Origin of the sequence: Tsukamurella sp. PLM1 (assembly GCF_023168325.1) — a bacterium.
Lineage (GTDB): Bacteria > Actinomycetota > Actinomycetes > Mycobacteriales > Mycobacteriaceae > Tsukamurella.
The window spans coordinates 3,187,368-3,244,243 of sequence record NZ_AP025688.1 but is presented as its reverse complement, the minus strand read 5'-3'; the positions used below and the strand labels follow the sequence as shown (position 1 = coordinate 3,244,243).

General features: G+C 71.1%; 49 protein-coding genes, 1 tRNA gene, 1 other RNA gene and 10 pseudogenes (2 of these 61 cut by a window edge). 33 read left to right on the top strand and 28 right to left on the bottom strand.

Annotation, left to right across the window (positions count from 1 at the left end):
• Positions 1-791, bottom strand: a pseudogene (locus tag MTP03_RS16665) (acyl-CoA synthetase) (it extends 734 nt beyond the left edge of the window).
• A gap of 101 nt (positions 792-892) precedes the next feature.
• Here MTP03_RS16665 and MTP03_RS16660 point away from each other — a divergent pair.
• Entirely contained in the window at positions 893-1,585 is a 693-nt protein-coding gene (locus tag MTP03_RS16660) for an alpha/beta fold hydrolase (RefSeq protein ID WP_248489181.1), read from the top strand.
• Here the strand turns inward: MTP03_RS16660 and MTP03_RS16655 are convergent, their stop codons facing one another.
• Positions 1,586-2,167, bottom strand: coding sequence for a hypothetical protein (locus MTP03_RS16655; RefSeq protein ID WP_248489180.1), 582 nt, complete (start codon positions 2,165-2,167; stop codon positions 1,586-1,588).
• Between the two features lie 51 nt (positions 2,168-2,218).
• Here MTP03_RS16655 and MTP03_RS16650 point away from each other — a divergent pair, with 51 nt between their 5' ends.
• The 3 genes and pseudogenes from MTP03_RS16650 to MTP03_RS16640 form a co-directional block, all read left to right on the top strand.
• Positions 2,219-2,659, top strand: a complete 441-nt coding sequence (locus MTP03_RS16650) for a nitroreductase/quinone reductase family protein (protein ID WP_248489179.1) — start codon at positions 2,219-2,221, stop codon at positions 2,657-2,659.
• Positions 2,660-2,694: 35 nt separating this feature from the next.
• The gene (locus tag MTP03_RS16645; protein WP_248489178.1) at positions 2,695-3,549 is read left to right on the top strand and encodes a TIGR02569 family protein; all 855 of its coding nucleotides are present in this window, start codon (positions 2,695-2,697) and stop codon (positions 3,547-3,549) included.
• A gap of 65 nt (positions 3,550-3,614) precedes the next feature.
• A pseudogene (locus tag MTP03_RS16640) lies at positions 3,615-4,238 on the top strand (sirohydrochlorin chelatase); the annotation flags it as partial.
• Here MTP03_RS16640 and MTP03_RS16635 read toward each other — a convergent pair.
• A complete protein-coding gene (locus tag MTP03_RS16635; protein ID WP_248489177.1) occupies positions 4,224-4,514 on the bottom strand; it encodes an MGMT family protein in 291 nt (96 codons plus the stop codon). The pseudogene MTP03_RS16640 and the gene MTP03_RS16635 overlap by 15 nt on opposite strands.
• A gap of 4 nt (positions 4,515-4,518) precedes the next feature.
• Positions 4,519-5,280 (bottom strand): alpha/beta hydrolase, encoded by a 762-nt coding sequence (locus MTP03_RS16630; RefSeq protein WP_248489176.1) that lies wholly within the window; start codon positions 5,278-5,280, stop codon positions 4,519-4,521.
• Positions 5,281-5,366: 86 nt separating this feature from the next.
• On the opposite strand from MTP03_RS16630, the gene MTP03_RS16625 reads away from it, so the two are divergent.
• The 3 genes and pseudogenes from MTP03_RS16625 to MTP03_RS16615 all read left to right on the top strand — a co-directional run bounded on the left by MTP03_RS16625 (position 5,367) and on the right by MTP03_RS16615 (position 11,963).
• Entirely contained in the window at positions 5,367-6,839 is a 1,473-nt protein-coding gene (locus MTP03_RS16625; protein ID WP_248489175.1) for a UvrD-helicase domain-containing protein, read from the top strand.
• A gap of 11 nt (positions 6,840-6,850) precedes the next feature.
• A complete protein-coding gene (locus MTP03_RS16620) occupies positions 6,851-8,659 on the top strand; it encodes a PD-(D/E)XK nuclease family protein (protein ID WP_248489174.1) in 1,809 nt (602 codons plus the stop codon).
• A 33-nt stretch (positions 8,660-8,692) separates the two neighbouring features.
• Positions 8,693-11,963: pseudogene (locus MTP03_RS16615) on the top strand (ATP-dependent helicase).
• On the opposite strand, the gene MTP03_RS16610 reads toward MTP03_RS16615, so the two are convergent.
• A complete protein-coding gene (locus tag MTP03_RS16610; protein WP_248489173.1) occupies positions 11,960-12,373 on the bottom strand; it encodes a hypothetical protein in 414 nt (137 codons plus the stop codon). The pseudogene MTP03_RS16615 and the gene MTP03_RS16610 overlap by 4 nt on opposite strands.
• Before the next feature lie 93 nt (positions 12,374-12,466).
• Here MTP03_RS16610 and MTP03_RS16605 point away from each other — a divergent pair, with 93 nt between their 5' ends.
• Positions 12,467-13,573, top strand: a complete 1,107-nt coding sequence (locus MTP03_RS16605) for a TrkA family potassium uptake protein (RefSeq protein WP_248489172.1) — start codon at positions 12,467-12,469, stop codon at positions 13,571-13,573.
• Here the strand turns inward: MTP03_RS16605 and MTP03_RS16600 are convergent.
• Entirely contained in the window at positions 13,570-13,749 is a 180-nt protein-coding gene (locus tag MTP03_RS16600) for a hypothetical protein (protein ID WP_248489171.1), read from the bottom strand. The genes MTP03_RS16605 and MTP03_RS16600 overlap by 4 nt on opposite strands.
• Positions 13,750-14,077: 328 nt before the next feature.
• The gene (locus MTP03_RS16595) at positions 14,078-14,362 is read right to left on the bottom strand and encodes a hypothetical protein (protein WP_248489170.1); all 285 of its coding nucleotides are present in this window, start codon (positions 14,360-14,362) and stop codon (positions 14,078-14,080) included.
• Between the two features lie 23 nt (positions 14,363-14,385).
• On the opposite strand from MTP03_RS16595, the gene nudC reads away from it, so the two are divergent.
• A complete protein-coding gene (gene nudC, locus MTP03_RS16590) occupies positions 14,386-15,279 on the top strand; it encodes an NAD(+) diphosphatase (protein ID WP_371820787.1) in 894 nt (297 codons plus the stop codon).
• 64 nt (positions 15,280-15,343) lie between these two features.
• Here nudC and MTP03_RS16585 read toward each other — a convergent pair whose 3' ends face one another.
• From MTP03_RS16585 to MTP03_RS16575, 3 genes are read right to left on the bottom strand one after another with little or no spacing between them, the layout of a single operon-like run.
• Entirely contained in the window at positions 15,344-15,583 is a 240-nt protein-coding gene (locus MTP03_RS16585; RefSeq protein ID WP_248489168.1) for a mycoredoxin, read from the bottom strand.
• A gap of 4 nt (positions 15,584-15,587) precedes the next feature.
• Entirely contained in the window at positions 15,588-16,469 is an 882-nt protein-coding gene (locus tag MTP03_RS16580) for a hypothetical protein (RefSeq protein WP_248489167.1), read from the bottom strand.
• 26 nt (positions 16,470-16,495) lie between these two features.
• Positions 16,496-16,819, bottom strand: a complete 324-nt coding sequence (locus MTP03_RS16575) for a hypothetical protein (RefSeq protein ID WP_248489166.1) — start codon at positions 16,817-16,819, stop codon at positions 16,496-16,498.
• A 145-nt stretch (positions 16,820-16,964) separates the two neighbouring features.
• Here MTP03_RS16575 and MTP03_RS16570 point away from each other — a divergent pair, with 145 nt between their 5' ends.
• The 3 genes from MTP03_RS16570 (at position 16,965) to MTP03_RS16560 (ending at position 21,592) form a co-directional block, all read left to right on the top strand.
• The gene (locus MTP03_RS16570) at positions 16,965-19,055 is read left to right on the top strand and encodes an ATP-dependent DNA helicase UvrD2 (RefSeq protein ID WP_248489165.1); all 2,091 of its coding nucleotides are present in this window, start codon (positions 16,965-16,967) and stop codon (positions 19,053-19,055) included.
• An 868-nt stretch (positions 19,056-19,923) separates the two neighbouring features.
• Positions 19,924-20,196 carry a WhiB family transcriptional regulator gene (locus tag MTP03_RS16565; protein ID WP_248492258.1) on the top strand — a complete coding sequence of 91 codons (273 nt, stop codon included), beginning with the start codon at positions 19,924-19,926 and terminating at the stop codon, positions 20,194-20,196.
• A gap of 187 nt (positions 20,197-20,383) precedes the next feature.
• Entirely contained in the window at positions 20,384-21,592 is a 1,209-nt protein-coding gene (locus MTP03_RS16560; RefSeq protein ID WP_248489164.1) for an acyl-CoA dehydrogenase family protein, read from the top strand.
• 63 nt (positions 21,593-21,655) lie between these two features.
• Here MTP03_RS16560 and MTP03_RS16555 read toward each other — a convergent pair whose 3' ends face one another.
• From MTP03_RS16555 to MTP03_RS16530, 6 genes and pseudogenes are all read right to left on the bottom strand, one after another.
• Positions 21,656-22,045: a VOC family protein gene (locus MTP03_RS16555; protein WP_305852796.1), complete on the bottom strand. Its 390-nt coding sequence runs from the start codon at positions 22,043-22,045 to the stop codon at positions 21,656-21,658.
• Between the two features lie 32 nt (positions 22,046-22,077).
• A complete protein-coding gene (locus tag MTP03_RS16550) occupies positions 22,078-23,394 on the bottom strand; it encodes an AarF/ABC1/UbiB kinase family protein (protein WP_248489163.1) in 1,317 nt (438 codons plus the stop codon).
• Between the two features lie 13 nt (positions 23,395-23,407).
• Complete coding sequence (locus tag MTP03_RS16545; protein WP_248489162.1) at positions 23,408-24,256, bottom strand: hypothetical protein; 849 nt, start codon at positions 24,254-24,256, stop codon at positions 23,408-23,410.
• Positions 24,257-24,331: 75 nt separating this feature from the next.
• Positions 24,332-25,054 (bottom strand): ferritin-like domain-containing protein, encoded by a 723-nt coding sequence (locus MTP03_RS16540; RefSeq protein WP_248489161.1) that lies wholly within the window; start codon positions 25,052-25,054, stop codon positions 24,332-24,334.
• A 49-nt stretch (positions 25,055-25,103) separates the two neighbouring features.
• Positions 25,104-26,458, bottom strand: a pseudogene (locus MTP03_RS16535) (zinc-dependent metalloprotease).
• Positions 26,459-26,528: 70 nt separating this feature from the next.
• Entirely contained in the window at positions 26,529-26,786 is a 258-nt protein-coding gene (locus MTP03_RS16530; protein ID WP_248489160.1) for a hypothetical protein, read from the bottom strand.
• A gap of 203 nt (positions 26,787-26,989) precedes the next feature.
• On the opposite strand from MTP03_RS16530, the gene MTP03_RS16525 reads away from it, so the two are divergent.
• Positions 26,990-27,583 (top strand): S16 family serine protease, encoded by a 594-nt coding sequence (locus tag MTP03_RS16525; RefSeq protein WP_248489159.1) that lies wholly within the window; start codon positions 26,990-26,992, stop codon positions 27,581-27,583.
• A gap of 7 nt (positions 27,584-27,590) precedes the next feature.
• Here the strand turns inward: MTP03_RS16525 and MTP03_RS16520 are convergent, their stop codons facing one another.
• Positions 27,591-28,184, bottom strand: coding sequence for a PPA1309 family protein (locus MTP03_RS16520; protein WP_248489158.1), 594 nt, complete (start codon positions 28,182-28,184; stop codon positions 27,591-27,593).
• A gap of 73 nt (positions 28,185-28,257) precedes the next feature.
• Here MTP03_RS16520 and MTP03_RS16515 point away from each other — a divergent pair, with 73 nt between their 5' ends.
• The 4 genes from MTP03_RS16515 (at position 28,258) to MTP03_RS16500 (ending at position 32,027) form a co-directional block, all read left to right on the top strand.
• The gene (locus MTP03_RS16515) at positions 28,258-30,834 is read left to right on the top strand and encodes a UPF0182 family protein (RefSeq protein WP_248489157.1); all 2,577 of its coding nucleotides are present in this window, start codon (positions 28,258-28,260) and stop codon (positions 30,832-30,834) included.
• A complete protein-coding gene (locus tag MTP03_RS16510; RefSeq protein WP_248489156.1) occupies positions 30,780-31,196 on the top strand; it encodes a hypothetical protein in 417 nt (138 codons plus the stop codon). Before MTP03_RS16515 ends, MTP03_RS16510 begins: the two co-directional genes overlap by 55 nt.
• A gap of 111 nt (positions 31,197-31,307) precedes the next feature.
• Positions 31,308-31,381: transfer RNA gene (locus MTP03_RS16505), tRNA-Met, on the top strand.
• Positions 31,382-31,481: 100 nt separating this feature from the next.
• Complete coding sequence (locus MTP03_RS16500) at positions 31,482-32,027, top strand: sugar O-acetyltransferase (protein WP_371820986.1); 546 nt, start codon at positions 31,482-31,484, stop codon at positions 32,025-32,027.
• 30 nt (positions 32,028-32,057) lie between these two features.
• On the opposite strand, the pseudogene MTP03_RS16495 reads toward MTP03_RS16500, so the two are convergent.
• Positions 32,058-32,947 (bottom strand): annotated as a pseudogene (locus MTP03_RS16495) (LLM class flavin-dependent oxidoreductase).
• Positions 32,948-33,069: 122 nt separating this feature from the next.
• Between MTP03_RS16495 and MTP03_RS16490 the strand changes: the two are divergent.
• Entirely contained in the window at positions 33,070-34,023 is a 954-nt protein-coding gene (locus MTP03_RS16490) for a sulfite exporter TauE/SafE family protein (protein WP_248489154.1), read from the top strand.
• A gap of 89 nt (positions 34,024-34,112) precedes the next feature.
• Positions 34,113-34,586 carry a GNAT family N-acetyltransferase gene (locus MTP03_RS16485; RefSeq protein WP_248489153.1) on the top strand — a complete coding sequence of 158 codons (474 nt, stop codon included), beginning with the start codon at positions 34,113-34,115 and terminating at the stop codon, positions 34,584-34,586.
• Here the strand turns inward: MTP03_RS16485 and MTP03_RS16480 are convergent.
• The 5 genes and pseudogenes from MTP03_RS16480 to hisN form a co-directional block, all read right to left on the bottom strand.
• Positions 34,546-35,777 (bottom strand): annotated as a pseudogene (locus tag MTP03_RS16480) (MFS transporter). The gene MTP03_RS16485 and the pseudogene MTP03_RS16480 sit on opposite strands and share 41 nt — an antisense overlap.
• A 110-nt stretch (positions 35,778-35,887) precedes the next feature.
• Complete coding sequence (locus MTP03_RS16475) at positions 35,888-36,211, bottom strand: transglycosylase family protein (protein WP_248489152.1); 324 nt, start codon at positions 36,209-36,211, stop codon at positions 35,888-35,890.
• Positions 36,212-36,728: 517 nt separating this feature from the next.
• A pseudogene (locus tag MTP03_RS16470) lies at positions 36,729-37,969 on the bottom strand (acyl-CoA dehydrogenase family protein).
• A gap of 28 nt (positions 37,970-37,997) precedes the next feature.
• Entirely contained in the window at positions 37,998-39,374 is a 1,377-nt protein-coding gene (locus MTP03_RS16465; protein WP_371820985.1) for an acyl-CoA dehydrogenase family protein, read from the bottom strand.
• A 133-nt stretch (positions 39,375-39,507) separates the two neighbouring features.
• Positions 39,508-40,320, bottom strand: a complete 813-nt coding sequence (gene hisN, locus MTP03_RS16460) for a histidinol-phosphatase (protein ID WP_248489150.1) — start codon at positions 40,318-40,320, stop codon at positions 39,508-39,510.
• 83 nt (positions 40,321-40,403) lie between these two features.
• On the opposite strand from hisN, the gene MTP03_RS16455 reads away from it, so the two are divergent.
• Positions 40,404-40,766 (top strand): hypothetical protein, encoded by a 363-nt coding sequence (locus MTP03_RS16455; protein ID WP_248489149.1) that lies wholly within the window; start codon positions 40,404-40,406, stop codon positions 40,764-40,766.
• 6 nt (positions 40,767-40,772) lie between these two features.
• Here MTP03_RS16455 and MTP03_RS16450 read toward each other — a convergent pair whose 3' ends face one another.
• Positions 40,773-41,540 (bottom strand): sulfite exporter TauE/SafE family protein, encoded by a 768-nt coding sequence (locus tag MTP03_RS16450; RefSeq protein ID WP_248489148.1) that lies wholly within the window; start codon positions 41,538-41,540, stop codon positions 40,773-40,775.
• Between the two features lie 62 nt (positions 41,541-41,602).
• Here MTP03_RS16450 and prfB point away from each other — a divergent pair, with 62 nt between their 5' ends.
• The 11 genes and pseudogenes from prfB to MTP03_RS16395 all read left to right on the top strand — a co-directional run bounded on the left by prfB (position 41,603) and on the right by MTP03_RS16395 (position 50,259).
• A complete protein-coding gene (prfB, locus tag MTP03_RS16445; RefSeq protein WP_248489147.1) occupies positions 41,603-42,718 on the top strand; it encodes a peptide chain release factor 2 in 1,116 nt (371 codons plus the stop codon).
• Entirely contained in the window at positions 42,708-43,619 is a 912-nt protein-coding gene (locus MTP03_RS16440; RefSeq protein ID WP_248489146.1) for a mechanosensitive ion channel family protein, read from the top strand. Before prfB ends, MTP03_RS16440 begins: the two co-directional genes overlap by 11 nt.
• Positions 43,616-44,026 carry a hypothetical protein gene (locus MTP03_RS16435; protein ID WP_248489145.1) on the top strand — a complete coding sequence of 137 codons (411 nt, stop codon included), beginning with the start codon at positions 43,616-43,618 and terminating at the stop codon, positions 44,024-44,026. The genes MTP03_RS16440 and MTP03_RS16435 overlap by 4 nt, the downstream gene beginning before the upstream one ends.
• A 161-nt stretch (positions 44,027-44,187) precedes the next feature.
• Positions 44,188-44,877: a cell division ATP-binding protein FtsE gene (gene ftsE, locus MTP03_RS16430; protein ID WP_248489144.1), complete on the top strand. Its 690-nt coding sequence runs from the start codon at positions 44,188-44,190 to the stop codon at positions 44,875-44,877.
• A 39-nt stretch (positions 44,878-44,916) separates the two neighbouring features.
• On the top strand, positions 44,917-45,822 hold the full coding sequence (ftsX, locus tag MTP03_RS16425; RefSeq protein WP_248489143.1) for a permease-like cell division protein FtsX: 906 nt from the start codon (positions 44,917-44,919) through the stop codon (positions 45,820-45,822).
• 104 nt (positions 45,823-45,926) lie between these two features.
• The gene (smpB, locus tag MTP03_RS16420; RefSeq protein ID WP_248489142.1) at positions 45,927-46,406 is read left to right on the top strand and encodes an SsrA-binding protein SmpB; all 480 of its coding nucleotides are present in this window, start codon (positions 45,927-45,929) and stop codon (positions 46,404-46,406) included.
• A 315-nt stretch (positions 46,407-46,721) separates the two neighbouring features.
• Positions 46,722-47,091, top strand: a transfer-messenger RNA (tmRNA) gene (gene ssrA / locus MTP03_RS16415).
• A 199-nt stretch (positions 47,092-47,290) separates the two neighbouring features.
• Positions 47,291-47,734, top strand: coding sequence for a hypothetical protein (locus MTP03_RS16410; protein WP_248489141.1), 444 nt, complete (start codon positions 47,291-47,293; stop codon positions 47,732-47,734).
• On the top strand, positions 47,734-48,492 hold the full coding sequence (locus MTP03_RS16405; protein WP_248489140.1) for an ABC transporter ATP-binding protein: 759 nt from the start codon (positions 47,734-47,736) through the stop codon (positions 48,490-48,492). Before MTP03_RS16410 ends, MTP03_RS16405 begins: the two co-directional genes overlap by 1 nt.
• An 8-nt stretch (positions 48,493-48,500) precedes the next feature.
• A complete protein-coding gene (locus MTP03_RS16400; RefSeq protein ID WP_248489139.1) occupies positions 48,501-49,256 on the top strand; it encodes an ABC transporter permease subunit in 756 nt (251 codons plus the stop codon).
• Between the two features lie 65 nt (positions 49,257-49,321).
• Positions 49,322-50,259 (top strand): annotated as a pseudogene (locus MTP03_RS16395) (esterase/lipase family protein).
• Here the strand turns inward: MTP03_RS16395 and MTP03_RS16390 are convergent.
• From MTP03_RS16390 to MTP03_RS16375, 4 genes and pseudogenes are all read right to left on the bottom strand, one after another.
• Positions 50,229-51,196: pseudogene (locus MTP03_RS16390) on the bottom strand (cation diffusion facilitator family transporter). The pseudogenes MTP03_RS16395 and MTP03_RS16390 overlap by 31 nt on opposite strands.
• A gap of 556 nt (positions 51,197-51,752) precedes the next feature.
• Positions 51,753-52,156 (bottom strand): annotated as a pseudogene (locus MTP03_RS16385) (RidA family protein).
• Positions 52,157-52,210: 54 nt separating this feature from the next.
• Positions 52,211-52,957: an IclR family transcriptional regulator gene (locus tag MTP03_RS16380; RefSeq protein WP_248489138.1), complete on the bottom strand. Its 747-nt coding sequence runs from the start codon at positions 52,955-52,957 to the stop codon at positions 52,211-52,213.
• On the bottom strand, positions 52,954-53,985 hold the full coding sequence (locus tag MTP03_RS16375; protein ID WP_248489137.1) for a sugar kinase: 1,032 nt from the start codon (positions 53,983-53,985) through the stop codon (positions 52,954-52,956). The genes MTP03_RS16380 and MTP03_RS16375 overlap by 4 nt, the downstream gene beginning before the upstream one ends.
• A gap of 119 nt (positions 53,986-54,104) precedes the next feature.
• On the opposite strand from MTP03_RS16375, the gene MTP03_RS16370 reads away from it, so the two are divergent.
• Both MTP03_RS16370 and MTP03_RS16365 read left to right on the top strand, forming a co-directional pair.
• Positions 54,105-55,358 carry an amino acid deaminase gene (locus tag MTP03_RS16370; protein WP_371820984.1) on the top strand — a complete coding sequence of 418 codons (1,254 nt, stop codon included), beginning with the start codon at positions 54,105-54,107 and terminating at the stop codon, positions 55,356-55,358.
• 17 nt (positions 55,359-55,375) lie between these two features.
• On the top strand, positions 55,376-56,876 hold the 5' portion of the coding sequence (locus MTP03_RS16365) for an amidohydrolase family protein (protein WP_248489135.1). It continues 101 nt past the right edge of the window; only the first 1,501 of its 1,602 coding nucleotides appear in the window; its start codon is at positions 55,376-55,378; its stop codon lies off the right edge, out of view.

The window sequence follows — 56,876 nt, the reverse complement described above, 5'->3', positions numbered from 1 at the left end:
TTGAGCATGCGCACGAACATCGTCGGCACCCACTGGCTGTGCGTCACGCGGTACTTCGCGATGAGCGCGAGGGCCTCCTCCGGATCGAAGCGGTGCATCATGATCACGGTGCCGCCGACCGACATCGTGACGCCGCAGAAGCGCAGCGGTGCGGCGTGATACAGCGGTGCGGGGGAGAGGTAGACGGTGTCGGCGTCCATGCCGTACATCGGCGCGAAGATCGCGGTGTACGCGTCCGGGGCCACGTCGACCTGCCCCTCCGGAAGGGGAATCCTGATGCCCTTGGGGCGGCCGGTGGTGCCGGACGAGTAGAGCATGTCGGTGCCGCGGGGTTGGTCGGTGAGCGGCGTGGAGTCGGCGTGTGCGAGCACCGTGTCGAAGTCGGCGAACCCCGAGATCCTGCCGCCCCACACGATCGCGTGTCCCGGCTCCGCGAGGGCGGGGAGCTGTAGCGCCTCCGAGACGGCCTCGGCCACGTCGGCACCGGCGAAGAGCACCTTCGCGTCGCAGTCCGCCAGGATGTAATTCACCTCGCCCGGTGTGAGGTGGAAGTTCACCGCGGTCACGTAGAGGCCGCTGCGGATCGCGGCGGCGTAGGCGGAGAAGGCGCGCAGGTCGTTCCCGGCGACGACGGCGATGGTGTCGCCTCGGCGTAGCCCGAGCGCGCGCAGGTGATGCGCGAGCCGAGTCGATTCCTCATCGAGGCGGGCGTGGGTCAGGATCTCGCCGGTGGCGGCGTCGATCGCTGCGGGCTTGCCGGGGGAGACGTCTGCGAAGGCGCCGGGATACATGGGAGAACCGCCTTTAACTTCGAGGTGCCCACACGGTAACGGGAGAACTGGTCGCAGCGAAGGGCTTCAACAGAAGTCGCGGGGCTGGCAGGATTGCCGGCGTGGACGTCATCCTGATCCCGGGCCTGTGGTTGGACGCGTCGAGTTGGGACGAGGTCCTCCCGCCCCTGGTAGCGGCGGGCCACCGCACGATCGTGGTCGAGTCGCCGGGGCTCGGCGCACCGTCGAACGGCGGCACCGGACCCGGGATCGCCGACTGGGTGGGCGCCGTCGTGGCGGCGATCGACGGTGCCGAGGGGCCGGTGGTGCTCGTCGGGCACTCGGGCGGCGCCAACGCGGCGTGGGGCGCGGCGGACGCGCGGCCCGACCTGGTGGCGCGGGTCGTGATCGTCGACGCCGTGCCGCCGCACGACGGCGCCCCGGTCAACGCGTTCGACGTGATCGACGGCGTGGTCCCGTTCCCGGGCTGGGACTTCTTCGACGACGAGGACGTGTTCGACCTCGACGCGGCGACGCGCGCGCGGACCGCGCGCCTCGCGCGCTCGGTGCCCGCGGGCGTGCCGCACGACCCGGTCGCCCTGCGCGACGCCCGGAGGTTCGACATCCCCGTCACGCTGCTGATGGCCGGGCTCGACGGTGCCGGCGTCGATGCCGCGCTCGCCGACTCGCCGGAGCACGCCGCCGAATACGGGGCGATCGTCGACCGCGAGGTGACGCGGATCGGGTCCGGGCACTGGCCGCAGTTCGCGGTCCCGCAGCGGCTCGGGGAGCTGATCGCCGCCGCGATCCGTTGATCAGGTGTCGGCGGAGAGCCAGGACGCGTAGTCGTGGAGCAGCGCCACCAGCGGCAGCGTGTCGACGGTGCGCACCGGCTCGCCCCGCAGGGCGGCCCGGATCCCCGGCATCCGTGCGGCGATCCGGGCGCGTTCGGACAGCTCGTGATGGCTGTCGCCGCGTTGCTCGCCGAGCACGATGCGGCGGGAGTGCGTAGCGCGCAGCTCCTCGGCGAGCGCGCGGAACTCGTCGGGGGTGAGGGCCGGCAGGTGCACCGAGAAGCTCATGACCGGGCCGGGGTCGGCGTCGTCGATGTCCTCGGACTCCTCGAGCCAGTCGGCGTACTCCTGGCTGAGGTCGTCGAGCGCCTCCTCGTCGTCGAACGAGAGCGTCCGCCCCTCGACCGCTGCGCGCAGCCCCGAGACGAGCGCGCGCACCGTCTCGGCGTCCGACGAGGCCGCGTACCAGCGGTGCGCCTGGTGCGGCAGGACGATCCGGCCGGGTCGGACCGCCTCGAGCCGGGCACGGACACCGTCGAACTCGCCGGCCGAGAGGTCGGGGAACTGGACGGAAACGGTCACGACGGGGCGGGAGTTCGGCACGCGCTCCATTGTCCCGGAGAATTGTCCCGGCGATCGTTCTAGGGTGGAGTCATGGCCCTCGAAGGTGAGTACGCAACCGAGAAGGCCGGCTGGGTCGCGGATCAGCTGGCGAAGATCGACGAGACCGGGACCACCGATTCGGTGGCGGTGGCGGGTATGGCGGTGGTGGTCTTCACCTACCGCGGTCCCAAGTCCGGCAAGCTGTACCGGCGGCCGCTCATGCGGGTGGAGCACGACGGCGTGTACGCCGCGTTCGCCTCCAAGGGCGGCGCCCCGGACAACCCGGTCTGGTACTCGGCGCTGCTCGCGAACGACGAGGTCGAGGTCCAGGACGGCACCACCGTCGTCTCAGGGCCGCCGCGCGAGATCCACGGTGCGGAGCGCGAGGAGTGGTGGGAGCGCGGCGTCGCGGCGTACCCGCCGTACGCCGAGTACCAGACGAAGACCGACCGCCTGATCCCGATCATCCTGGTCGAGCCCGGCCGCGCCTAGCCGCGGTACCCGGGCGGCGCGGGTAGATTTGCAGCGTGAGCCCCGTCGAACCTCCCGCGCACGTCCTGTCCACCTTCGGACTGGACGAGACCGAGCCGATCGCGCTGGGCGCCGAATGGGACGGCGGCTGGCGGTGCGGCGAGGTCGTGTTGTCGCTGATCGCGGACCATGCCCGCGCGGCGTGGTCCGCCAAGGTCCGCGAGGACCTGTTCGTCGAGGGGATGCGCCTGGCCCGGCCGTTCCGCGCCACCGACGGCCGGTACGTGGTCTCGGGCTGGCGGGCGGACACCTTCATCGCCGGGTCGCTCGAGCCGCGGTTCGACGAGATCATCTCCATGGCCAACCGCCTCCACGAGGTGACGGCGAAACTGGAGCGGCCGCGCTTCCTCTCGGCGCCCGCCGTCGCGCCCTACACCGAGGTGGACTACTTCGGCTTCGCCGACCGCGCCGCGTGGGAGGACAAGCCGCTCTCGGTGGCGCGCAAGCTCGGCGCGCTCGACGAGACGGCCCCGCACCGCGCCCGCGCCGCCGAGCTGGTGACCGAGCTCTCGGCGCTGCGCACCCCGGTCCAGTCGGCGCCGCAACTGGTGCACGGCGACCTGGCCGGGTCGGTGCTCTTCGCGGGTGCCGCGGCTCCCGGCATCACCGATTTCACGCCGTATTGGCGACCGGCCGCGTGGGCGTCGGCCGTGGTCGCGGTCGACGGCCTCGCCTGGGGCGGCGCCGACGACGGCCTGCTCATGCGCTGGGCGGATCTGCCCGAGTGGCCGCAGATGGTGTTGCGCGCCCTGATCTTCCGGCTCGCCGTGCACGCGTTGCACCCCCGCTCGGAGGCCGACGCCCTGCCCGGTCTCGAGCACATCGTCGAGATCGGTCGGTGGCTGCTCTGACCGAGCCGGCGCAGGTGCGGCGGATCCTCGTCGCGCACGGCACCCGCTCGGCGCACGGTGTGGCGATGATCCGCGAGCTCGCGGAGGCCGTCGCGCTCCGCACCGGCCCGCTCGGTGTGGCGTTCGTCGACGTGCTGGGGCCGGCACCGTCGGACCTGCTCCGCGAGGACGGCCGCGCGACCGTGCTCGTGCCAGCCTTCCTCGCCGCCGGCTATCACGTGCACACCGACGTGCCGCGGCACGTCGCGGCGAGCGGCCACCCCGACGTGCTCGTCACGGCGCCGCTCGGCCCGGACCGCGCCCTGGTCGGTGCGCTGCTGCGGCGGCTCGACGGTGCCGGGTGGCGGCGCGGCGATCAGGTGGTGCTGGGCGCGACGGGATCCTCGGATCCCCGTGCGCGCGAGGATGTCCGGACGATGGCGGCGTATCTCGCGGAGGTGATCGGCGATGAGGTCCCGGTGGGCTTCCTCGCGGCCGGGACGCCGGCGGTGACGGACACCGTTGCGCGGGTGCGCGCCCCGGGGCGCCGGGTGTTCGTCGCTGCGTATCAGTTGGCGGACGGGCTGTTCCACGCCCGGCTCGCGGAGGCGGGCGCCGATGGGGTGGCCGCGCCGCTCGGCCTCGCGCCCGAGGTGATCGACCTGCTCGTGCAAGGTTCGCTCAGCGGCGGTAGCTCAGAGGCGGTAGCGGCGCAACGGGATCCGGTCGCCGTCGGCGAGCACGCCCTCGGCGCGCAACCGCTCGAGCTGGCGCGCGGCGATGTGCGGCGCGGGGCGGCCGCTGGCGGGGACCACGCGGTGCCACGGCAGGTCGGAGGCGTCGGTGCGCATCACCCAGCCCACGATCCGCGGCGAGCTCAGGTCCAGCTCGCCGGCGATGTCGCCGTACGTGCGCACCCGGCCGGGCGGGATCGCGGCGATCAACGCCCGCACCGCCTCCACCTGATCTTCGGTGACCTTCGCCATCGCGCTATCCGATCAGGCGGCGCGCGTACTCGCCGACGGTCGCCGGGATCTCCTGCACGACCATGTGATCCGACGGGACCACTACCACGTCGACCCCGTCCGGCATCGCCGCGAGCTGGGCGTCGGTGACGAAGTGGGCGCGTTCGGCGCGCAGCAGCACCGTCGGAATGGACGACGGTGCGCCGACCGCCGGGCGGGCGAGCTCGCCCCACAGCGCCGCCACGGCGGCGCAGCTGATGTCCCACTCCCAGCGGCCGGAGTCGCGCCGCACGAGGTGCTCGGCGATCTCGTCGTCGATCACCGGCTCGGGCACCTGCGCCCAGGCGCCGGACCGCTTCTCCTGCTTCGCTTCCTCGGGGGAGGTGAAGTCGAAGAACTCGATGGTCTGGGCGGCGATCGTCCCGCACATCTCGGGGTCCAACTCCTGAGCGGGGTCGACCAGCAGGAGCGCGCGCACCAGGTCGGGGCGGGCTGCGGCCACCCGGCACGCCAGCGCGCCGCCGAGGGAATGGCCGAGCACGGTCACGGGGCCGCCGCCGTGGTGGTCGACGACCTCGACCAGGTCGGCGACGTGCTGCTCGAAGTGCCACGGCGGCGCCCAGGTCGAGCGGGCGTGCCCGCGCAGGTCGGGCGCCAGGACGCGCACGCCGGGCAGTTCGTCGTCGGCGAACCGGCGCCACCGGGCGCCGTGGCCGGTGACGCCGTGGATCGCGAGCACGGTGGAAACGTCCGGAGAATCAGGGCCGTAGACGTGCGTGTTCAGCATGATCCGATTGTGCCCCGCGGTGCGTCCGCGGACTTGTCGGTGGGCTGTGATGTGATCGTCGGGCGCGAGGAAAGGGGGTGCGGTCGATGAGCGGAGCCGGGAGTCCGGGGTCCGACGGTGCGGGCAGGCACCGTCGACCGCGCCTGCGGCTGCGGTACACGGCGCCCGAACCGCCGCCGGCGCGGGAGTGGATCGGCCCCGTCGCGGAGCTCGCGGCGCCCGCCTCCGGCGCGCTGCCCCTGGATGTGGGCGGCTGGGCGCCGTACCGCATCCGCGGCGGCCCGGGCACGGGCAAGACGTCGGCGCTGATCGACATCGCGGTCGCGAAGCTCACGGACCCGTTCGTGGAGCCCGAATCGGTGCTCATCCTCACGGGCGACAAGCGCTCCGCCGCCGCGCTGCGCCGGGAACTGTCCGCGCGGGTCCTCGCCGGGAGCGAGGGGGTGCATGCGTCCGGAGAGCCGCTGGTGCGCACCGTGCACTCCCTGGCCTTCGCGGTGCTGCGCCTGCAGGCGGCCCACGCGGGCAGCCCGCCGCCGCGGCTGATCACGGGGTCCGAGCAGGACGCGGTGGTGCGCGAACTGCTGCGCGGCAACCTCGAGGACGGCGGCGCCTTCTGGCCGGAGCGGCTGCGGCCCGCACTGGTCACGAACGGCTTCGCCGGTGCGTTGCGCGACCTGTTCGCGCAGGCCGCGCAGCGGGGCGCCGGGTCGGACGAGATCGAGGCGCTCGCGCGGCGGCACGACCGGGGAGTGGCTGGCCGCGGCGAACGCCCTGCGCGAGTACCAGGAGACCACCCTGCTGCGCGGCTCCGTCGGGCTCGCGGGGCCGCGGGCCGTGGCCCCGGCGGTGGATGCGGCCGAGCTGATCGACGCGGCGGTCACCGCGCTCGCCACCGACGATGCGCTGCTGGCGCAGCAGCGCGAGCGGATCCGTTCCTGCTGGTCGACGATGCGCACAACCTCGATCCGCTCGCCTCGGCGCTGATCCGGCTGCTCGGGACGGGCACCGAACTCACGGTGATCGCGGGCGATCCGGACCAGGCGGTGAACTCGTTCCGGGGTGCCAGCACCCGGTTCCTGCAGGAACTCGACGTGGCCGAGGAGCGCGACGTGCTGCTCGAGCGCAGTTTCCGCTTCGGCGAGGAGGTGGCCGGCGCGGTCAACCGCGTGTCCGCCCGCCTGCCGCACCGGTTCGGCGCGGTCGCGCCCGAGCGGCCGCGGCCCGGATCCGCCGCGGTGCGGCTGTTCTCGACGCCCGCGAAGGAGGCGGACGCGATCGCCGCGATGCTACGGCGCGAACACGTGGTCGGCGGCGTCCCGTGGGAGGACATGGCGATCGTCGTGCGCTCGGTGTCCGCGTCGATCGCGCCGTTGCGCCGCGCGCTGGCGTACGCCGGCGTGCCGGTCACCGTGCCCGCGGCCGATGTGCCGCTGGCCCGGCAGCGCGCCGTGCACGCGTTGCTGCTGGTGCTGCGCGCGGCCGCGGCGCCGGAGGACTGGAGCCGGCGGAGGCCGTCACCCTCCTGTCCGGCCCCGTCGGTGGTGGCGACCCGCTGACGCTGCGGCGGGTGCGCCGGGCCGTGCGCCGGGCCGATCCGGGGGAGGAGCGCGGCTCGGCCGAGATCCTCACCGCGGTGCTCACGGGTGCCGCCGAGTTCGGGCCCTACCGGGAGGTGCTCACCGAGCTCGAGGCGGAACCGGTCGAACGCGTCCTGTCCGCGGTGCGGGCGGCGCGTACTGCGGCCGGGGCGGGCACCGTCGAGGAGGTGCTGTGGGCGGCCTGGGCCGCCACCGGGCTCGCCACCCGCTGGGGGGCGCTCGCGCTGCGCGGCGGCACCCTGGGTGACCAGGCCGATCGCGACCTGGACGCGGTGATGGGCCTGTTCGATTCGGCGGCCGACTTCACGGACACGCTGCCCACCGCGTCGGTGACCGCGTTCGTGGAGTACCTCGAACAGCTGCAGATCCCCCGGTCGGGTATCCGTCGCGACCAGCCCACCACGCCCGGTGTCACGCTGCTGTCGGCGCACAGCACCGTGGGCCGGGAGTGGGAGGTGGTCGCGGTGGCCGGGGTGCAGGAGGGGCGCTGGCCCAACCTGCGCCGGCGCGGCGGACTGCTGGGCACCGACGAGCTGCTGGACGCGCTGGACGGCATGGACCCGTCCGCGCTGCCGACGGTCTCGCGCTCGCTGCCGCTGCTCGCCGAGGAGCGGCGGCTGTTGTTCGTCGCGTGCTCGCGGGCGCGGCGCACCCTGCTGATCACGGCGGTGGACACGGCGGACGGCGACGGCGATCTGGTGCCGTCGCGGTTCCTGCAGGGCATCGCCCCGTCGGGCGATGAGGACCCGGAGACCTACACCCCGGCCGTGGAGAGCGCACCGTCGGCCTCCCTGGACCTGCGCACGCTGGTCGCCACCCTGCGCGCGGTGGTCTGCGACCCGCAGCGCGCGGAGGCGGAGCGGGAGCACGCGGCGGCGCAACTCGCCCGCCTCGCCGCCGCCGGTGTCCCCGGCGCGCACCCCGACAGCTGGTACGGGCTCGCCGGCGCCAGCACCGACGACCCGCTGTGGCGTCCCGAGGACGGCCCGGTGGCGCTGTCCCCGTCGAACGTGGAGGCGCTGTCGGCGTGCGCGCTGCGCTGGATGCTGGAGCGATTCGGCGGCAGCGACGGCGATTCCGCGAAGCAGGCCACCGGCAACCTGGTGCACACGCTGGTGCAGGCGGTCGCGGGGCACATCCCGAAGGACGAGGTGACGCGTTCGCTCGAGAGGGTGTGGGACCGAGTCGATCTCGAGGCGGACTGGTTCGCCCGGCGGGAGCTGGCGCGCACCGAGGAGATGCTGGAATCGTTCCGTGCCTGGCTCGCCGGGAGCCGCGGCGAGCTCACCGAGGCCGGCGTCGAGATCGGCGTCGACGCGGTGATCGACGGCAACCTCGCCGCTGGCGGCGAGGATCCCGACGTGCGGATCCGGGGCCGGATCGACCGGCTCGAGCGCGATCAGCTCGGGCGCGCGGTGGTGGTCGACGTGAAGACCGGGCGCACCCTACCCACCCAGGCGGAGGGACAGGCGCAGGCCCAGCTGCGCACCTACCAGGTGGCGCTCGCGCACGGCGGGATCGGGGGCGTGCCGGAGACGCCGGGCGGCGGCAGGCTGGTGTACGTCGCGAAGTCGCACAACAAGACCGGGGCCACGGTGCGCGAGCAGGACGCGCTGAGCCCGCAGGACGTCGACGAGTGGCTCGGCGTCATCCGCGATGCTGCCCGCCGCACCCGCGGCCCGCAGTTCCCGGCCACGCTCAACGCGTCGTGCCAGTACTGCGCGGTCGCGTCGTGCTGCCCGGTGGTGGACAAGGGCAGGAGCGTGACCGATGACTGATCCGGACCCCGGGGCTTCCCGCACCCGCCGCTGATCTCCGCGGTCGAGCTGGCGCACGAGCTGGGACAGGCGTTCGCGCCCACTGCGGAGCAGCGCGCCGTGATCGAAGCGCCGCTCGGCCCGTGCCTGGTCGTCGCCGGCGCCGGCGCCGGGAAGACGGAGACGATGGCGGGCCGCGTGGTGTGGCTGATCGCCAATCGCTACGTGACTCCCGATCAGGTCCTGGGCCTGACATTCACGCGTAAGGCTGCGCAGCAGTTGATGATCCGCGTCCGCAAGCGGCTCGCGCGGCTGGCCGGCGCGGCCGTGGTGGATCGGATCGACCCGGCCGGCGAGCTGCGGATGCTGCTGCGCACCGTCGAGCCCGAGATCAGCACGTACCACGCGTACGCGGGCCGGCTGCTCGGCGACTACGGGATGCTGCTGCCGGTGGAGCCGTCGGTGCGGCTGGTGTCCGAGACCGAGCGGTGGCAGATCGGCTACGACGTGGTGACCGGGTGGGACGGCGCGCTCGAGATCGACAAGAACCCGGCGAACCTGACCGAGGCGGTGCTGGGGCTGTCCGGTGCGCTGGCCGATCACCTGGTGACGCCGGACCAGCTGGAGGCCGACGACGACGAGCTGGAGCGGCTCATCGGGCTGCTGCCGCCGGGGCCGCGGCAGAAGGCCGCACCCAACGCCGCGCTGCTCAAGGCAGCGGAGATCCAGGAGCAGCGGCGGGTGTTGATCCCGCTGGTGCGTGCGGTGGCCGCCGAGATGCGGGCCCGCGAAGTGCTGGACTTCGGCAGCCAGATGGGGCTCGCCGCGCAACTGGCGATCGCCAATCCCGACGTCGCGGGCCATGAGCGGGCTCGGTTCGGTGCCGTCCTGCTCGACGAGTACCAGGACACCGGGCACGCGCAGCGGATGCTGTTGAAGTCGCTCTTCGGCGGCGAGTCCGGAGCTGCGGCCGTGACCGCGGTGGGCGATCCGATCCAGTCGATCTACGGCTGGCGCGGGGCCTCGGCCGCCAACCTGCCCCGGTTCGCCACCGACTTCCCGCAGCCCGACGGTGCTCCCGCCCCCGGCGCGAACTGCTCACCAGCTGGCGCAATCCGACGAGCGCGCTCGACCTCGCCAATGCCGTCTCGGAGGACCTGCGCAGCCGCGGCGTCCCCGTGTCCGAGCTGCAGGCGCGGCCGGAAGCGCCGGAGGGCGACCTGCGGATCGCCCTGCACGCCACGGTGATCGAGGAGCGGCAGTGGGCCGCCGACGCGATCGCGGACCTCTGGCGCGCCCGGATCGACGCGAGAGGGAGCCCCCGACGGCGGCGGTGCTCGTGCGCCGCAACGCCGATTCGGCGGGCCTCGCCGCCGCGCTGGGCGAACGCGGCGTGCCCGTCGAGGTGGTCGGTCTCGGCGGCCTGCTCAGCACGCCGGAGGTGCAGGACGTGGTCGCGCTGCTGCGGCTCGCCGTCGAACCGCTGGCGGGGACCGCCGCGATGCGGCTGCTGACGGGACCCCGCTGGCAGCTCGGCGCCGCCGACCTCAAGGCCCTGTGGAACCGGGCCCGGCGGATCGCGCACACCACCGGCCGCGCGGCGACCGGCACCGTCGCCACCCCCGAACAGCTGGCCGAGGCGCTCGACGCGACCCTGCCGTCGGAGTCGCTGGACGCGGCCGGCCTGGGCGACGCCATCGCCGACCCGGGACCCGAATCGCACTACTCGGCGGCCGGGCTCGCGAAGATCCGGTCGCTGGACCGCGAGGTGCGGCACGTCCGGGAGCGGCTCGGGCACCCGCTGCCCGAGGTCGTGGCCGAGGCCGAGCGCGTGCTCGGCGTGAGCATCGAGACCCGCATCCGCGCGTCCCGGCAGCTCGGCGGCCGCGCCGCCGGCCGCGAACACCTCGACGCGTTCGCCGACGTCGTCGTCTCGTACTCGGAGCGCCCGACGGCGACCCTGCCGGGCCTCCTCGCCTTCCTCGCCGCCGCCGAGAAGGTGGAGGGTGGGCTCACCCCGGGCGACGTCGAGGTCGCGACCGACCGGGTGCAGGTGCTCACGGTGCACTCGGCGAAGGGGCTGGAGTGGGACGTGGTGGCGGTGCCGCACTTGTCGGAGGGGATCTTCCCGTCCGGTCGCGCCCTGCCCACCTGGCTCTCGAGCGCGGCGGAGCTGCAGCCGTCGTTGCGCGGCGACGTCGCGGAGCCGGGGGAGAGCGACGGGATCCCGCGTCTCGACCTGTCGGGGTGCAACAACCGCAAGGACCTCGAGGACGCGCTGGAGGCGCACCGCAAGGCGCTCAAGGGCATGAACATGCACGAGGACGAGCGACTCTTCTACGTCGCCGTCACGCGGACCCAGTCGGTGCTGCTGTTGTCGGGGCACTACTGGAGCGAGGACGTGAAGAAGCCGAAGGCGCCGTCGAGGTTCCTGGTGGCCGCCCGCGACCACGCGCCGGACGCCGTGGTCCAGTGGGCCGGTGAACCGCTGGCGGACACCGAGAACCCGCTCGAGGCGGAGCCGGTGCAGCGGCCGTGGCCGCGGGACTTCCTCGCCGCGCACCGCACCGCAGTCGACGCGGGCGCGGGTCTGGTGCTGGCGGCGCTGCCCGCAGCTCACGATCCAGATCCCGACGAGCCGGATCCGTACGGGTGGGCCGCTGACGTCACGGCGCTGCTGGCCGAACGTCAGCGCCAGGCCGAACTCGAGCTCGAGGTCGCGGTGCCGCGCGAGGTGTCCGTGAGCCAGCTCGTCGAGCTGCGCCGCAGCCCGGCCTCGTTCGCCGGCCGCCTGCGCCGGCCTGTGCCGTTCAAACCGAATCCCTATGCGCGGCGCGGCACCGCGTTCCACGCCTGGCTGGAGCGGCGGTTCGGCGCGACCCGGCTGCTCGACCTCGACGAGCTGCCCGGCGCCGCCGACGGCGACGCGGGCGCGGACGAGAACCTGGCGCTGTTGCAGCGCCGGTTCGAGGAGAGCGAGTGGGCCGCCCGTACCCCGGTCGACATCGAGGTGCCGTTCGAGATCGCTGCCGCCGGGACCGTGGTGCGAGGGCGGATGGACGCAGTGTTCCGCGACCCCGGAGGCGGGTTCACGGTGGTCGACTGGAAGACCGGCGTCCGTCCGTCCGAACCCGCGGACGAGCGGGCTGTGGCGGTGCAGCTGGCGGCGTACCGTCTGGCCTGGGCGCGCCTGCGCGACGTACCGATCGAGGATGTGCGCGCGGCGTTCTTCTACGTGCGCTCCGGCGAGACGGTGGCACCGTCGGACCTGCTGGACCACGCGGGCCTCGCCGGCCTGATCACGAGCGCGGGAGGAGGCGACTAACCGCGGTCGCGGGCGATCTTCACCGCCGTCGTGATCATGGGGACCTGCAGCGGGAGCCGCGCGTACGCGCCGAGGCGCAACGGGAGCGGCTTATCGGACCACTGCTGCGCCATGTGAATGTTGGCGGGGAACACCGCCAGGAACAGGGCCGTCGCGGCCGCACCGCCGAGCCGGCGGGTGCGCGGCGCGGCGAGGAGCGCCGCCGTCGTCAGTTCGGCGACACCCGAGAGCTGCGTAGCGCGGCGGGGCGTGAGGCCGAGCGGCAGATTCGGCGGGACGATGGAGTCGAACGGTTTCGGGGCGACGAAGTGCAGCGCGCCCATCCCGGCCAGCGAGAACGCCATGCCCCTCGCGGCCTTGTCGGTCGTGCGGGCGGGACGGTCTGCGGGAATTCGGTCTGTGGACACCATTGGAAGATTGTGGCAGATTGCACGACGGTTCCGGCGACGTGCTACACCGGATAGTAGTCAGCAGTTCCTTGCGAAGGATCGTCCAGGATAGGTATGTCCGCAAGCAGTAAGTTCCGCCGCCGGATCAACAAAGCCGAGCTGACGGACCTCCCCGACCACGCGCTGGTCAGCGTCCTGCGCATCCCCGCGGGGGACGCCAATCCGTGGCGCGCCATCGGCATGCGGGTCCTGGTGGCGATCGCCGCCCTGTTCCTCGCGGTGATCGTCGTCTACCTCGAGCGCGACGGCTATCGCGACGCGGCGATCGAGGGCGACTACACCGACGCGAAGCAGCTCACCTTCCTCGACTGCCTCTACTACGCCACGGTCTCGCTCTCGACCACCGGCTACGGCGACATCACGCCGGTCACCCAATCCGCGCGCCTGATCAACGTCCTGCTGATCACGCCGCTGCGCATCCTCTTCCTCATCGTCCTGGTCGGTACGACGCTTCAAGTCCTCACGGAGCGGTCCCGGCAGGCGTTCAAGATCCAGCGCTGGAGGGCTGCTGTGCACAATCACACGATCGTCGTGGGCTACGGCACGAAGGGCCGCACGGCCGTGAGCGCCATGATCAACGACGGCATGGAACCGAGCAAGATCGTCGTCGTGGACACCGACCAGGCCGTCCTCGAGGCGGCCGAGATCGACGGGCTGGTGACGGTCCGCGGCGACGCGACCAAGGCCGACGTGCTGCGCCTCGCGGGCGCGCCGCGCGCCGCCTCGATCATCATCGGCGCCAACCGCGACGACGCCGCGGTGATGGTCACGTTGACCGCCCGGGAGCTCGCGCCGCGGGCGAAGATCGTGGCGTCGATCCGCGAGTCCGAGAACACCCACCTGCTGCGACAGTCCGGCGCCGACTCGGTGGTGGTCTCCTCCGAGACCGCGGGCCGCCTGCTCGGCATGGCCACCACGACGCCGTCGGTGGTGGAGATGATCGAGGACCTGCTCTCACCGGGCGACGGCTTCAACATCGCCGAGCGCGAGGTGACCCGCGTCGAGGTCGGCCGGTCTCCGCGGCACCTGCCGAACATCGTCCTGGGCGTCGTCCGCAAGGGCAATCTCTATCGCGTCGACTCGCCCGCGGTCGCCGTCGTCGAGGCCGGAGACCGCCTGCTGTTCGTCCGCAACGCCGACGTCAAGGCGTCCGCGAACTAGGCACCCATCGCGGCGGGGCGGGACGTGCCGGCGTACTGCGACCAGGAGCCGGGGTACAACCGTCCGCCGGGGAAACCGGCGTGCTCGGCGACGAGCAGGTTGTGGCACGCGGTGACGCCGGAACCGCAGTACGAGATGAAGTCCGCGCCGGGGCGCAGGCCGGCGCGTTCGAACACTGAACGGAGCGCGGCGCGGGGAGCAGCGCACCGTCGGACACGTTGTCCCGGCAGGGCACGCTGACGGCCCCGGGGATGTGGCCCGCGCGCGGGTCGATGGTCTCGTTCTCTCCCCGGAAGCGGTCGGCGGGGCGCGCGTCGATCATGGGGACCGTTGCGGCCGCCGCCTCGTCGATCGACGCCAGACGGTCCGCGGGCCACGGTCTCGGCGTGAACGTCGCCGGTGCGGGTTCGACGGTGCCCGTGTCGTCCAGGGGACCGAGCGGACCGTCGAGCAGCGCGGCCGATTCGCCGAGCGCGCGGAGCAACCAGACGAGCCGGGCGGCCATCACGCCGCCCATGTCGTCGTACGCGACCACCGTCGCGCCGTCGCCGATTCCCGCGGCGGACAGGCCCGCGGCGAACACCTCGGGGGCCGGCAGGGGGTGGCGGCCCCGGCTGCGCTGGGCGGCGCCGCGAGGTGCGCATCGAGATCCACGTACACCGCGCCGGGCAGGTGCCCGGCGTCGTAGGCCTCGCGCGTGGAGCGCCCGTCGAGGTAGCAGCGGGTGTCGGCGAGGATCACGTCCGGATGGGCGGCGACCCACGCGGCGTCCACGATCGGTGCGATCATGGCCACAGCCTACGATGGCGGGCGTGGCAAAGCTCAGCCTGACGGTGCCCCCTCTGCTCTCCCGCTTCCCCGTCGATCGCGCCGACGAACTGCGCGCCGACGATGCCGCCCTCGACGCGGCCTGGGCCACGGCGAGGGTCCTGCGCGTCGATCCGCGTGGCCGGTTCGACCTCGACGGCACTGCCCTGACGTTCGCGCGGGGGCACGAGGTCGCGCCGCGGCGACCCGCCGACGCGGTGCTGCTCGGCCGGGTCGAGGGGGCGATCGTCTTCGCGTTGCGCGTCGACAAGTTCGACGGCGCCGACCTGCGGATGCGTGGTCACCTGCTGTCCGCGGTCGATTCCGCGCTGCTCGCGCAGGCGCTCGGGATCCTCAATTGGCATGCCACCGCCGGGTTCTCGCCCGTCGACGGTGCGCCGACCGTCCCGGGGAAGGCGGGCTGGGTGCGCACCACCACCGACGGCCGCGAGGAGTTCCCCCGCACCGACGGCGCGATGATCACCCTCGTGCACGACGGTGGCGATCACGTCCTGCTGGGGCGCCAGCACCAGTGGCCGGAGCGACTGTTCTCGCTGTTCGCAGGGTTCGTCGAGCCGGGTGAATCGCTGGAGCAGTGCGTCGCGCGGGAGCTGCGCGAGGAGGCGGGGATCGAGGTCGACGAGATCACCTACGTCGCCAGCCAGCCCTGGCCCTTCCCGCGGTCGCTGATGCTGGGCTTCACCGCCCGCGCCTCCCGGGACGCGGCGCTGGAGTTCCGCGACGGCGAGATCGCCGAGGCTCGGTGGTTCAGCCGGACGCAGGTGCGCGACGCGCTCGCCGCCGGCGACTGGTCCACCGACGCTCCCGACGCGCCGCTGCTGCTGCCCAACTCCATCTCCATCGCCCGCGCGATCACCGAGGCCTGGGCGGCGCAGTAGGTCTGCGCCGGCGGGATCCCGGGGATCATCGAGGCGGACGACCGGACTGCGTCAGGTCGGACGGTCAGACGCCCAGCTTGCGCTTGACGTCGGCGAGCGAGGGGTTCGTCGCAGTGGTGCCGTCCTCGTACTTGACGGTGGGCACCGTCTGGTTGCCGCCGTTGACGCCCTCCACGAACTCCGCGGCCGAGGGATCCTCCTCGATGTTGATCTCGGTCCACTCGATACCGCTGGCCTTGAGGCCCGTCTTGAGGCGGTTGCAGTAACCGCACCACGTGGTGGTGTACATCGTCAGCTGGCTCATGCCATTACTCAACCATTGTCATCGAGAGCTTCTTCCCCCGGCTGCGGGAGCGCAGCGTCGGCGGCGTGTGCGCGGTGACTTCGGCCGGGGTCAGGCGTGATCCGGTGCGGGTGTCGATAACCGCGCCGCTGATCAGGACCACGATGGCACGGGCGGCGTGGCCTGGGGACTGCGCTCGGGCTTCGTGCTCGACAAGTGCGAGAAGGGGGCGGGCGAAGTCCTCGATCTTCAGGCCGTCGATCAGTGCTAGGCCGTAGACATCGAGGATGTGCGAGTAGACCGGAACCCACCAGTGCAGGGCGTACTCGTCGAGCGTGGTCCGTGCGCTCCGGACAGCCGGGTGATCGGGCCACATCGTCCGGATCATCTCGGCCAGGCCGAATCGGGCTGGATCGCGTTCAGCGGCGACCTCGCCGGCGGTGACCGCCGAGATCAGTTCTCCCAGGGGGCGCCCGACCATCCCGGTCGCGGCGGAGACGGCGGCGCGCGCGTGTTCGTCGGCTCGGCCCGGGCGCAGTGCGTATGCGATGACGTCGTCGAGCCAGTCGGAGGCGGTGGCCCAGCGGCGGCGCAGGTTGTTACGGCTGATGTCCAGGACGTCGGGGCCGAAGCCCTCAAGCGGGAGTAGCCGGGAGAGCAGCGAAGTCTCCTCGCCGGGGGACGAGGTAGAACCGAGCGCGCTGCGTAGGCCGTCGTGCAGATGCCGCTCCGCGGCGGCGAGGATGTATTGCGTGACCGCACCGTTCGGTCCGTTGGGGCCTTCGTGTGCCAGCGTGTGCGTGACGATCGACCGGAGGTCGTCGATCATCAGCTCGCCGCGGCACTCGTGGTCACCGGTCGACCGCGACGTTACCCATACCTGCTGTGGACCGCCGGTCTCATGCACGCCGTCAAGTGTGCCGCACCCCGCCGTCAGCGCCTGGTGACTGACTTACTGCACTCCATCGACGCCTCCATGACGACGACGTTGTCGGAGACCTCGTCCTTGTCCTGCTCACCCTTCGCCCAGGCCTGAAGGGTCTTGACGTGTGCCGAGTCGTAGACCTTATCCAGCATGCAGTCGGCGATCCGCTCGGCGGTCGCGCGGTCGGGTTTGGCGGGGTTGGCCATCAGCACGGTGACCAGACCGGGGCGGACCTCCTCCCTGTCTGGTTTGCCGCTCGGTGCGGAGCCGCAGCCCGCGACGAGGGTGACTGTGGCCAGAACGGTGACACCGGCGGTGAGCGATCGACGCATCGAGGTCCTTCCGAGGTGGTTGGCGTGAGCGGTGGCGGTGTCACGCTAGCGACAGTTCGGAGCGCGGGGCGGGGTCGTCTCCCCGGGGCAGCGGCACGACGTGCGGCGAGCCGACCTGTCAGGCCCGGCTGGAATACTCGACGGTGTGATCGAAGCACTGGACCCGGAGCAGCAGGAGGCGGTCCTCGCGCCGCGAGGACCGGTGTGCGTGCTGGCGGGCGCGGGCACGGGCAAGACCCGCACCATCACGCACCGCATCGCGCACCAGGTGTCCACGGGGCACGTCGCCGCCGGCCAGGTCCTCGCGGTCACCTTCACCTCCCGCGCCGCGGGGGAGATGCGGGGCCGGCTGCGCGGGCTCGGCATCGGCGGGGGCGACGGGCAGCCGGGTGTGCAGGCCGTCACCTTCCACGCGGCCGCGATGCGGCAGCTGCGGTACTTCTGGCCCCGCGCCATCGGGGATACCCGCTGGGAACTGCTCGACAACAAGTTCCCCGTGATCGGCCGCGCCGCCCGTGACTGCGACCTGCGCCCGGAGACGGATACGATCCGCGACCTGCTCAGCGAGATCGACTGGGCGAAGGCGTCGCTCGTCACTCCCGAGACGTACGCGGTGGCGGTCGAGGCCGCGGGGCGCACCGCCCCGATGGCGCCGGGCACCGTCGCCGACGTGTACGCGGCGTACGAGCGGCGCAAGACAGACCAGGACGGCAACCGCCTACTGGACTTCGACGACCTGATCCTGGTCACGGCAGCGATCTTCGAGGACAACCAGGTGATAGCGGAGGAGTTCCGCGACCGCTACCGCAGTTTCGTCGTCGACGAGTACCAGGACGTCACGCCGCTGCAGCAGCAGCTCCTCAACGCCTGGCTCGGCGACCGCGACGACCTCACGGTGGTGGGGGACGCGAACCAGACGATCTATTCGTTCACCGGTGCCACCCCGAACTACCTGCTGGACTTCACGCGCCGCTTCGAGGACGCCACCATCGTCCGGCTGCAGCGCGACTACCGCTCCACGCCGCAGGTCGTGGCGCTGGCGAACAAGGTGATCGGAGCTGCGCAGGGCCGCGTGGCGGGCACCCGCCTCGAGCTCATCGGCCAGCGCCCCGAGGGGCCCGCCCCGATCTACGCCGAGGTCGACGACGAGCCGGCCGAGGCCAAGCTCGTCGCGAGGCGGATCCGCGAGCTGCTGGCCTCGGGCGTCCCGGCCAGCGAGATCGCGATCCTGTACCGCATCAACGCGCAGTCCGCGGTCCACGAAGCCGCGCTCACCGAGGCCGGCATCCCGTACCAGGTGCGCGGCGGCAGCGCCTTCTTCGAGCGCCCCGAGATCGGCCAGGCGGTCCGCGCGCTGATGGACCGCGCGGGCCAGTTCGGCGGCGTCTCCGGCAGCGAGCTGCTCGCGCTGGTCCGGGGCGCGCTCGAGCCCCTCGGGCTCACCGAGCAACAGCCCGACGGTGCCCGTGCCCTGGAGCGGTGGCAGGCCCTCGACGCGCTGGTGGATCTCACGACGAATCTGTCCGCCGAACGCCCCGGCCTCACGCTGGCGGAGCTGATCGGCGAGCTGCGCGCCCGCGCCGAGGCGAAGCACCCGCCCACGATGCAGGGCGTCACGCTCTCGTCGCTGCACGCGGCGAAGGGCCTGGAGTGGGACGCGGTGTTCCTCGTGGGGCTCACCGAGGGCTCGGTGCCGATCTCGCAGGCCATCGCCAAGGGCGATCCCGAGCCGATCGAGGAGGAGCGCCGTCTGCTGTACGTGGGCGTGACCCGCGCCCGCGAGCACCTCCACCTGTCGTGGGCGCTGGCCCGCAACGAGGGCGGTCGCAAGACCCGCAAGCGCACCCGGTTTCTCGACGTCGTGGCCGGCCAGGCGGACGCCGGCCGGCCCCGCGCAGACTCTGGACCGAGCAAGGGCAAGCGGCGCAGCTCGGACATCTGCCGGGTGTGCGGCGGCATCCTCGACACCCGCGAGGAGAAGCTGCGCTCCCGGTGCGACGAGTGCCCGTCGGACCTCAACGACGATCTCGTCGAGGCGCTGAAGATCTGGCGCACCGGCCAGGCGCGGGACCAGCAGATCCCGCCGTACACGATCTTCTCCAACGCGACGCTGTTCGCGATCGCCGAGCACCAGCCGCGCACCCGCGCACAGCTCGTGCGGATCAACGGCATCGGCTCGACGAAGGTCGAGAAGTACGGCGACGAGGTGCTCGCCCTCATCGCCGAGCACGCCTGACGCCGAGTCCTCCGAGGCTGCCGACTCCGCTGGGGGAGTCGGCGCCGCGTGGGGGACGAACGGAGCATTTCAGTTCCGGCGGCGTGGAGTGGGGGAGTCGGCGCCGCGTGGGGGACGTTCGAGCCCACGCCGGAGGCCTGGCGCCGGGTAGGGGAGCGAATGCCGGGGGCACCTTTCGGCGCGGCGCGGGGGAGGAACAAGGCAATGCCGTCGGAGCGTGACCGCTGCGGACGCGCTGGGCGACGCCGAGCACGTGTAGCGGCGGCCCGCCGCATAACCGCAGGTCAAAAATAACTTGTGTGAATAGTTTTGCCCGCATACTGTGGAACACGACCGCACGGGATGACGCGCGAAGCAGGCACTTGCACTGGGCCGCTTCGCCCGCCGGAACGTGATCAACCGCGCGCGAAAGGAGGCAGAAGACAATGAACAACGCAATCATCAACGTAGGCAAGCAGTTCACCGCAGCAGAGGGTGGAGTGTTCGCAGCGGCAGCGGTTCGTCTCGAGGCCTCCCACGCCCTGCCCGGCATGACGCCACGTTTGTGGCGACTGCGCCAGGAGCGGGCGACGTACGCCGTCGATCACGAACCGCTCACGCGCCCCGTGTGTTCCCTGCGACGAGGTTAGGTCCCAGGACCCTCCTCTTCGCATTCACCACGGGACCCGCAACCGCGCGGAACCCGTGGCTTCCCGGTCTCTCGCACGCCCCGCATCGTCGGGCGTGATCACGCGAGGGGACCGCCACACGGTTCGCGCACCCACCCGGAAGAGACATCCCGTGCGCCTACCCGGCGCCGCTACCGAGGCCACCTGAACAACAGGTGGAAAGGTGACCAGAAGTGCCGACCATCTTGGACGAACGTCCCGTGGAGGGGACCGTCCGCACCATCGATTCCCTCAGCATCGACAGCCGCGTGCCCTGCCGCGCCGGCGATCCCGACCTGTGGTTCGCCGAGGCCCCGTCGGACCTCGAGCGAGCCAAGGCCCTGTGTGAGCGCTGCCCCCTGCAGCGCGCCTGCCTGGCCGCCGCGCTCGAGCGCGCCGAGCCGTGGGGCGTGTGGGGAGGGCAGATCTTCGACCAGGGCGTCGTGATCGCCCGCAAGCGCCCGCGCGGCCGGCCGCGGAAGAATGCGGCCTGAGCGCAGTGAGCCCCGATACCTCGAGAACCGAGGATCGGGGCTCACTCGTCTCCGCGCCCGGTGAGGGGCGATGTTCGCGGTGACCGTCCGGGGCCGTCCACGTTGTGGTGCCGACCATTGTGGGTGCGCAGTGACGCGGCGCACAGTTGAGTCGAGCCGAACCGACCGACAGACAAGGACGCGTCCCATGACCGACCGGACCACCGAGGCCCTCGCGGAGGGCATCGCCCGCTCCCGCGACACCGACTACCTGGACATGGAATCGCTACTCTCCGAGCAGGAGATGGACCTGCTGGTCAAGGTCCGCAAGTTCGGCGACAAGGAGCTACTGCCGATCGTGAACGACTACTGGGAGCGCGGCGAGTTCCCGCACGAGATCCTGCCGAAACTTCGCGAGCTGAAGATCGTGGGCGACACCATGACCGGCTACGGCATCACGCCGATGACCGCCGTGGGGCAGGGACTCGTCTCGTACGAACTGGGACGCATCGACGGCAGCATCGCCACGTTCATGGGGGTGCACGTGGGCCTGGCGATGCAGTCGATCTACATCCTCGGCTCCGAGGAACAGCGCACGCGGTGGCTGCCGGCGATGGCGAACCTCGACAGGATCGGCGCCTTCGCCCTCACCGAACCCGACCACGGCTCCGACTCGGTGGCGCTGGAGGCCACCGCCACCCGCGACGGATCGGACTGGATCCTCAACGGCGTCAAGCGCTGGCCGGGCAACGCGACGTGGTGCGACATCATCGTGGTCTTCGCCCGCGACACCGGCGACGGCAAGGTCAAGGCCTTCGTCGTGGAGAAGGACGACCCCGGCTACAGCGCCACCAAGATCGGCGGCAAGGTGTCGCTGCGCATGGTGCAGAACGCCGACATCGTCCTTGAGGACGTGCGGGTGCCCGATGACCGACGGCTGGTGCATTGCAACGGTTTCCCCGATGTCTCCAAGGTGCTCATGGGTACCCGCAACGCGGTCGCCTGGTCGTCCACCGGCCATGCGGTGGCCGCCTACGAGATCGCGCTGACCTACGCGCAGCGGCGCATCCAGTTCGGCAAGCCGATCGCCGCGACCCAGGCGATCCAGGGCAAGCTGGTCGAGATGCTCGGCGACGTGACGGCGATGCAGCTGTACTGCATCCGGCTGGGCCGGCTGCTGGACGAGGGCGCGGTCACCGACACGATGGCCGCGCTCGCGAAGTACTACTGCAGCGTGAAGGCACGGCACGTGTGCCGCCTGGCGCGGGACGTCCTGGGCGGCAACGGCATCACGCTCGACTTCCACGTGATGCGGCACCTGTGCGACATGGAGGCGCTCGTCACCTACGAGGGCACCGCGGAGATCCAGTCGCTGCTCGTGGGCCGGGAGGTGACGGGTAAGGGCGCGTTCGTCTGACCAGCGGCCGACCGGCCGGTGTCGCGGAACCCGCGACCGGCGGGACTGCGCGGGCGGCGGGGACTACGTGGGCGGCGCCGCCGTCGAGGACGCCACCGCCGCCGCGGAGGCTTGCGACAGGCACACGAGGTGTCCGTCGGGGTCGCGCACGACGGCCATCCGCTCGCCCCACGGCCGCTCCTCGGGCGGGTCCACGACGACACCGCCCCGCGCGGCCCACGCTCCGACGACGCCGTCCAGATCCGGGACGGCGAGGCCCAGGGCGACCGCGGTGTCGCTGGGCGTCGCGGGGCGCTCGTGCAGCATGATCTCGACGCCGTCGGCCGTGGCGAGCCACGCGAGTTCGTCGGCAGAGGCGGTGCGCCGCAGGCCGACCAGGCCCTCGTAGAACGCCAGCGCGGGATCCAGCGCGGTGACGGAGACGACGAGGCGGAGATCGACGCGGTCATGCAGCCACGCTACGCCTCCGGGAGAGCCGAACCGGGTCAGTCGTCCGACTCGACCAGCGGTACCCAGTGCTCGACGATGCTGCGGTACGGCGCCTCGGCCTCCATCTGCGAGCAGATGCCCACCATGCCGAGCAGGACGCGGAACAGCATCACGTACTCGGTGGGCAGGGCCAGCTTGCGGCCGGTCTGGAACTGCTCGCCGCGCACGTCCGTCGCGGTGTACGCCGCCTTCATCAGCCACTTGCGGGTGAAGTGGAAGCTCTCGGAGCGCAGCGGGTCCACGTACGGTGCCAGGTAGCTCCGGATGTCCTCGGCGGTGATCTCCAGCCGCGGCGGGATGAACCCCTGGCTGCGCAGCAGCGGGAACAGCTCGTCGTAGCGCTCGTCGCGCGCGAGCCGCAGGATCTTGCCCACCGCCGGCGGGATGCCGCCGGGGTACTCCGCGACGGCGCCGAAGTCGAGCGCGATCAGCCTGCCGTCCGGCGCGATCATGAAGTTGCCGGGGTGGGGGTCGCCGTGCAGCAGGCCGGTGCGCGCAGGCGCACTCACCTCGAACTCGGTGAGCTTCGCCGCGGCGTCGTCGCGCTCGGCCTGGGTGCCGTTCGCGATCACGTCCCGCAGGGGCCGCCCGGTGACCCATTCGCTGATGATCACGGCGGGCGCGCTCGCGAACACCTTCGGGACCTGGACGTTCGGGTCACCGTCGAAGGCCTTCGCGAACTTGCGCTGATTCGTGGCCTCGTACCGGTAGTCGAGCTCGGCCTCGGTGCGGTCAGTGAGCTCCTGCACTAGCGACTTGATGTCGGCACCCGGCGTCAGCGGCTTGATCACCGAGCTGAGCCGGCCGAGCGCCTTGAGGTCGGCGCGCAGGGCTTCGTCGGCGCCCGGGTACTGGACCTTGACCGCCACCTCGCGCCCGTCGGCCCACACGCCGCGGTGCACCTGGCCGATCGACGCGGAGGCGGCGGCATCGTCGTCGAAGGAACTGAACCGGTCACGCCACCCCGTTCCCAGCTGTTGGTCGAGGACCTTGTGCACCGTCGCGGCGGGCATCGGCGGCGCCTCGTTCTGCAGCTTGGCGAGCGCGTCCCGGTAGGGCTCGGCGTACTCGGGCGGCACCGCGGCCTCCATCACGCTCATCGCCTGGCCCAGCTTCATGGCGCCGCCCTTGAGCTGGCCCAAGACCTCGAACAGTTGCTCGGCGGCCCTCGCCTGCAACTCGGCGTTCACCTCGTCCTTATCGGCGCCCGCCAGCCGTTTGCCCCAGCCCACGGCCGTCCGCCCGGCCATGCCCAGCGGGAGTCCTGCAAGCTTGGCGGTGCGCTTCGCGCCGCCGCGGGTGATCTCGGACACCTGACCCCTGAAGTCAACCTGCCGCCTCGTCCGCGGGGAGGTCGGTGACCCCACATCCGCACCCGGGGTGCATGAACCATCGTCGGACGGCGATTGCGCAGCCCTCGATCTCCAAACTACAGCCGACGACGTCCGGCGGGGCCGCCGAGTCCCACCGCGCGGCCCCGATCGCGTCCACCTGCTGCGCCGCGATGGCGGCCGTGACCCGGAGGACCTGTCCCGATGCCCGCCCGGCGCGTCCGAACAGCTGGCAGGCCAGCGTCGGCCAGCCGGGGTCGACGTCGGTGCGGGTGCGGTCGAGGCAGCGCAGGCACGGCCCCGCGCCCGGCAGCACTAGCGGCCCCACCACACCCGTCCCGTCGCGCAGCACCACCGGAAGGTGCGGGACCCGGGCGCGCATCAGCCGCCGGACCAGCACGGGGTCGGGGGAGAGCGTGTCGGTGAGCAGCACCAGGTCCAGCGGGCGGCCGTCGGGGCGCCAGCTGCGCGACGTCCCCGCGGTCACGCGCAGCCCGTCGACCGCGGCCAGCTCGCCGAGGACCGCGTCGGCCACCTGGCCGCGCCCGTGCAGGTACACGTGCAGCGGAGCCCCCGGGCGCTCCGTCTCGAGCAGCCCGTGGCCGCGGAGTGCGCCCAGGAGCGCGTCCACGTCCGGCGCAGTCATCCCCGCATCGGCGGCGTGTCGCTGTAGTTCCTGAGGGGAGCGGTAGGACTGCAGCCAGCGGAGCAGGCCGGCGGTCACGTCCGGCGTGAGCCAGGACGGCGGCCGGAGGACGGCCGCGCCGGTCGCCGAGGCGCCCAGTTGGACCAGCGTCGGCGGGCGCACGACGACGGTGAGATATGGGTTCAGGCGTTGCCGCATGGCTCACCCTGGCACGCCGCGCCACGGCCGCACCGCCGAGAACACCCGTTATCCACAGGGTGAAATCAGCTCTGATCAGGAGCGATGGGCCGCTGCAGGAACTTCCCGACGGTGCCCGACCGGTGCGGTGAAGACGTCGCGCCGGAACCGCGCGAACAGCGTCGCGCTCTCGCGGAGCAGGGCCCGCCGCGATCCGCCCACCGCGACCAGTGCGGGGCCGTGATCCGCTGCGACCACGACCGCGACGGCTGCGGCGAAGCCCTGCCAGAGCACCCCGGTCGCCCTCCGGCGCCACGTCGGCGTGGCCGCGAAGCCCGCCGCGAGCCGGTCGCGCTGGAACCGGATGTGGTACTGCTCGTCGTCCAGGATCCGGCTGCTGACCTCGGCGAGCAGCGGGTCCGCCGAGCGCGCCAGGGCGCCGTAGTAGCTCACCGCGATCAGCTCGGCCACCGTGAGCACGAGCAGCTCGCACCGCAGGCCCAGCGCCCGCCGCGCCCGCACGAAGACGGCGTCCGACCAGTGCCGGTCGAGCAGTTGTCCGCCGCCCGCTCGGATCAGCTCCGCCAGCAGCCGGGCGTGCTCGTTCTCCTCCGCGACGAACAGCCGCACGGCTGCGGCGTACTCCGGGTCTCCCGCCGTATCCGCGTGCGCGAACAGCGTCGACCCGTCACCGCTCTCGCCGACCTGGAACCGCTGCAGGCTCGCGATCACGGCCGGCGGCAGCGCCGCACCGCGGGACCATTGCGGATCGGCGCCGCGCTGCAGGGCCCGCTGTTCGAAGTGTTCAACCCACGTCATCCATCCTTCATACCTCGGTAAACCTGAGATGAAGATGAATGAACCCGGGTCAGTTCTCGTCGGATTCGCCCGCGTCGCGCCGCATCTCCCGCTCGATCGCGGCGATCGGATCGTCCAGATCGGACGCGTCGCCGGTGGTATCGCCCAGGAACCGGTCGATGAAGCCCGCGGGATTGTCCAGGTCGGAGGCGTCGGGGATGAGGTCCGGATGCGCCCACACCCCGTCGCGCTGCTCCAGCGACGTCGCGGTGCGCAGCCGCTCCCACAGGTCGGCCGCCTCGCGCGCCTTGCGCGGCCGCAGCTCCAGGCCCACCAGCGTGGCGAAGGTCTGCTCGGCCGGGCCGCCCGACGCGCGGCGGCGGCGCATCGTCTCGCGCAGCGCGGCGGCGCTCGGCAGCCGCTCGCTGATCGCGGCGTGCACCACCGTCTCGACCCAGCCCTCGATCAGGGCGAGCAGCGTCTCGAGCCGCCCCAGCGCCGCGGTCTGCTCCGGCGTCGCCTTCGGCTGCAGCGCGGCGCCCTGCGCGGCCATCAGCTCCTCCAGCTTGGCGGGGTCCTGCAGCGCGGTCGGGTCCAGGTTCCGCGAGAGCTCCTCGATTCCCGACATGTCGATCTGGATGCCCCGCGCGTACTGCTCGACCGTGTCCAGTAGCCGTGCGCGCAGCCACGGGACGTGCGAGAACAGCCGCTGGTGGGCGGCCTCGCGCGCGGCCAGGAACACCAGGATCTCCTGGTCCTTCTGGTCCAGGTCCTTGCTGAAGGCCTCGATCGCCTCGGGCAGCAGCGCGGCGGTGTCGTCCGGGCCCAGCGGCAGGCCGATGTCGGTGCTCGTGAGCACCTCCTTCGACAGCGTTCCCAGCGCCTGGCCCAACTGGGTGCCGAACGACACAGATCCGAGCTGCGTGAACATGCCCATCATCGGCGCGGCCATCTCGCGCGCCTCCTCGGGCATGCTCTGGAGCCACGATCCGGAGATCTTCTCCGCCACCGGGTTCACCAGCCGCTTCCAGGTGGGCAGCGTCTTCTCCTGCCAGTCCACGGGGGTCCACGCGGCCGTCTTCTGCGGGCCCGCCGGGAGCGCCGTGGCACCGTCGAGCCAGAGCTGCGCGAGGTGCATCGACTCGTCGATCGCCGAGCGCTGCCGGTCGGAGACCGGCGCGTGCTTACCCAGCGTCTGGCGCGCGAGCTGTGCGGCGATCGTGTAGTTCACCGGCTCGCCCGATGCGGCGCCGGGCGCCGACATCCCCGAGCCCATGCCCGAGATCATCTGGCCGAGCTGACTGAGCATGTCGCCCAGCTGCGACATGTCGAACGGCTGACCGGCGCCGAACGGCTGGTCCCCGCGCCCGTCACCGTCGTCACCGCGGTCGCCGGGGAGGAGAATCCGAAGGGCACGTCGTTCATGCTTCCACGGTACTGCCCGCAGTCCCGGCCCGCCGCCACGTCCGTCACGCTCTGCGCGAACACCCGGCCGCTACTCTGTCGGCGTGACGGAACGCAGGATCACGACGGTGCTCGCGGCCCTGGTGCCTCTCCTGGTACTGGCGGTGCTCGGGATGTTCGTGACGGTGCCGTACGTGGCGGTGGGCCCGGGGGATACCGCGGACACCCTCACGACGTACGACGAGAAGGACCCCGACGGCTCGAAGCACGAGCGCCGCGTCATCACGATCGAGGGACTGCCGGTGCACCAGCCGGCCGGCGAGTTGCGGTTCACCACGGTGTCGGTCACCGACGGCCTGAACCTGTACGGCGCTCTCGGCAAGTGGCTCACCGGCGCGCAGCTCGCCCCGCGCGACGCCTACTACGCCCCGGGGAAGACCCGCGAGCAGATCGAAGAGGGCAACCGTGCGCAGTTCACCGGCTCGGAATCCACCGCCACGATCGCCGCGATGCGCCATCTCAAGATCCCCGGCGCCCGGCGTGGTCGGGCTGATGAAAGGCGGACCGTCGGAGGGGAAGCTGCGCGAGGGCGACGTGCTCGAGTCCGTCGACGGCACCCCCGTCACCGACCTCGACCAGGTGAGCAAGGCCCTCCAGACCCGCAAGCGCGGCGACACGGTGCAGGTCGCGGTCCGTCGCGCCGACGGTGCCGTCACCGTGCCGATCGTGCTCGGCGAGAACGAGGGCAAGCCGGTCCTCGGGATCTCCGTCGGGCAGGTTCCGGCCGACCCGAAGGTCCGCATCGGGTTCGGCGTGCGGCAGGTAGGCGGCCCGTCGGCGGGATTGATGCTCACGCTCGGGATCATCGACCTGCTCGAGCCCGGTGATCTGACGGGCGGCAAGGACATCGCCGGGACCGGCGAGATCGCCGTCGACGGTGCCGTGGGCCCGATCGGCGGGATCTCCCACAAGCTCCAGGGTGCCAAACGCGACGGTGCCACGGCCTTCCTCGTGCCGGCGGCCAACTGCACGGAGGCGAAGTCCTCGCCCCCGGACGGGCTCCAGCTGATCAAGGTCGACGACCTCGACGGCGCGCTCGCCGCGCTCGCCGATGTCCGGGAAGGGCGCCCGGCACCGTCGTGCTGAGGCGCTCCTAGTCCTCGTCGAAGGTGGCGAGCAGGCCCTGGATCAGGCCGGGCGCGAGTTGGTCGGCGCGCAGCAGGTCGGCGTCGGCGAACGGATCGTCGTCGTCGGGCCGCAGCGTGAGCAGGGTGATGCGGTGACCGTCGCGCAGCACCGCGGCCACCATCCGGGCGACCTTGCGCTCGGGATGCTGCTCGGCCGCCGCGCGGCCGGCCCGGTCGGCGGCGTCGACGTCGGCCAGATGAGGCTCGAGGACGCCGTCGAGATCGGCCTCCGCGGCCGGCGGCAGCACGATGATCTCCTGCACGAGCGCGCACCCGACCACCTCGTCGGGCCAGGTGGTGGTGGCGAGCACGCCGTCGAGCTCCGCGCTCCCGCCCCGCGGATCGCCGGGCAGCGGCTCCTGCTCGATCACCGTGAGGGAGGCGCCGTCGTCGAGGAGGTCGGCCCACTCGGGCTGGCTGGTCGCGAGCAGCGATGTGGGCACGAGGCCGAACAGCTGCGGCGGCTGTCCCCAGCCCTGCGGCTCCACGAACTCGATCGCCTCCCGCGCGGCGCGGCCGAGGGCCGCCTCGCCGAACACCTGATCCGTCTCGTCGCTCACGGGCCCATGATCGCATCCCCGCAGCCGCGACCGGTAACACGCCGGAATTCGGCAAATCCGTACAGTGGTGCACGTGACGACTCCTCGTGCCGCCGGAATGCCCTCCCTGTCCCGACGGGCCAAGATCCTCATCGCGTCGGCAGTGGTGCTGTTGGCGCTGTTGCTCATCGGACCGCGGGTGGTGGACGTGTACACCGCGTTCCTCTGGTACGGCTCGCTCGGCCACGCCGGCGTGCTGCGCACCGTGCTGCTGTCGCGGATCGGGCTGTTCGCCGTGACGGGCGTGATCCTCGGGCTGTTCACCTTCGCCGGCATGTGGCTCGCGCATCGGGTGCGCCCGGCGTTCCTGCCGTCGCCCACGGACGATCCGGTGGTGCGCTACCGTGCGGTGGTCACCAGCAAGCTCAAGACCTTCGCGATCGTGCCGGCGTTGCTCATCGGCCTGATCGGCGGCATCTTCGGGCAGGCCGCGTGGCAGCAGGTGCTGCTGTTCTTCAACCGCGAGTCGTTCGGCACCACCGACGCCGAGTTCGGCAAGGACATCGGCTTCTACGCCTTCACGCTGCCGTTCATCGAGTTCGTGCTGGGGTTCGTGTTCGCGGGCCTGATCCTGATGTTCCTGGCGAATCTCGTGGCCCACTACGTGTTCGGCGGAATCCGGCTGGCGGGGCGGGACGGTTCGCTGTCGCGCGGCGCCCGCATCCAGCTCGCCGCGATCGCCGGGGTGTTCCTGGTGACCAAGGCCGTGGCGTACTGGTTCGACCGGTACGCGCTCGTCTACTCGAACCGCTCCTCGATGTTCACCGGCGCCAACTACACCGACATCCACGCGATGCTCCCAGCGAAGGCGATCCTCACGGGCATCGCGATCATCTGCGCGGCCGCGTTCTTCTTCGGCATCGTGCTGCGGGACCTGCGGGTGCCTGCGATCGCGACGGTGCTGATGCTGTTCTCGTCGCTCGTGGTGGGCGTCGGCTGGCCGGCCGCGGTGCAGACGTTCTCGGTCGGCCCGAACACCGAACGGGAGCTGCCGTACATCTCGCGGAACCTGGCGGCCACGAAGGAGGCGTACGGGCTCACCGACGCCAAGTACGAGAAGGCCGATTCGAAGGTGACCGATGAGGCGCTGCAGACGCTGACGGCGAAGGACTCGCCGTCGCTGCAGAACGTGCGCCTGCTCGACCCGAACGTGGTCTCCAAGGCGTTCTCGATGCTCAACCAGCTCCGCGAGTACTACCTGCTGCCGGACCAGCTGTCGGTGGACCGGTACGACGTGGGCGGCCGCTCGACCAACGTGCTATTGGCGCCGGTCGAGCTCAACCCCGACAAGACGCCCACCGACTGGGCGGCGCGGCATCTGCAGTACACCCACGGCAACGGGCTGATCACGGCGCCGGCCGGGCAGGTAGACCAGGTGGTCAGCGAGGGCAGCCGGGACGCGGTCAACACCGCGGGCGGCCAGCCCGTGTTCACCCGCGACGGCGTCGCCGGGCAACAGACGGTCAAGCAGCCGCGCATCTACTTCGGCGAGATCATCGGCTCCGACCCGAGCTTCTATTCGATCGTGGGTAGCAAAGGCGAGGCCCGCGAGTACGACGGCGAGGGCTTGACCTCCAAGTACGAGGGCGAGGGCGGTGTCGACATCGGCTCGTGGCTGCCGCGTCTGGCCTACGCCATCAAGTTCACCGAGCGGAACATCCTGCTCAACCCGAACATCGGCGACGAGTCGAAGATCATCTACCAGCGCGATCCGCGTGACCGCGTCAAGCAGGTGGCCCCGTTCCTCACCGTCGACACCAAGACGTATCCGGTGATCGACTCGAAGTCGGGCCGCATCGTGTGGATCGTCGACGGATACACCACGCTCCCGAAGTACCCGTACTCGCAGCAGACCTCGCTGTCCGATGCCACGGGCTCGCGGCAGCAGGCGGTGCCCGGCCAGCAGACGCAGCGGCGCCAGCCCGACGAGAAGGTGGGCTACATCCGGAACTCGGTGAAGGCCACCGTCGACGCGTACGACGGCACCGTCAAGCTCTACCAGGTGGACGAGGAGGACCCCGTCCTCAACGCGTGGAAGAAGATCTTCCCCGGCGTGGTCGAGGGCGGCGACAAGGTGCCCGCGGAGATCGCGCAGCACTTCCGCTATCCGCAGGACCTGTTCGAGGTGCAGCGCTTCCTGCTGCAGAAGTACCACGTGACAGAGCCGAACACGTTCCGCCAGGAGAGCGACGTCTGGCAGGTCGCGGGCGCGCCCAAGGACACCCCGGACAAGGACGGTCTGCAGGTGCCGTACTATTCGGTGGGGGCCACGCCGAACGGTGGGCCGACGCACTTCCAGCTGTCGACGATCCTGCAGCCCCGCAACCAGCCGTACGTGGCGGCGCAGGTCTCCGTCGCGTCGGCGGGCGAGGACGCCGGCCGGATCGTCGTGCGCGATATGCCGCGCCGCACGGCGGGCCGAGCCAGGCCGCCGACCTCATCAAGGCGTCCGAGCCGTACCGCGCCGACAACGCCAACATCCAGGCGCTCAACCCGCAGTTCGGCAACCTCCAGGCGATCGGGCTGGCGAACGGCGGCCTCGTGTACGTGTGGCCGATGTACGCCAAGAGCAGCGAGCGGGACACCCCGCCGAAGCTCATCAAGGTGTTGACGCTCAACCCGGTCACGTCCGGGGCGGGCTACAAGCCGACGGTGGCGGACTCGCTGTCGCAGGCGGGTTTCCGCAACGTCGACGCGGCGCTCGCCACGGCCGCGCCCGGTCTCGCGGGCCCGACCCAGGGGCAGACTGCGCCGCAGCCCGGCCCGGATCGCCCGACTACGCCCGCGACGGGGCAGGGCGCCGACACCCCCGAGATCCAGGCCGCGGTCAAGGCGGTCTCGGATGCGTGGGGTTCGGTCCTGTCCGCGCAGCGCAACGGTGACCAGGTGGCCGTGGGCCAGGCCATGAAGCAGCTCGGTGACGCGGTGACCAAGCTGCAGGAGGCCGAGGCGAAGGCGCGGGGCGGCAACTGATCCCGGCTCCCGGGGCGGGGCCGACGGTGCCCGCCCGCCCCGGGAGACGAGCGTCACGTTCAAACGATTTGCACTCGGTGAGCAGCTTCCAGTAACGTGGTGTTCACCCGACGCGGGGTGGAGCAGCTCGGTAGCTCGCTGGGCTCATAACCCAGAGGTCGCAGGTTCAAATCCTGTCCCCGCTACTAGGTCGAAGGCCCCCGGAGAAATCCGGGGGCCTTTCGCATTCCCGGGGCCGGGGTCGCGGCCGGTACCGTCGGTCGGGTGACCACCGAACTGCAGCGGATGCTCGCGGGGGAGCGCTACCGCGATAGCGATCCGGAACTCGAGGCGATGCGGAAGGCCTGCGGGCGCCTGCTCGATCGGTTCAACGCGACGCGGGCCGACGACGACGCGGAGCGGTCCGAGATCCTCCAGGAGCTCCTGGGCGGCGTCGGCGAGGGTTCCTGGGTCATGCCTCGGTTCCAGTGCGACTACGGCGTGCACATCAGCATCGGCGTCAACAGCTTCCTCAACTACGATGCGATCCTCATGGACTGCGCGCCCATCACCATCGGCGACGACTGCTCGATCGGCCCGCGGGTGCAGTTGCTCACCGCGCTGCACCCCGTCGAGGACCATCGGGCGCGCCGCGAACGCTGGGAGACGGCCGAGCCGATCACGATCGGCGACAACGTGTGGTTCGGCGGCGGCGTCATCGTGTGTCCCGGCGTCACGATCGGCCGCAACACCGTCGTCGGCGCCGGCAGCGTGGTCACCGAGGACCTGCCCGACCACGTGGTCGCCGTCGGCAATCCCTGCCGCGTCGTCCGGGAATTGCCCGCAGAATAAGCACGAGACCGCACCGCGGCGCGGGACCGGTCAGCGGGAGGCGCGCAGCTCTGCGACGCGCTGCCGGACGGCGGGTGCGACCTCCTCGACGAACCGGCGGCACTGCTCGAAGTCGTCGTCCTCGGCGCCGAAGACGAAGGTGTCCATGCCGATTCCCACGAGGTCCGCAAGCTCAGCGGTCCACTGCTCGACGGTGCCGTGGAAGGGCTCGTCCGACGGGGCGTCCGCGATCGCGCCGAAGATATTGTACACCCGCCGGATCGACGCCGGGTCGCGCCCGGCCGCGCGGGCACCGTCGTCGATCGCGGCGTGCCGCTCGGGCAACGAGGCGGGCGGGAAGAAGGAGTTCGACGGTGCCCACCCGTCCGCGTGGCCGCCGAGGTAACGGAGCAGCTTGGGGCCGCCCACGCCGAGCCAGATGCCGATCTCATGGGCGGGGCTCGGCCCGGGGTGCACCCCCGCGAGCCGGTAGTGCTCGCCCTCGTACCGCACGGACCTCTCGCCCGACCACATCAGCCGGATCACCTCGACGGCGTCCTTGACCGCGCCCGCGGCCTCGCCGGGGAGCGGGCCGGACCGCCCATCGCCTCGATCGCGGGCCAGAACGCGCCTGCCCCGAGCCCGAGCTCGAACCGCCCGCCGGACAGCAGGTCGAGAGTTGCCGCCGCCTGCGCCATGACCGCGGGCGGCCGGAGCGGCAGGTTCGCCACGTCCGGGAACACCCTGACCTGAGAGGTGCGCTCGAGGAGCGAACCGAGCAGGGTGAACGTGTCGACGAACGCCTGCTGATACGGATGGTCCTGGACGCCGAGGAACTCGGCCTTCCCATCCGCGAGCCCGGCGAGCGCGAAGGCGTTGTCCAGTGCGGCGGCCTTGGGGGTGACGAACAGTCCGAATTCCACGGCGCGCAGATAGTCCATGCCGTCAGCGTAGGTTCCGATCACCGTGAGCGGGAACGTTCCGGTTCGGGCCGGGGATCGGCAGAGTGGCCTGTCATGCACGGACGAGTCCCCTCGTCCGCTTCAGCCACAGGAGTTCACACATGCCGACACTGGTCATCGTCGCGTTCGTCGGGCTGCTCGGGCAGCTCGTGGACGGCAGCCTGGGCATGGCGTTCGGCGTCACCGCGACCACCTTTCTGGTGGCCCTCACGACGCTGTCGCCCGCCGCCATCAGCGCCACGATCCACCTCGCGGAGATCGGTACGAGCGCCGTCTCGGGGGCGTCGCACTGGCGCTTCGGCAACGTCGACTGGAAGGTCGTGCGCCGCATCGGCCTGCCCGGCGCGATCGGCGCGTTCGCAGGCGCGACGGTGCTGTCCAACCTCTCGACCGAGGTCGCCAAGCCGCTGATGTCGACGATCCTGCTGCTACTCGGCCTGTACGTGCTGCTGCGTTTCACCTTCCGCGGCATCGACACCAAGAACCTGGGCAAGCCGCTCAAGTCGCGCTTCCTGGCCCCGCTGGGGCTCTTCGGCGGATTCGTCGACGCGACCGGTGGCGGCGGGTGGGGCCCCGTCGGTACTCCGGCGCTGCTGGCGTCGGGCCGCATGGAGCCCCGCAAGGTGGTCGGCACCATCGACACGAGCGAGTTCCTCATCGCGCTGGCCGCCTCCCTCGGCTTCCTCGCGAACCTCGGAGGCGAGGGTGTCGACTTCGCGGCCGCTGGCGCGATCCTGCTGGGCGGCGTGATCGCGGCGCCGATCGCGGCGTGGCTCGTGCGCCACTTCCCGCCGCGGCTGTTGGGCGCGACCGTCGGTGGCCTGATCGTGCTGACCAACGCCAAGACGCTGATCGGCAAGAGCGGGCTCGCCCTCGATCCCGCCGCGCAGCGCGTGGTGTACATCCTGATCGTCGCGGGCTGGATCGCCGCGTTCGCGTACTCGTTCGTGCAGTACCGGCGCGACCGGGTGCTCGAGTCCGCGGACTCGCTCGCCGACATCGCTGCCCGCAACGCGTCGGGGTCGGACGAGCCGAAGGAGCCCGTCCCCGCCTGATCGGCGCGCTCGAGGTGCGGTGGATAGTGCCCGCTCCAGCGGCACGTATCCACCGCACAGCCGTCTGCCGGCTCGTTAGGGTGGCGAGCATGGACGTCTGGATCGCCGAGCCCGATCGCGATGCCGGGATCGTCGCAGCACTCCGCACGGCATGGACTGCCACGTCGGGCGGGGAACCGGTCCCGGACGACGACGGCTTCGTCGACCGTGTCCGCGACTGGTGGGTCCGGGACCGCCGCACGGTGCTCCTGTCCGGGAACCGGGCGTCCACGGCCGTCGCGGGGATGGTGACGCTGCACGAGTACGTCCGAATGCCCCGCGCGGGGGAGGAGTCGACGGCGTGGGGGTACGTCGGGCACCTGTTCGTGCTGCCCGCGGCGCGCCGGGAGGGGCACGGACGCGCGCTGATCCTGGCGACGCAGCAGCTGGCCCGCGATCGTGGCTACCGTCGACTGGTGCTCTCACCGAGTGCGGAATCGGTTGCGCTGTACCGGCGCGCGGGGTTCCGCACGGCGGACGAGCTCATGGTGTGGGAACCGGATCGGAGCGGTGCCACGTCGTGATCGTCCGGGGTCCGGCGCCGCGGTCGAGCGCCCGCACGAAGACGGCGCAGCCGATGCCGGACAGCACCATTCCGATGGCGAAGGTGCTCGCGTAGCCCAGCAGGTCGCCGCTTGCGCCGCCCGCGAACGCGGCGATCCCCTGGGTGGCGACCACGGCGCTGGCGAGCAGCGTGTAATCGGCGCCGGCGTCGTCCGGTTCGCAGGCATCCATCATCAGCGTGAACATCGCGACCAGGGCGGCCCCGCCGAAGACGTGCTCCAGCACCGTCGCGGCGATCACCGTCGCGCCGCCGCCCATCCCGAGCGCGGCGACGACGTACAGGCTCACCGCGAGGGTCTGGCTGACGCCGCCGAAGATCAGCGCCCGCCGCCGGCCGTGCCGGAACGCCACCCAGCCGCCCACCGCCGAACCGGCGAGTGCGCCCGCGGAGCTCAGCGCCCCGCTCACGATCGCGATCTCCTTCAGGCTGAGCCCGACGTCGTGCAGGAACGGCCCGGCGATCGACGACGCCATCGCGTTGCCGAACTTGTACGCCGCCAGCACCCCGATCAGCGTCAGCACGCCCGGTCGCCGGAGCCGCGCGAACCAGGCCGTCGCCAGGCCGCGCGTCCGGGGCTCGACGGTGCGCCGCGCACCGTCGGGCCGCTCGTCCCGGACGAGGAACACGACGGGGAGCGTGCAGAGCAGGATGAGCCCGCCCAGGGTGAGCAGGACGACGCGCCAGCCGCCCTCCGCGAAGATCCAGAGCAGGCCGCCGCCGCCGACGATCATTCCGACGCGGTACGCGCCCGTCTGGATGCCGTTGCCGAGGCCCGCGCGCGGGCGTCGAGCAGGCGTACCGCGAGACCGTCGGTGGCCACGTCCTGCGTGGCGGAGAGCAGGTTGATGGCCGCGATGGCGACGAACAGCCACCGCAGAGAACCGGTGAGGTCGGTGGCGGCGAGAGCGAAGGCGACGCCGGCCGAGCCGAGCTGCGTCGCGAGCAGCCACCGGCGGCGGGTGCCGAGCCGGTCGACCGCGGGCGCCCAGAGGAACTTCAGGCCCCACGGGAGGTACAGCAGCGAGGTCAGGCTGATCGCGGTGAGCGAGAGGCCTGCGTCGCGCAGCAGCACGGGGACGGCGTTGGTGAAGAAGCCGAAGGGGAGGCCCTGGGCGAAGTACAGGCCGGTGAGAAGGATCAGCACCCGCATTCGCCCGCGCACCCCGCGATTGTGGCAGAACCCGCCCGCGGGCGCAGAAACACCTGTGGCGGCCGACCCGGTTCGGGTCGGCCGCCACAGGCGACGTCAGTGGGTGCGGACTAGCCGCGGCCACCGCAGCTCGGCCACGCGCCGATGCCCTGCGAGGCCAGAACGTTCTCCGCGACGCGGATCTGCTCGGCACGCGAGGCGTTGTGCGGCAGGCCGGAACCGCCGTTGGCGCGCCACGTCGACGGGCTGAACTGCAGGCCGCCGTAGTAACCGTTGCCGGTGTTGATCGACCAGTTGCCGCCCGACTCGCAGGCCGCGATGGCGTCCCAGTTCACGCTGTCGGCGTTCGCTGCGCCGGTGCCGAAGGCAACGGGAGCGGCGACGATCGCGCCGGTGACGGCCATCATGCCCAGGGTCTTACGGATGTTCTTCAAGGTGTTCCTTTCGCCGTGCGCATGCCAGGACACAGCCCGATTGGGGCAGAGGTGTCGGGGAAGAAATGGGCCGCGCCTTCTCTGTCGGGCACGGCAGTGGGCTGAAGGGAGAGCGTTCAACCTGCGGATCGACGTGGTGCGTCGGTCTCCGCGGTCCGGCGCCGGTACATCTGAGATCACTTCGGCGGCGGGCCCACTCACACGCGGGTTCGTGGATTCAATTGTGTTCCCGCTCAGCGGGTCGAGAAGAACACTAGGGGCTATCGGCGCGGTGTCATCCCCGCTTCGGGATGGTCGCGGTTTGGTAACGGTCCGGTCACGGTAGCCTGTGAGGACGGTAAGTCCAGGTCACGGCGACGATTGCTAACAATAGCTTGCATGCGTAATGACCTGCGGAAAGTGATGGTAATCACAGGTGTTTTGTGGTCGCGGTCACGTGAATCGAAGGTCACGGAACGGTGAACGGGGCGCCGCCACTGCGTGCGTGGCGACGCCCCGTTCGGGCGGTGTCGGTGGACTACTTGAGCTGTGCGCTCGTGAGGTCCAGGTGGCGGCGCGCGATGATCAGCTGCTGGATCTGCTGCGTGCCCTCGAAGATGTCGAGGATCTTCGAGTCGCGCGCCCACTTCTCCAGCAGGGTGCGCTCGGAGTAGCCGAGCGCGCCGGCCAGCTCGACGGCCTTGAGCGTCACGTCCGAGCCCACGCGGCCGGCCTTCGCCTTCGCCATCGAGGCGTTCATCGAGTTCGGCACCTTGTTGTCGGCCATCCAGCCGGACTTCAGCGTGAGCTGGTAGGCGGCCTCCCAATCGGACTCGAGGCGGATGAACTCGGCCGCGGCGTGCGGCAGGGAGTTTACGGGCGCGTCGTAGTCGATGACGATGCCCGCGTCCTCCAGGACGGTGCGCAGCTCCTCCAGCGACGCCCGCGCGACGCCGATCGCCATGGCGGCGACGAGGGGGCGGGTGTTGTCGAAGGTCTGCATGACCCCGGCGAAGCCCTTCTCCACGTTCACCTCGGGGCTGCCGAGGATGTTCTCGAAGGGGATGCGGCAGTCCTCGAAGCGGATCTCCGCGGTGTCCGAGGCGCGGATGCCCAGCTTGTGCTCGAGCCGGGCCACCGTGACCCCGGGTGCTCCCGGGGGACCACGAAGGACTTGATCGCGGCGCGGCCGGCGCTCTTGTCCACGGTCGCCCACACCACGATGTGATCGGCGCGAGAGCCCGACGTCACGAAGATCTTGGTGCCGTTGAGGACCCATTCGTCGCCGTCGCGCACCGCGGTCGCGGTCACGGCGGCGGAGTCCGAGCCGAACGACGGCTCCGTGATCGCCATCGACGCCCAGACCTTGCCGAAGCGCTCGAGCTGCTCGTCGGTGGCCACCGCGGCGATGGCCGCGTTGCCGAGGCCCTGGTACGGGAAGGCGAGCATGAGACCCGCATCGCCCCAGCACATCTCGATCGCGTTGATGATCGACTCCATGGTGCCGCCGTTGCGGCTGCCCGCGGTGACGTCGGCCGGCTTGGGCTTGGGCTTCTCCTCGCCCTCGCCCTTCTTACGGTCGCCACTCGCCGCCGACGGTGCCTGGCCCGCGTCGGCCAGTCCGTCGTAGAGCGCCGCGATGGTGTCGAGTTCCTTGGGGTACTCGTGTTCGGCGAGGTCGTACTTGCGCGAGATGGGGCGGAAGATCTCCGCCGCACCCTGGTGCGACATCTCGGCCGACGCCTTCAGCTTCTTGGGGAGTTCCAGATTGATTGCCATGATGGTTCTTTCGTGAGAAGGAGTCGGACTAGAGGACGGCGACGCCCTCGGCGATACCCACGGCCCGCAGGTCGCGGTACCAGCGCTCCACCGGGTGCTCCTTGGTGAAGCCGTGGCCGCCGAGCAACTGCAGGCCGTCCAGGCCGATCCTCATTCCCTTGTCAGTGGCGAACTTCCGCGCCAGCGCGGCCTCGCGGCTGAACGACAGGCCCTGCTCGGCGCGCGAGGCGCCGCGCCACACCAACAGCTCCAGTCCGTCGATCTCGGTCGCCATGTCGGCCACGGCGAACGCCACCGCCTGACGGTGCGCGATCGGCTCGCCGAACGCCTCCCGCTCCTTGACGTACGGGGTGACGTAATCCAGTACGGCACGCGAGGTTCCGAGCGCCAGCGCCGACCAGCCGAGGCGTGCGAGGCGCACGACCTCGGTGTAGTTCTGCGCGGCGGTGTCGAGGTCCACCTCGCCCAGTAGCGCGGTGGCGGGAACCTTGACCTTGTTCAGGTTCAGGCGGCCCAGCGACGCGGCGCGCAGGCCCATGCTCGGGTCACCCTCGACGATGACGCCCTCGCTGCCGGATTCCACGATGAACAGGGCGGGCTTGCCGTCGAGTTCCGCGGCCACGACGAACAGCTCCGCCGTACCCGCCTGCGGCACCATCGACTTCACGCCGGTGAGCACGAACCCGCCCGACGTGCGGGTGGCCTTCGTGGCGAGTGCGAACGGGTTGAACAGCGCGCCGGGCTCGCTGATCACCACCGAGGACTGCGGCACCTTTTCGCCCGCGAACTCGGTGAGGTAGGTCTGCTGCTGGCCGTCGGATCCGTACTGCGAGAGCGTGACCGCGACGCCGCTCGGCGCCAGGATCGGCAGGGCGAGGCCCATGTCGCCGTAGGCGAGGGCCTCGGCGACCAGGGCGTTGGTCACGACGCCGCGGTCGGTGCCGGCGCCGTCGAGCTCCTCCGGCACGTTGATCATCGTGATACCGAGCTCCGTGGCGCGCTCGAGCAGCGACTCCGGGGCCTTCGTCGCGGCGTCGGCGTCGAACGCCGCGGGGCGGATGATCTCCGCCGCGAAGTCCTTGACCGTGTCGGCAATCATCTTCTGCTCGTCGTCGGGGGTGAGGTCGTAGTTCGACCTCGTGCTCGAGCCGAGTCGCTTCGGCTTACCGCCGCCGGCCACCACCTTGAAGGAGCGGTTGGCCGCGCCGAGTGCCTTGAACCCGTGCTTGGTGCCTTCGTAGGCGACGCGGTTCACCACGTCCTGTAGGCCGCGGTTCTGCACGAACGGCGTCTGGACCACGGCCATCAGGGCGCGGATCAGCTGGCCCGTGGGGTTGCGCCGGATCGGGTTCTTCCCGATGGCGCTGGTGTCGCGGGGATCGGTTGACGTGCTCATCTCCACCATCTCGTCCATGTGGCGGCCGTGCGCGGGGAGCTGATCCCGGTGCCGGTATCGCCAACTTACTCATCAGTCAGGAGCGACCTTACTCCGCGGTAAGTTCGGTGCCAAGAGTTGGGACGAAACACCGCCCGGCGTGTCACGCGTTGAGACGGCGCAGCACCTGCGGATGCAGTTCGGGGTTCGCCGCGACGGCCGAGCCGGCGTGCGGGCCCGGAGTGCCGTCGGTGCCCGTGAACAGGCCCCCGGCCTCCCTGACCACGATCTCGACGGCGGCCAGGTCCCACAGCGACACTTCGGGTTCCACCGCGATGTCGACGGCGCCCTCGGCCACGAGACAGTAGCTCCAGAAGTCGCCGTAGCCGCGCAGGCGCCACGCGTCGGCGGCCAGGGCGAGGAACCGCTCGCGCGAACCGGCGTCCGGGAAGTACGACAGGTCGGAGAACGAGATCGACGAGTCGGCGATCTCGCGCACGCCCGATACCGAGATCCGGCGGGGTTCGGCACCGTCGAACGCGGTGAACGCGCCCGACCCCGCCGAGGCGAACCACCGGCGGCGCAGCGCGGGCGCCGAGACCACGCCGACCACGGGCACCCCGTCCTCGAGGAGCGCGATCAGCGTGCACCACACCGGCACGGCGCGGACGTAGTTCTTCGTGCCGTCGATCGGGTCGATCACCCACTGCCGTCCCGAGAACACCGGCTCGCCGCCGAACTCCTCGCCGAGCACCGCGTCGCCGGGACGCGCGACCGCGAGGCGGTCGCGGATCAGGGTCTCGGTCGCGAGGTCGGCGTCCGAGACCGGCGTGAGGTCGGGCTTCGCGTCGACCTTCAGGTCCAGGGCGCCGAACCGTGCCATGGTCAGCTCGTCCGCGGCGTCGGCCAGTTCCAGAGCGAGGGCCAGGTCGGGGTGCAGGGCGGGGGCAGCGGAGTTCGACGGTGCGCTCGACATGCGTGAACGGTAGCCGAGGCCGGGCAGCGCGCCCACGACCGGCGCTGGGGCACCGATTCCCGGAGCGTCGGTAATCTGGACATATGGAACTGGTCTGGATCGGGATGCTCGCCGTGATGCTCGCCGCGCTGGTGATCATGTGGCAGCGCTCGAAGAAGGGGACACTCGGCACCGCGCCGGCCGGGCCGGGCATGGAGGACGGCGAGCTCACGCTCACCGGAGTCAGCCCGCGCCCCGTCGAACCCGATCAGAAGGGGCAGGCGTTCGTGACCGTCTCGGGCAGCATCGTCGGCCCGACCACGGCGCCCACGCACGTCTACCGGCGTCTCGTGGTCGACTTCACGGAGCGCTGGCCGGAGGTCGGGGACCGGCTGCCCGTCTACTACAAAGTGGGCAAGGTCGACAGCTCCTGGCAGCTCGGATCGCTGCAGCCGCCCGCGCTCTGAGGGGCACTACGTCGTGAGGAGGCGCCACAGCCCGATGGTCCCGACCACGACGATGACGGCCCGAAGGGCGGTGGGCGAGAGGCGTCGGCCGAAACGCGCCCCGAGCGCGCCGCCGGCCAGCGATCCCACCGCGATCACCCCGGCCACCGGCCAGTCGATCCGGTCGAACGCGACCACCAGGTAGAACACCGCCGCGACCACGTTCACCAGCAGCGAGAGCAGGTTCTTGGCCGCGTTGAGCCGCTGCAGGTCGTCGTGTACGAGGACCCCCATCGCAGCGACCAGCAGAATGCCCTGCGCGGCGGTGAAGTAGCCGCCGTACACCCCGATCGTGAAGGTGGCGGCGACGAGCGCCGCGAGCCGGCCGCCCGACGTCGCCGCGGCATCGTCGTGTGGCGCCGTCCACCTCTGAATGCGCGGCTGCAGCACCACCAGGACCAGCGCGAGCACCAGCAGGACCGGGACGACCGTCTCGAAGACGGTCTCGGGCAGGTGCAGCAGGAGGAACGCGCCGACAAGCGCACCCGCGACCGAGGCCGGCATCTGCCAGCGCAGCCGCGCGAGTTGCCCGGAGAGCTCGCGCCGGTAACCCCAGGTTCCGGAGACCCCGCCCGCGACGAGGCCGACGGCGTTGCTGATCGTCGCCGTCACCGGCGGAACGCCGAAGGCGACCAGCGTCGGGAAGGTGATCAGCGTGCCGCTGCCGACGAGGGAATTGATGAATCCTGCGCCGACGCCGGCGACGAGGACGATCACCAGCTCCCATCCGGCCATGAGGCGACCTTAAGGGCGCGGCCGGACTCGCGCGGCGCGCGGGGCCAGTATCCTGAGTGACTGTGCATCCTGACGTAACCGCAGACATCGAGAGCCTCGACACCACCCTGCAGACGGTGGAGAAGGTGATCGACCTCGACGAGTTGCGCCGCCGCGTCGACGAGCTGGAACACAAGGCGTCCGACCCCGAGCTGTGGAACGACCAGGCCAACGCGCAGCAGGTCACCAGCCAGCTCTCCCACGCCCAGGCCGAGTTGCGCCGCGTCACCGACCTGCGCCAGCGTCTCGACGATCTGCCGGTGCTCTACGAGCTGGCCGAGGCGGAGGAGGGTGACGACCGGGTGGCCGCCCTCGAGGACGCCGACGGTGACCGCGCCCAGCTGCGCGTCGAGATCGAGGCCATGGAGGTCAAGACCATGCTCTCGGGCGAGTACGACGCTCGCGACGCGCTGGTCAACATCCGCGCCGGCGCCGGCGGCGTCGACGCCGCGGACTGGGCCGAGATGCTCATGCGCATGTACGTCCGCTGGGCCGAGAAGCACGGCTACGGCGTGGAGGTCTACGACACCAGCTACGCCGAGGAGGCGGGCCTGAAGTCCGCGACGTTCGCGGTGAAGACCGACTACGCGTACGGCACGCTGTCCGTCGAGATGGGCACCCATCGCCTCGTGCGGATCAGCCCGTTCGACAACCAGGGCCGCCGCCAGACCTCGTTCGCCGAGGTCGAGGTGCTGCCCGTGGTGGAGACCACCGACCACATCGACGTCGACGAGAACGAGGTGCGCGTGGACGTGTACCGGTCGTCGGGCCCGGGCGGCCAGTCGGTCAACACCACGGACTCCGCGGTGCGGCTCACGCACATCCCGACGGGCATCGTCGTCACCTGCCAGAACGAGAAGAGTCAGCTGCAGAACAAGGTCTCGGCCATGAAGGTCCTGCAGGCCAAGCTGCTCGAGCGCAAGCGGCAGGAGGAGCGCGCGCAGATGGACGCTCTCAAGACCAACGAGGGCGCGTCCTGGGGCAATCAGATGCGCTCCTACGTGCTGCACCCGTACCAGATGGTCAAGGACCTGCGCACCGAGTACGAGGTCAACAACCCGTCGGCGGTGCTCGACGGTGACCTGGACGGCTTCATCGAGGCCGGTATCCGCTGGCGGATGCGCGGCGATGACGACTAGCACGCTGCTCGCGACCTCCTTCCTCCCCGATGTCACGGGGTGGCGGCTCCTCATGTTCCAGCGGGTGCTGCCGATCGCGCTGTGGATAGTCGCCGCGGTCCTGGCGAACCGGTTCGTCAACTGGTCCTCGGCCCGCGTCACCATGCGGATCGACGCCCAGTTCAAGAACAGTGACTCCCTCGTCCGCTCGGAGTCGGCCAAGCACCAGCACGCGCTGATCCAGGTGATCAGCTGGGTCGCGATCGCGGCGATCTACCTGTTCGTCGCCTACCAGGTGGTGAAGGCGCTGGGCGTGCCGATCAACGCACTGGTCGCGCCGGCCACCGTCATCGGGGCGGCGCTGGGCTTCGGAGCGCAGCGGATCGTGCAGGACCTGCTGGCGGGGTTCTTCCTCATCACCGAGCGCCAGTACGGCTTCGGTGACGTGGTGAACCTGAGCCTCACCGGTGGCTCGGAGGCGGAGGGCACCGTCTCCGACGTCACGCTGCGAGTGACCAAGCTGCGCAACACCGACGGCGAGGTGATCACCGTCCCCAACGGGCAAATCGTGAAGGCCACCAACCTGTCCAAGGACTGGGCGCGTGCCGTCGTCGACATCCCGTTGCCGAAGACCGTCGACATGGGCAAGGTCAACACCCTGCTGCACCGCGTCGGCGAGCGGGCCTACAACGACCCGATGATGTCGACGCTGCTGCTCGACGAGCCCACCCTCATGGGCATCGAGTCGATCGACCTGGATCGGGTGAACCTGCGGATGGTCGCGCGCACGCTGCCCGGCAAGCAGTTCGAGGTCGGGCGCAATCTGCGCGAGCGCATCGTCCGCAGCCTCGCGACGGCCGGCATCGAGGTCTCGCCGGTCACCGACACCGTCGAGGACGAAGAGGAGGTGCGGCCGCAATGACCGAGCCCTCGCAGGCCCCCGGCGGCCCGTCCGGGGACGACCGGGCCGAGCCCGAACCCACCCGTCCCGTCCCGACAGCGTGGGAGCGGATCCCGAAGACGATCCCGCACACCCGGGCCCGTACCAGCACCGTCGTGCTGGGCCTGGTGTTCCTGGGGCTGATGTGGTGGTACCTCGACCTGTACGCGCAGTTCGTCCCCGAGGAGCAGCGGCGCACCGGGCAGACGCCCGTCGCCACCACGACCGCGCCCGCGCCCACGCAGGAGGAGCCCACCTACGACGCGCCGATCACCACCACGCCCGGCCCGGAACCGTCGAGCGCGGTCGCGCCGAGCGGCGCGGCGGGGAGTCCGGCGCACCGTCGTCGACGAACCCCGGCCGCTCGGGGGAGCCGGTCGCACCGATGACGGGGGCGTCGGCGACCACCTCCGCGCCGGGGATCGTCCTGCCGGGCGGAGTTCCCCTGCCGGAGATCCCGGGTGCGACGACCGAGCCTCCCACTCCCGGCGGCGCACCGTCGACGACGGTTGCGCCGGGCTAGCGCCGGGCGTCAGTACACTGGGCGACCGTGATCACGCTCGAGAACGTCACGATGAAGTACAAGGCGTCGGCCAGGCCGGCGCTCAGCGACCTGTCGCTGCAGATCGGCAAGGGGGAGTTCGCCTTCCTGATCGGGCCGTCGGGTTCGGGCAAGTCGACGTTCTTCCGGCTCCTGCTCAAGGAGGACAAGCCGACCACGGGCGACGTGCATGTGGGGGAGTTCCACGTGAACAAGCTGTCGGCGAGGCGTGTGCCGCAGCTGCGGCAGTCGCTGGGCTGCGTGTTCCAGGACTTCCGCCTGCTGCAGCAGAAGACGGTCGCGGAGAACGTGGCGTTCGCGCTCGAGGTGATCGGCAAGCCCCGCACCGTGATCGACCGGACCGTGCCGCAGGTGCTCGACTACGTCGGGCTCGGCGGCAAGGCGAACAGGATGCCCGACGAGCTGTCGGGCGGCGAGAAGCAGCGCGTCGCGATCGCCCGCGCGATCGCCAACCGGCCGCTGCTGCTGCTCGCGGACGAACCCACCGGCAACCTCGACCCCGACACCTCCGCCGAGATCGTGGACGTACTGGACCGGATCAACCGGGCCGGGACCACTGTGGTCATGGCCACGCACGACCGCCACATCGTGGACTCGATGCGCCGCCGCGTGATCGAGTTCCGCATGGGCGAGATGGTGCGCGACGACGCGACCGGCGTCTACGGCCTGGGCCGCTGAGACCCGCCGACTGATACGACTTCGAAGGACTGATTCCACGTGCGTGCCAGCTTCATCACCAGCGAGGTCCTCACGGGCCTGCGCCGGAACGTGAGCATGACGATCGCCATGATCCTCACCACCGCGATCTCGCTCGGCCTGTTCGGCGGCGGCCTGCTGGTGGTGCGGATGGCCGACAAGAGCCAGGACATCTTCCTGCAGCGCGTCGAGATCCAGGTGTTCGTCGACGACAAGGTCGCCGCCGACGATCCGAATTGCCAGAAAGAGGTCTGTCAGGCCATCGAGTCGAAGATCAAGGCGCAGCCGGGCGTCGACTCGATCGACTTCATCTCCCAGGAGAAGGCCCTCGAGACGGCGAAGTCCAAGACGTTCGCCGACCAGCCGGAGCTGGCCGAGCTGGTGCGCCCGGGCGTATTGCCGGCGTCCTTCAAGGTGCGCGTGGGCGACGAGAACCGGTTCTCCGCGGTGATCGACGCGGTGAAGACCCAGCCGGGCGTGTCCGGCGTGCAGGACCAGCGCGAACTGGTCGAGCGGGTCTTCTCCGTGCTCGGCGGCGCGCGCAACGCGGCCTTCTTCGTCGCCCTCATCCAGGCCGTCGCGGCGATCCTGCTGATCGCCAACACCGTGCAGGTCGCGGCCTACACGCGCCGCACGGAAGTGTCGATCATGCGGCTCGTGGGCGCGAGCCGCTGGTACACCCAGCTGCCGTTCCTGCTGGAGGCGGTACTCGCCGCGGTGATCGGCGCCGTGCTCGCGATCGGCGGTCTGTTCCTCGGCAAGTCGCTGTTCTTCGACCGCGCGCTCCGCGAGATGTACGGGGTGAACATCCTGGCGCGGATCACCAATACCGACGTGCTCCTGGTCTCGCCCTGGTTGATCCTCGTGGGCGCCGGCTTCGCCGCCGTCACCGCGTACGTCACGCTGCGGTTCTACGTGCGGGAGTAGCCGCGCGGCGCCCCGCCGATAAGTCGCTTTCCGCGCACCGTCGAATCCCCGTACGATGGAGTGGTTGTCCAGCCGCACCGCCGGCAGTACGAGAGGAAATCGCGATGGCGAAGGAGAAGGGGCGCTCGGTGATCGCGAGCAACCGCAAGGCGCGCCACAACTACGCCATCCTCGACACCTTCGAGGCCGGCGTGGTGCTGGTGGGGACCGAGGTCAAGGCGTTGCGCGAGGGCAAGGCGTCGCTGGTGGACGCCTACGCGACGATCGACGACGGCGAGGTCTGGCTCCGCGGCCTGCACATCCCCGAATACGGGAACGGCACCTGGACCAACCACACGCCGCGCCGCACCCGCAAGCTGCTGATGCACCGCCGCGAGATCGACTCGCTCACGGGCAAGATCCGCGAGGGCAACCAGACGCTGGTGCCCCTGTCGATGTACTTCAACGACGGCCGCGTGAAGGTCGAACTGGCGCTCGCCAAGGGCAAGCAGGACTACGACAAGCGCCAGGACATCGCGCGCCGCACCGCCGAGCGCGAGCTGGTCCGGGAGCTGGGCCGGCGCGTCAAGGGCATGCGCGGCTGATTTCTTTCCGACGGTGCGCGGCGTGGCGCGTTGAGTTCGCAGGGTCACGGGCGTTCACTTGAGATACGAGTTGCTGATGTGACTTGTGGGACTCAAGTGAGGAGTGATCCATGAGTGTCGAGAACAAGGCCAAGGTCGTCTCGTGGGCGCACCGGGTGGGGGCGATCCTTCTGGTCGTGCTTGCCAACATGAGCGCGTCGACCGCCGGGGTGCGCGTGCGCACCGTCTGATAATCACTGGACAGGCGGCGATGTCGGTGCGGTAGTATGGAACTTCCACCCCGTGAGGGTGGGCTTCCGCTGAGGCGGGCGATGAGGGGCCGATCGGTTTCGACTTCGTTTGTTGACGCGGGGGAAGCGTGCCGGTGCAGGCTGGAGACCACCGTAAGCGTCGCGGCAACCAATTAAGCGCCGATTCCAATCAGCGCGACTTCGCTCTCGCTGCCTAAGCAGCCAGGCGAGTCTGTCAGCCCGGGTTCGCCCTCGGCCCGGTTCCTGGCATCAGCTAGAGGGATCACCTCACGGTGCGGTCGCGGCATCGTGAGGGACATCACACAGCGACTGGGATCGTCATCCCCGCTCGTCCGTGAGATGGGGAGATCCGAGTAGAGACACAGCGGACTGCGCACGGAGAAGCCCCGTAGAAATGACGGAGGACCCGGGTTCAATTCCCGGCGGCTCCACTGGTGAAGCGCCCCCGGTCACAGGCCGGGGGCGCTTTCGTTTCCGGCGCCGAGGAATCGGATACGGAACCGGCGCTGATCCACCGGCGTGTCGCCCGCCGGTGCCGTGTCCGATCTTCGACCGTTGCCTGATCTTGTCATCGGTGAACCTCTGGGCTATGGTCACCCTAAATTAGGTTAGCCAATCCAGAAAGAGGTTGTGATGGCTCACGGAATTATTCGGCGCGTCGCCGCCGGCACCGCCGTCGTCGCGATGGCGGCGTCCGCTCAGCTGATGGGTACAGGCGCTGCGCAGGCCGCGCCCGCGGCACCGTCGGCGTCCCAGCTGCAGGCCAAGCTGCAGATCGTCATGAATCGCGCCCTTCCGGTCTCCACCCGCACGGCGGAGCTCGCGGACCCCAGCGCTCTCACCGGCGCGAACAACATCTCCGCACTGTGGGACACCTTCCAGTGGGCGTTCAACCCGTATCAGGTGCAGGGGGCGTCGACGAGCGGTGGCAACACCAACGCCACGCTCGCCGTGAGCCTGCGCACCACCGGCCAGACCAAGACCTGGCCGCTGCACTGGGTGGCGGTCGGCGACTCGTGGAAGCTCACCAAGGGCACCGTCTGCAACCTGGCCGCTGAGTTCCGCACCACCTGCTAGTGGCCGAATCCCTTGACCGCCCTCGCATCGTCGCAACGGGGCTGACCAAGCGGTTCGATGCCGTCACCACGCTCGACGACGTGTCGTTCGCGACCCGGCCGGGCGTGGTGACCGGTGTGTTCGGGCCGAACGGCGCGGGCAAGACCACCACCTTCAAAGCCGCGCTGGGCCTCATCCGACCCACATCGGGCACCGTGACCGTCGCCGGGCGCGCGTACCGCGACCTCTCCGACCCGATCCGCACCGTCGGATCGCTGCTCGAGACGCAGCGCCCCGCGCCCGGGCGGTCCGCGCGCGACCACCTGCGCGCCATGGCCGCCGCGAGCGGCGTCGCGCGGCGTCGGGTCGACGACGTCCTGGGTATGGTCGGGCTCGACGGGGTCGCCGGGTGTCGGGTGGGGACGTACTCGCAGGGCATGCAGCAGCGCCTCGGGGTGGCGGCCGCGCTGCTCGGAGACCCTCCGATCCTGCTCCTCGACGAACCGACCAACGGTCTCGACCCCGAGGGGATCCGGTGGATCGGCGGCCTGCTGCGCGACCTCGCCGACGAGGGGCGCACCGTCCTGATCGCGAGCCATGTGCTGGCGGAGGCCGCCAAGTTCACCGGCCACGTCATCGTGCTCGGCGGCGGGAAGGTGCTGGCGGACTCGCCGTTCGACGAGTTCGTCGGTGCCGGCACCCTCGAGGACGCCTACTTCGCGCTGACCGATCCGGTGACCGCGTTCCGCGGTTGTTCGTCGTGGGGCGGCGCGGCGTGATCGGGGCGATGCGGTCCGAAGCGATCAAACTGGCGACGAGTCGCGCGGTGCGCGGCGGGGCGGTCGCCACCGTGGTCGTCGCGCTCGGGTACGCCGCGCTGTTCGGGCTGACGCGCCGCCCGGCGGCGGACGTGCCGACCTTCGCCGACAACTGGATGGCGATCGGCGGCATCGTCGGGGGGCAGGGAGTGCCGGCGATCGGCACGATGATCCTCATGGTGATCGCAGCGCTCGCCGTCACCGACGAGTACCGCACGGGTCTGATCGAAGTCACGCTCACGGCCACCCCGCGGCGATCGACCGTCCTCGCGGCGAAGGCGCTGGTCAACGGCGTTGTGGCCGCCGTGTGGTCGATGCTCCTGGTGATCGCGGCAACGTACGTGTTCAAGGCCGCTGCACGCGGGGCGACCGGGGAGCTCGGATTGTCCGGCGACCTCGCGCCGCTCGTGGTGGTGCCCGCGATCGTGGGGCTGTCGGTGCTGATCGCCGTGGGCCTGGGCGCGCTGCTGCGCGGCGGCGCGCTCGCCCTCGCGGTGATCCTGGTGTGGGCGGGCGGCATCGAGAACCTGTCGTTGTTCGCGGGGGAGGAACTCGGCGCCTCGCTGCGCCGGGTGCTGCTGTTCGCGAACGCGCAGAACGCCGCGTCCAACGGGCTCGGTGCCCTCGCGGGGCCAAGCGCGTGGTCGAGCATCGCGGTGGTCGGCGTGTGGGCCGTCGTTCTGTTCGGCGTGGGCGCAGCGGCTTTCCACCGTCGAGACGTATAGAACTTGTTCTACAAGTTCGCATCGCGATCGGGGCGGGTCGGCTAGCGTTCGACAGCGTGACCGGATTGCGCACATTGATTCACGGACTCGCCGTCGCGGCGGTGGCCGCGCTGGTGAGCGCGGCACCGTCGGACGCGGCGCCACTGCCCGAGAACTTCAACTTCTTCGCCGGCATCGCGTCGGAACTGTCGAATCCGAACGGCGCACTGCCCGGATCCAATGACTATTCCTGCAGGCCGACGGCGCGCCACCCCGCCCCGGTCGTGCTGGTGCACGGCACGGGCGGCGGCGCGCAGACGAACTGGGGTGCCTACGCCCCGTTGCTCAAGAACAACGGCTACTGCGTATTCAGCTTCACCTACGGCGCACTCCCGGGTGCGCCCTGGCCGGTGAACCAGATCGGCGGGACGCGGCCGCTGGTGTCGAGCGCCGAGCAACTGAAGACATTCGTGGAACGCGTTCTGGAGGCAACCGGCGCGCGGAAGGTCGACCTGGTCGGCCACTCGCAGGGCACGCTGATGCCGTCGTACTACGTCAAGAACCTCGGCGGAGCGTCGACGGTCGGCAAGTACGTCTCCCTCGCACCGCTGTGGCGCGGCACGGGTGGTGACCTGGGGCGCGCGGCTTCGGTCTTCGTCCGCGGTCTGGGCGTCCGCGACCCGTACTTCCCGGTCTTCGAGTCGATCGGCGACATGCTGCCGGGGTCGCGCTTCCTCGACCGGGTCTGGGCCGGCGGCACGCCCTACGCGCGCGGCGTCGAGTACACCAACATCTCCACCCGCTACGACGAGCTGGTGCTGCCGTACACCAGCGGGCAACTGGAGGGCCCGCCGGGAACCACGGTGACCAACATCGTCGTACAGGACACGTGCGGCCGGACCTCTCCGACCACCTGGCGATCGCGGGCTCACGCCGCGCGGCGTACATGGTGCTGAACGCGCTCGACCCGCGCCATCCGCGACCGGTGCCGTGCTACGTGGTGCCGCCCTTCAGCGGGGCCTGACCGGGGTACGCCTCGCCGTGCGGTTCGCTGCAGTGTTCCTCGGCGCCGGCGTGATCCACCTGCAGCGTCGCATGGTCGATGCCGTACTCGGCGTGCAGCATGCCGCTGATCTGCGCGCGGACGCCGTGGCACTCCGCCTCGGTGGCGACGAGGACGTGAGCCGAGAGCGCGGGTTGGCCTGAGGTGATCTCCCAGATGTGCAGGTCGTGCACCTCGACGACCGACGGGACCGCGGCCACGTCGCGCCCCACTGCGGCCGGGGCGATGCCCTCGGGCGCGGCCTCGAGGAACACCCGGCCCGACGCCTTCACCAGGCCCCAACCCGCCTTGAGCATGAGCGCCGCGACCACCAGTGCGGCGATCGCATCCGCCCGCCCCCAGCCCGTGGCCCAGATGACGGCGCCCGCGATGGCGGTGGCGATGAATGCGTACAGATCGTTGAGGATGTGCTGGTACGCGCCCTCGACGTTGAGGCTGGTGCGGTTCGCGCGGCGGATCGCCCAGGTGGCCGCGAGGTTCACGGCGCAGCCGGCGAGGGCGGTGAAGAACACCAGCGGGCCGTCCACCTCGGGGGAGTGATCAGCCGGGCGACTCCCTCGTACACGAAGAACGCCGCGAGGAGGAGTAGTGTGATGCCGTTGGCCTGGGCGGAGAGGATCTCCACACGCTTGAGACCCCAGGTGTAGCCGCCGCGCGCGGGCCTGGCGGAGATGCGGATCGCGATGAGGGCGAGCACGATCGCCGCCGCGTCCGTGAGCATGTGCGCGGCATCCGTGATCAGGGCGAGCGAACTCGCGATGACGCCGATCGTGACCTCGATGACCATGAAGGCCACGAGCAGCGCCAGCGCGATGCTCAGCCAGCGCTTGTCGGCGTCCGCGCTCACTCCGTGATCGTGCCCGGCGTGGCCTCCGGTGCCGTGGTCGTGCCCACCCATGCGTGCCTCCTGTCGGTAATCCCGAAGAAACAATACATTGCAACTTATGCATGTTTCAATAGGGGTGCTCCATGCAGGGCCCGTTCTGCCCGGCGGTGGCGGTACTGCACCGGATCGGTCTGCGCGACACCGGAAATGCTCGCACCCGGCACCCGGCACCCGGCACCTGGAACAGCCGAAATGCGCGTGGACACCCTGCGTGCAGGGTGTCTACGGGCAGAACGGGTGTGTGACGGCTCGGGCACCCGTTCTGCCCGTGCGATGGCGGCTCAGGCACCCGTTCTGCACGGTGCTGAAAGGCTCAGGCAGCCGGAATACACACAAGCGGCACTTGGAACACCCGAAATGCGCACGGACACCCTGCATGCCGGGTGTCTACGGGCAGAACGGGTGCGTGATGGCTCGGGCACCGGTTCTGCCCGTGTGCCGGCGGCTCAGGCACCCGTTCTGCGCACGACCGGGCGGCCAGACACCCGTCCTGCCCGGACGGCGGCGGCCCGACACCCGGTTCGCCCGCGCGACGCCGGAAATGCCCGCCGTCGGCGCGAGGCTCGGCTCAGTCCAGGACGGCGAGCGCGTCGATCTCCACCAGCATCACCTCGTGCGGGAGGTCGACGAACACGGTGGTGCGGCAGGGGAGCGCGGCGCCCTCGGGGACGTTCTCGGCGATGAACGCGCCGTAGACCTCGTTCATCGGCGCGAAGTCGTCGCGCGTGGTGAGGTACACGCGGAACATCAGGACATCCGCGACCGACGCGCCGCCGGCCTCGAGGATCGCCTTGACGTTCTCCAGCGTGCGCCGGGTCTGCTCCTTGACGTCGCCCGCGGCGATGTACTGGTTGGTGGCCGGGTCCATGGGGCCTGGCCCGAGACCTGCAGCAAGTTGCCGCGCCGCACGCCCTGGCTGAAGAAGTGCGCGGGGGCGGGGGCGTCGGTGGTCGAGACAGCGGTGGCGGTCATGGGGACTCCTTGATCTGTTGTTTCTTCGGTCACCCGGGGTGTCCGGGAGGTCTTCTACCGCGGGCGGTACCCGCAGTCGGCGGAGATGGCCGCGCATGTCGCGCGCAGCGGCTCGAGCAGGTCGAGCAACTCGTCGAACGGCAGCACGACGTCCGGGACGGACACGGACACCGCGGCGACGACGGTGCCCGAGGCGTCGCGTACGGGTGCGCCGATGCAGTTGATGGTGGGCTCGTTCTCCTCGCGGTCCGCGGCCCAGTCCTGCGCGCGCACGCGGTCGATCTCGGCCAGGTACGCCTCGGCTGTGACGATGGTGTTCGGCGTGCGGCGGGTGAAATCCATGCCCTCGACGAACCTTCGGAGCTCGTCGTCCGGCAGCGTCGACAGGATGAGCTTGCCGACGGCGCTGGAGTTCAGGTTGACCTCCATGCCGATGCGCGAGTACATCCGGATGAGGTCGCGCGACTCGAGCTTGTCGATGTAGACGACGGCGTCGCCCTCACGCGCCGCGAGGTGGGTGGTGCGCCCGTACTCGCGGTTGAACGCGATCAGGTGCGGCGACGCGACCTCGCGGATCCCGCGCTGCTCGGCAGCGCGGGCGGCGAGGTCGAACACGCGCGATCCGAGGTGGTAGCGGTGAGCCTCGTCGTGATACGCGAACCGGGCGTCGACGAGCGGCCGCAGCAGGCGCAGCACAGTGGTCTTGTGCACGCCGAGCTCGTCGGCGAGCTCGTCGAGCGACGCGGGTGCCTCTCCGAGCAGGCGCAGGATCTCGAGGGCTCGGGTCAGGCTCTGGCTCATGCCGCCCCGCTCTCGCGCGGTGCCGGGTACGTCTCGCCGCCGACCTGGACTCCGCCCGTGCCGACGTACGCCGTCGCCCACTGCTCATCGGTGCAGGTCAGCAGGGCGGTCATGGCCGCGGGCGGCAGGGTGGCGAAGTCGGCGCGCACCGTCAGGGTGGCGGCGGCGCCGGCGTGGCCGCGGCGCAGGCAGGTGCGCACGTCCTCGTCGTGCGCGAGGCCGTGCAGGAATCCGGCGGCGAACGAGTCGCCAGCGCCCACGGGCTCCACGACCTCGACCGACAGGGCCGGGACCGACACCTGCTCGCCCGCGCGCGAGACGGCGACGGCGCGCAGCGCACCGTCTTTGACGACGACGGTCCGCGGCTCGGGCAGCAGGGCTCGGACCGCGGCCGGGTCGCCCGTGCCGAGGACCCGCTCCGCCTCGTCGGAGCCGACGAGGACCACGTCGGCGTATCGGGCGAGCCGGATTACGAACGCGGGATCGCCTCCGGGCCAGAGCTGTTCGCGCCAGTTCACGTCGAACGTGACGGTGCCGGCGATGCCTGTGCGGTCCCGCAGCAGCGCCAGTGCCAGTTCTGCGCACGACGGTGACAGTGCGGGCGTGATGCCGGAGGTGTGCACGATCGCGGCCCGCTGCAGCGCGGCGGCGACGGCCGGGTGGGCGAGGAAGTCCGTGCCCATCGCCGCGGCCGCGGAGCCCGCGCGGCGGTAGGTGCTGGCGGTCACGGGCTCGCCGTCCGCATCCACGCCCTCGGTCTTGGCGTACCGGCCCGTGAATCCGGCCGGGTCCGTCTCGACGGCCGCGACGTCGACCCCGTGTGCGCGCAGGTGGGCAAGGATCCGCGCGCCCTCCGCGTCGCCCCCCACGCGGCTGAGGAACGCGGTCGACGTGCCGAGGGTGGCGACGCCGGACGCGACGTTCGCCTCCGCCCCTCCCGCGTGCATCGGCGGCGCAGGTGCGTCGAGGTCGGCCGCCGATACCAGTGCCAGCGGCTCGCCGAGGCACGCGATCCAAGGGTTCGTCACCGTCTCGCGCCTTTCGAAGTCAGGTGGTTGTGCAGGTGCTCGTCTCGATGCTACCGTCTGTGATACGAATCACGCAACACGGATTGCAACATGTGCAACGTAGCAGATTGGGGAGCATGATGGCCGACGGGATCGACGCGCGACCGGCTGTGCTGAGTCTGGCCGACAAGGCGGTGCCGGCGTGGGCTAATGGCATGAAGACGGCCGACTTCCTCGCCCGTGGGCCGCGCCTGTCCGACCTGTCCACCCCGGTGCTCGTGCTCGACCGTGCGGCGATGGATCGCAACATCGCGGAGTTCGCCCGGTGGATCGCCGCCCACGGCTTCGACCTGGAGCCGCACGGCAAGACCACGATGGCGCCGCAGCTGTGGCGGGAGCAGCTGGACGCGGGATCCACGGCCATCACGGTCGCCAACCTGCCGCAGCTGCAGGTCGCTGTGGCGGCCGGGTTCCAGAACCTGCACGTCGCCAACGCGATCGCCGACCCGGCGGGCCTGCAGTGGCTGGGGGAGGCCCTGGACGCGGATCCGGATCTCGAGGTCACGGTCTGGGCGGACGGGCTCGGCACCGTCGACGCACTGGAACGCGGCCTCGCGGGCGCGACCCGGCAGCTCACCGTCCTCGTCGAGCTGGGCGGCCCGGGCGGCCGCACCGGGGCGCGCACCGTCGCTGAGGGGTACGCGCTCGGCGAACGCGTGGCGGCCTCCGGCCGGCTCCGGCTCGGCGGCGTCACCGGGTACGAGGGTGCCTTCGCGCACGACACGTCGGCCGAGTCGCTCGGCACAGTGGACGACTACCTGCGTAGCCTGAAGGACCTGCACGCGCGGCTGCGTCCCCTTTACCCCGAGGGGCGGATCGTCGTCTCCGCCGGCGGCAGCGCCTACTTCGACCGGGTCGCGGCGGTTCTCGGTGACATCGACGACGCGCGGGTCGTGGTCCGCTCAGGCGCGTACATCATCCACGACGACGGCTTCTACCGCGGGATCACGCCGTCGGGTCGCGAGAGCGACGCGCCGCAGTTGACGTCGGCGATGCACGTGTGGGCCCGCGTGATCTCTCGTCCCGAGCCCGGCCTGGCCCTCCTCGATATCGGCCGGCGCGATGTGTCGTTCGACGAGGGGCTGCCCGAACCGCAGGTCGCGGCAACGGGTCTCGGGGAAGCGTCCCGGCCGATCCACGCGACGATCTCCGCGGTGAACGATCAGCACGCGTTCCTGCGCCTGCAGTCCGATGATCCGTTGGTGGTCGGCGACGTGGTGCGCGTGGGGCTGAGCCACCCGTGCACGGTGTTCGACAAGTGGCGGGTCATCCCCGTGGTGGCGGACGACTCGGAGAACCCCCGTGTCGTCGACCTGATCTCGACGTACTTCTGATCCGGGATGGAATGACCATGCACGACACACTGATCCGCGGTGCCGCCGTCGTCGACGGCACCGAATCGATGCGCTACACCGCCGATGTGGCGATCACCGGGGGCACGATCTCCGCGATCGGCACCGACCTCGGCGCGGCCCGCCGGGTGATCGATGCCGACGGTCTCGTGCTCAGCCCCGGTTTCATCGACATGCACGCCCATTCCGACCTGCAGGTGTTCCTCAATCCCGAGCACCCGTCCCGGATCACACAGGGCGTCACCTGTGAGGTGATCGGGCAGGACGGCCTGAGCTACGCGCCGGTCTCCGACGCCACGCTCGCCGTCGTGCGGCGGCAGATCGCCGGGTGGAACACCGACCCGCAGGACTTCGACTTCTCCTGGCGCACCGTCGGCGAGTACCTCGACCACATCGACGCCGCGAAGACGGCCACGAACCTGGCCTACCTCGTGCCACACGGCCTGTTGCGCGCGCTCGCACGGGGATTCCACGACGGTGTCGCGTCCCCTGCCGAGGTGGAACGGATGCAGGAGATCCTCGCGCAGGGCCTGCGCGAGGGCGCGGTGGGCCTGTCGACGGGCCTGACCTACACGCCCGCCATGTACGCCGACGACGCCGAGCTGGCGGCGCTGATGCGCACCACCGGCGAGCTCGGCGGCTACTTCTCGCCGCATCACCGCAGTTACGGCGCGGGCGCGATGGAGGCCTACGCCGAGATGATCGACCTGTCGCGGCGCACCGGCTGCCCGCTGCACCTCGCGCACGCGACGCTCAACTTCGGGCCGAACAAGGGCCGCGCGCCGGAACTGCTCGCACTGCTCGACGATGCCGTCGCCGCCGGCGCGGACGTCTCCCTGGACACGTACCCGTACCTGCCCGGCGCCACCACGCTGGCCGCGATCCTGCCCAGCTGGGCGGCGTCCGGCGGCGCCGACGCCACTCTCGCGCGGTTGCGCGACCCCGAGGCGCTGGCGCGGATCCGAGAACACCTGGAGCACACCGGGTCCGACGGCTGCCACGGCGTGATCGCCGAGTGGGACACCATCGAGATCAGCGGTGTCGGCGACGACGCCCTCGCCGGCTACGTGGGCCGCACCATCGAGCGGATCGCCGCGGACGAGGGGCGCGACCCGTTCGACGTGTGCGTGCGGATCCTGCTCGACGACAAGCTCGCCACCGGGATCCTGCAGCACGTGGGGCACGAGGAGAACGTGCGCGCCATCATGCGCCACCCCAGGCACACCGGCGGCAGCGACGGGCTGCTCGTCGGCGGCAAGCCGCACCCGCGCGCGTGGGGCACGTTCGCCCGGTACCTCGGCCACTACAGCCGTGAGTTGGGGCTGATGAGTCTCGAGGAGTGCGTCGGCCACCTCACCGGCCGGGCCGCCCGGCGCCTGCGCCTGGTCCGACGCGGCCTCGTCCGCGAGGGCTACGCCGCCGACCTCGCGCTGTTCGATCCCGAGACTGTGATCGACCGCGCCACTTATGACGACCCGCGCACGCCCGCAGCGGGATTCA

Bases quoted from the DNA above. Each gene is read 5' to 3' on its own strand.
- MTP03_RS16525 (WP_248489159.1), top strand. From the start codon at position 26,990: ATGAAAGGCGGACCGTCGGAGGGGAAGCTGCGCGAGGGCGACGTGCTC.
- MTP03_RS16635 (WP_248489177.1), bottom strand. From the start codon at position 4,514: ATGGCGAAGGTCACCGAAGATCAGGTGGAGGCGGTGCGGGCGTTGATC.
- MTP03_RS16650 (WP_248489179.1), top strand. From the start codon at position 2,219: ATGGCCCTCGAAGGTGAGTACGCAACCGAGAAGGCCGGCTGGGTCGCG.
- hisN (WP_248489150.1), bottom strand. From the start codon at position 40,320: ATGTCGAGCGCACCGTCGAACTCCGCTGCCCCCGCCCTGCACCCCGAC.
- MTP03_RS16490 (WP_248489154.1), top strand. From the start codon at position 33,070: ATGCCGACACTGGTCATCGTCGCGTTCGTCGGGCTGCTCGGGCAGCTC.
- MTP03_RS16595 (WP_248489170.1), bottom strand. From the start codon at position 14,362: ATGATCGCACCGATCGTGGACGCCGCGTGGGTCGCCGCCCATCCGGAC.
- MTP03_RS16450 (WP_248489148.1), bottom strand. From the start codon at position 41,540: ATGGCCGGATGGGAGCTGGTGATCGTCCTCGTCGCCGGCGTCGGCGCA.
- MTP03_RS16575 (WP_248489166.1), bottom strand. From the start codon at position 16,819: ATGCGTCGATCGCTCACCGCCGGTGTCACCGTTCTGGCCACAGTCACC.
- MTP03_RS16560 (WP_248489164.1), top strand. From the start codon at position 20,384: ATGACCGACCGGACCACCGAGGCCCTCGCGGAGGGCATCGCCCGCTCC.
- MTP03_RS16545 (WP_248489162.1), bottom strand. From the start codon at position 24,256: ATGCGGCAACGCCTGAACCCATATCTCACCGTCGTCGTGCGCCCGCCG.
- MTP03_RS16540 (WP_248489161.1), bottom strand. From the start codon at position 25,054: ATGACGTGGGTTGAACACTTCGAACAGCGGGCCCTGCAGCGCGGCGCC.
- smpB (WP_248489142.1), top strand. From the start codon at position 45,927: ATGGCGAAGGAGAAGGGGCGCTCGGTGATCGCGAGCAACCGCAAGGCG.
- MTP03_RS16485 (WP_248489153.1), top strand. From the start codon at position 34,113: ATGGACGTCTGGATCGCCGAGCCCGATCGCGATGCCGGGATCGTCGCA.
- MTP03_RS16610 (WP_248489173.1), bottom strand. From the start codon at position 12,373: ATGGTGTCCACAGACCGAATTCCCGCAGACCGTCCCGCCCGCACGACC.
- MTP03_RS16410 (WP_248489141.1), top strand. From the start codon at position 47,291: ATGGCTCACGGAATTATTCGGCGCGTCGCCGCCGGCACCGCCGTCGTC.
- MTP03_RS16435 (WP_248489145.1), top strand. From the start codon at position 43,616: ATGACCGAGCCCTCGCAGGCCCCCGGCGGCCCGTCCGGGGACGACCGG.
- MTP03_RS16455 (WP_248489149.1), top strand. From the start codon at position 40,404: ATGGAACTGGTCTGGATCGGGATGCTCGCCGTGATGCTCGCCGCGCTG.
- MTP03_RS16585 (WP_248489168.1), bottom strand. From the start codon at position 15,583: ATGAGCCAGCTGACGATGTACACCACCACGTGGTGCGGTTACTGCAAC.
- MTP03_RS16400 (WP_248489139.1), top strand. From the start codon at position 48,501: ATGCGGTCCGAAGCGATCAAACTGGCGACGAGTCGCGCGGTGCGCGGC.
- MTP03_RS16630 (WP_248489176.1), bottom strand. From the start codon at position 5,280: ATGCTGAACACGCACGTCTACGGCCCTGATTCTCCGGACGTTTCCACC.
- MTP03_RS16380 (WP_248489138.1), bottom strand. From the start codon at position 52,957: ATGAGCCAGAGCCTGACCCGAGCCCTCGAGATCCTGCGCCTGCTCGGA.
- MTP03_RS16440 (WP_248489146.1), top strand. From the start codon at position 42,708: ATGACGACTAGCACGCTGCTCGCGACCTCCTTCCTCCCCGATGTCACG.
- MTP03_RS16625 (WP_248489175.1), top strand. From the start codon at position 5,367: ATGAGCGGAGCCGGGAGTCCGGGGTCCGACGGTGCGGGCAGGCACCGT.
- MTP03_RS16605 (WP_248489172.1), top strand. From the start codon at position 12,467: ATGTCCGCAAGCAGTAAGTTCCGCCGCCGGATCAACAAAGCCGAGCTG.
- MTP03_RS16500 (WP_371820986.1), top strand. From the start codon at position 31,482: ATGCTCGCGGGGGAGCGCTACCGCGATAGCGATCCGGAACTCGAGGCG.
- MTP03_RS16370 (WP_371820984.1), top strand. From the start codon at position 54,105: ATGGCCGACGGGATCGACGCGCGACCGGCTGTGCTGAGTCTGGCCGAC.
- MTP03_RS16465 (WP_371820985.1), bottom strand. From the start codon at position 39,374: ATGGTGGAGATGAGCACGTCAACCGATCCCCGCGACACCAGCGCCATC.
- MTP03_RS16510 (WP_248489156.1), top strand. From the start codon at position 30,780: ATGTACGCCAAGAGCAGCGAGCGGGACACCCCGCCGAAGCTCATCAAG.